General features: G+C 54.8%; 52 protein-coding genes, 5 tRNA genes and 1 riboswitch (2 of these 58 only partly in view). Of the genes, 28 read left to right on the forward strand and 29 right to left on the reverse strand.

The annotated features are described in order from the left end of the window. Positions 1-27, forward strand: the 3' portion of a protein-coding gene (locus tag A6R74_RS12520) for a bactofilin family protein (RefSeq protein ID WP_064234801.1). It extends 570 nt beyond the left edge of the window; only the last 27 of its 597 coding nucleotides appear in the window; its start codon lies beyond the left edge, outside the window; the stop codon is at positions 25-27. 4 nt (positions 28-31) lie between these two features. On the opposite strand, the gene A6R74_RS12525 is transcribed toward A6R74_RS12520, so the two are convergent. From A6R74_RS12525 to hemA, 5 genes are read right to left on the reverse strand one after another with little or no spacing between them, the layout of a single operon-like run. Further along, entirely contained in the window at positions 32-787 is a 756-nt protein-coding gene (locus A6R74_RS12525) for a HesA/MoeB/ThiF family protein (RefSeq protein ID WP_064234802.1), read from the reverse strand. 4 nt (positions 788-791) lie between these two features. Next, positions 792-1,292: an Lrp/AsnC ligand binding domain-containing protein gene (locus A6R74_RS12530; protein WP_064234803.1), complete on the reverse strand. Its 501-nt coding sequence runs from the start codon at positions 1,290-1,292 to the stop codon at positions 792-794. A 33-nt stretch (positions 1,293-1,325) separates the two neighbouring features. Beyond that, complete coding sequence (prmC, locus tag A6R74_RS12535) at positions 1,326-2,174, reverse strand: peptide chain release factor N(5)-glutamine methyltransferase (RefSeq protein WP_064234804.1); 849 nt, start codon at positions 2,172-2,174, stop codon at positions 1,326-1,328. Further along, positions 2,174-3,262, reverse strand: coding sequence for a peptide chain release factor 1 (prfA, locus tag A6R74_RS12540; RefSeq protein ID WP_064234805.1), 1,089 nt, complete (start codon positions 3,260-3,262; stop codon positions 2,174-2,176). Before prfA ends, prmC begins: the two co-directional genes overlap by 1 nt. Continuing rightward, the gene (gene hemA, locus A6R74_RS12545; protein WP_064234806.1) at positions 3,259-4,572 is read right to left on the reverse strand and encodes a glutamyl-tRNA reductase; all 1,314 of its coding nucleotides are present in this window, start codon (positions 4,570-4,572) and stop codon (positions 3,259-3,261) included. The genes prfA and hemA overlap by 4 nt, the downstream gene beginning before the upstream one ends. Before the next feature lie 357 nt (positions 4,573-4,929). Here hemA and A6R74_RS12550 point away from each other — a divergent pair, with 357 nt between their 5' ends. From A6R74_RS12550 to A6R74_RS12590, 9 genes are all read left to right on the forward strand, one after another. Next, positions 4,930-6,693: a tetratricopeptide repeat protein gene (locus A6R74_RS12550; protein ID WP_064234807.1), complete on the forward strand. Its 1,764-nt coding sequence runs from the start codon at positions 4,930-4,932 to the stop codon at positions 6,691-6,693. Between the two features lie 111 nt (positions 6,694-6,804). After that, positions 6,805-7,449, forward strand: coding sequence for a lipoprotein insertase outer membrane protein LolB (gene lolB / locus A6R74_RS12555; RefSeq protein WP_064234808.1), 645 nt, complete (start codon positions 6,805-6,807; stop codon positions 7,447-7,449). 14 nt (positions 7,450-7,463) lie between these two features. Then, positions 7,464-8,318: a 4-(cytidine 5'-diphospho)-2-C-methyl-D-erythritol kinase gene (gene ispE / locus A6R74_RS12560; RefSeq protein ID WP_064234809.1), complete on the forward strand. Its 855-nt coding sequence runs from the start codon at positions 7,464-7,466 to the stop codon at positions 8,316-8,318. Positions 8,319-8,365: 47 nt separating this feature from the next. After that, positions 8,366-8,440, forward strand: a tRNA-Gln gene (locus tag A6R74_RS12565). A 76-nt stretch (positions 8,441-8,516) separates the two neighbouring features. Continuing rightward, positions 8,517-9,458: a ribose-phosphate pyrophosphokinase gene (locus A6R74_RS12570; RefSeq protein WP_175540359.1), complete on the forward strand. Its 942-nt coding sequence runs from the start codon at positions 8,517-8,519 to the stop codon at positions 9,456-9,458. A gap of 96 nt (positions 9,459-9,554) precedes the next feature. Next, positions 9,555-10,196 (forward strand): 50S ribosomal protein L25/general stress protein Ctc, encoded by a 642-nt coding sequence (locus A6R74_RS12575; RefSeq protein WP_064234810.1) that lies wholly within the window; start codon positions 9,555-9,557, stop codon positions 10,194-10,196. Between the two features lie 148 nt (positions 10,197-10,344). Beyond that, positions 10,345-10,932 carry an aminoacyl-tRNA hydrolase gene (gene pth, locus A6R74_RS12580; protein ID WP_064234811.1) on the forward strand — a complete coding sequence of 196 codons (588 nt, stop codon included), beginning with the start codon at positions 10,345-10,347 and terminating at the stop codon, positions 10,930-10,932. Positions 10,933-11,035: 103 nt separating this feature from the next. Then, complete coding sequence (gene ychF, locus A6R74_RS12585; protein ID WP_064234812.1) at positions 11,036-12,127, forward strand: redox-regulated ATPase YchF; 1,092 nt, start codon at positions 11,036-11,038, stop codon at positions 12,125-12,127. A 76-nt stretch (positions 12,128-12,203) separates the two neighbouring features. Beyond that, positions 12,204-12,280, forward strand: a tRNA-Met gene (locus tag A6R74_RS12590). A 97-nt stretch (positions 12,281-12,377) separates the two neighbouring features. Here A6R74_RS12590 and A6R74_RS12595 read toward each other — a convergent pair. Beyond that, a complete protein-coding gene (locus A6R74_RS12595) occupies positions 12,378-13,703 on the reverse strand; it encodes a M18 family aminopeptidase (protein WP_064234813.1) in 1,326 nt (441 codons plus the stop codon). 138 nt (positions 13,704-13,841) lie between these two features. Between A6R74_RS12595 and A6R74_RS12600 the strand changes: the two genes are divergently transcribed. Continuing rightward, the gene (locus A6R74_RS12600; RefSeq protein ID WP_064234814.1) at positions 13,842-15,929 is read left to right on the forward strand and encodes a carboxy terminal-processing peptidase; all 2,088 of its coding nucleotides are present in this window, start codon (positions 13,842-13,844) and stop codon (positions 15,927-15,929) included. Positions 15,930-16,017: 88 nt separating this feature from the next. On the opposite strand, the gene A6R74_RS12605 is transcribed toward A6R74_RS12600, so the two are convergent. From A6R74_RS12605 to A6R74_RS12620, 4 genes are all read right to left on the reverse strand, one after another. Continuing rightward, entirely contained in the window at positions 16,018-16,383 is a 366-nt protein-coding gene (locus A6R74_RS12605) for a metalloregulator ArsR/SmtB family transcription factor (protein ID WP_064234815.1), read from the reverse strand. Positions 16,384-16,615: 232 nt separating this feature from the next. After that, positions 16,616-16,691, reverse strand: a tRNA-Asn gene (locus A6R74_RS12610). Positions 16,692-16,776: 85 nt separating this feature from the next. Then, a tRNA-Asn gene (locus A6R74_RS12615) sits at positions 16,777-16,852 on the reverse strand. Between the two features lie 53 nt (positions 16,853-16,905). Next, positions 16,906-16,981, reverse strand: a tRNA-Asn gene (locus tag A6R74_RS12620). A gap of 198 nt (positions 16,982-17,179) precedes the next feature. Here A6R74_RS12620 and miaB point away from each other — a divergent pair. The 5 genes from miaB (at position 17,180) to lnt (ending at position 22,794) form a co-directional block, all read left to right on the forward strand. Next, entirely contained in the window at positions 17,180-18,523 is a 1,344-nt protein-coding gene (gene miaB, locus A6R74_RS12625; protein WP_064234816.1) for a tRNA (N6-isopentenyl adenosine(37)-C2)-methylthiotransferase MiaB, read from the forward strand. A 99-nt stretch (positions 18,524-18,622) separates the two neighbouring features. After that, on the forward strand, positions 18,623-19,702 hold the full coding sequence (locus tag A6R74_RS12630; protein WP_064234817.1) for a PhoH family protein: 1,080 nt from the start codon (positions 18,623-18,625) through the stop codon (positions 19,700-19,702). After that, the gene (gene ybeY / locus A6R74_RS12635; protein ID WP_064234818.1) at positions 19,699-20,226 is read left to right on the forward strand and encodes an rRNA maturation RNase YbeY; all 528 of its coding nucleotides are present in this window, start codon (positions 19,699-19,701) and stop codon (positions 20,224-20,226) included. The genes A6R74_RS12630 and ybeY overlap by 4 nt, the downstream gene beginning before the upstream one ends. 122 nt (positions 20,227-20,348) lie before the next feature. Continuing rightward, complete coding sequence (locus tag A6R74_RS12640; RefSeq protein ID WP_064234819.1) at positions 20,349-21,248, forward strand: HlyC/CorC family transporter; 900 nt, start codon at positions 20,349-20,351, stop codon at positions 21,246-21,248. 64 nt (positions 21,249-21,312) lie between these two features. After that, complete coding sequence (gene lnt, locus A6R74_RS12645) at positions 21,313-22,794, forward strand: apolipoprotein N-acyltransferase (protein WP_064234820.1); 1,482 nt, start codon at positions 21,313-21,315, stop codon at positions 22,792-22,794. Positions 22,795-22,949: 155 nt separating this feature from the next. On the opposite strand, the gene A6R74_RS12650 is transcribed toward lnt, so the two are convergent. Then, complete coding sequence (locus A6R74_RS12650) at positions 22,950-24,011, reverse strand: NAD(P)-dependent alcohol dehydrogenase (RefSeq protein WP_064234821.1); 1,062 nt, start codon at positions 24,009-24,011, stop codon at positions 22,950-22,952. Positions 24,012-24,258: 247 nt separating this feature from the next. Between A6R74_RS12650 and A6R74_RS12655 the strand changes: the two genes are divergently transcribed. Then, complete coding sequence (locus tag A6R74_RS12655; protein ID WP_064234822.1) at positions 24,259-25,152, forward strand: AraC family transcriptional regulator; 894 nt, start codon at positions 24,259-24,261, stop codon at positions 25,150-25,152. Positions 25,153-25,156: 4 nt separating this feature from the next. On the opposite strand, the gene A6R74_RS12660 is transcribed toward A6R74_RS12655, so the two are convergent. Then, positions 25,157-25,582: a VOC family protein gene (locus tag A6R74_RS12660; protein ID WP_064234823.1), complete on the reverse strand. Its 426-nt coding sequence runs from the start codon at positions 25,580-25,582 to the stop codon at positions 25,157-25,159. 133 nt (positions 25,583-25,715) lie between these two features. On the opposite strand from A6R74_RS12660, the gene A6R74_RS12665 reads away from it, so the two are divergent. Both A6R74_RS12665 and A6R74_RS12670 read left to right on the forward strand, forming a co-directional pair. Further along, positions 25,716-26,600 carry a LysR family transcriptional regulator gene (locus A6R74_RS12665; RefSeq protein ID WP_064234824.1) on the forward strand — a complete coding sequence of 295 codons (885 nt, stop codon included), beginning with the start codon at positions 25,716-25,718 and terminating at the stop codon, positions 26,598-26,600. A gap of 47 nt (positions 26,601-26,647) precedes the next feature. Beyond that, entirely contained in the window at positions 26,648-26,881 is a 234-nt protein-coding gene (locus tag A6R74_RS12670; protein WP_064234825.1) for a DUF3820 family protein, read from the forward strand. Here the strand turns inward: A6R74_RS12670 and A6R74_RS12675 are convergent. Next, on the reverse strand, positions 26,878-27,237 hold the full coding sequence (locus A6R74_RS12675; protein ID WP_064234826.1) for a hypothetical protein: 360 nt from the start codon (positions 27,235-27,237) through the stop codon (positions 26,878-26,880). The genes A6R74_RS12670 and A6R74_RS12675 overlap by 4 nt on opposite strands. A 192-nt stretch (positions 27,238-27,429) precedes the next feature. On the opposite strand from A6R74_RS12675, the gene A6R74_RS12680 reads away from it, so the two are divergent. Further along, positions 27,430-28,197, forward strand: a complete 768-nt coding sequence (locus tag A6R74_RS12680; RefSeq protein WP_064234827.1) for a DUF1499 domain-containing protein — start codon at positions 27,430-27,432, stop codon at positions 28,195-28,197. A gap of 21 nt (positions 28,198-28,218) precedes the next feature. Here the strand turns inward: A6R74_RS12680 and A6R74_RS12685 are convergent, their stop codons facing one another. From A6R74_RS12685 to A6R74_RS12705, 5 genes are all read right to left on the reverse strand, one after another. After that, a complete protein-coding gene (locus tag A6R74_RS12685; protein ID WP_064234828.1) occupies positions 28,219-28,581 on the reverse strand; it encodes a ribbon-helix-helix domain-containing protein in 363 nt (120 codons plus the stop codon). A gap of 124 nt (positions 28,582-28,705) precedes the next feature. Beyond that, entirely contained in the window at positions 28,706-29,275 is a 570-nt protein-coding gene (locus A6R74_RS12690) for a DJ-1/PfpI family protein (RefSeq protein WP_064234829.1), read from the reverse strand. A 115-nt stretch (positions 29,276-29,390) separates the two neighbouring features. After that, a complete protein-coding gene (locus A6R74_RS12695; protein ID WP_064234830.1) occupies positions 29,391-31,490 on the reverse strand; it encodes a methyl-accepting chemotaxis protein in 2,100 nt (699 codons plus the stop codon). A 59-nt stretch (positions 31,491-31,549) separates the two neighbouring features. Further along, positions 31,550-32,764 carry an ABC transporter substrate-binding protein gene (locus A6R74_RS12700; RefSeq protein WP_064234831.1) on the reverse strand — a complete coding sequence of 405 codons (1,215 nt, stop codon included), beginning with the start codon at positions 32,762-32,764 and terminating at the stop codon, positions 31,550-31,552. Positions 32,765-33,016: 252 nt separating this feature from the next. Then, positions 33,017-33,631 carry a flavin reductase family protein gene (locus A6R74_RS12705; RefSeq protein WP_064234832.1) on the reverse strand — a complete coding sequence of 205 codons (615 nt, stop codon included), beginning with the start codon at positions 33,629-33,631 and terminating at the stop codon, positions 33,017-33,019. A 108-nt stretch (positions 33,632-33,739) separates the two neighbouring features. Between A6R74_RS12705 and A6R74_RS12710 the strand changes: the two genes are divergently transcribed. From A6R74_RS12710 to A6R74_RS12720, 3 genes are all read left to right on the forward strand, one after another. Then, positions 33,740-34,687 (forward strand): D-2-hydroxyacid dehydrogenase family protein, encoded by a 948-nt coding sequence (locus A6R74_RS12710; protein ID WP_064234833.1) that lies wholly within the window; start codon positions 33,740-33,742, stop codon positions 34,685-34,687. A 69-nt stretch (positions 34,688-34,756) separates the two neighbouring features. Beyond that, positions 34,757-35,173 (forward strand): alternative ribosome rescue aminoacyl-tRNA hydrolase ArfB, encoded by a 417-nt coding sequence (arfB, locus tag A6R74_RS12715; RefSeq protein ID WP_064234834.1) that lies wholly within the window; start codon positions 34,757-34,759, stop codon positions 35,171-35,173. Next, positions 35,173-35,373, forward strand: a complete 201-nt coding sequence (locus tag A6R74_RS12720; protein ID WP_064234835.1) for a DUF1289 domain-containing protein — start codon at positions 35,173-35,175, stop codon at positions 35,371-35,373. Before arfB ends, A6R74_RS12720 begins: the two co-directional genes overlap by 1 nt. Before the next feature lie 51 nt (positions 35,374-35,424). On the opposite strand, the gene A6R74_RS12725 is transcribed toward A6R74_RS12720, so the two are convergent. The 7 genes from A6R74_RS12725 to A6R74_RS12755 all read right to left on the reverse strand — a co-directional run bounded on the left by A6R74_RS12725 (position 35,425) and on the right by A6R74_RS12755 (position 43,170). After that, positions 35,425-36,477, reverse strand: a complete 1,053-nt coding sequence (locus A6R74_RS12725) for a proline racemase family protein (RefSeq protein ID WP_205634189.1) — start codon at positions 36,475-36,477, stop codon at positions 35,425-35,427. Beyond that, positions 36,477-37,667: a zinc-binding dehydrogenase gene (locus A6R74_RS12730; RefSeq protein WP_064234836.1), complete on the reverse strand. Its 1,191-nt coding sequence runs from the start codon at positions 37,665-37,667 to the stop codon at positions 36,477-36,479. The genes A6R74_RS12725 and A6R74_RS12730 overlap by 1 nt, the downstream gene beginning before the upstream one ends. Before the next feature lie 44 nt (positions 37,668-37,711). Then, positions 37,712-38,290: an NnrU family protein gene (locus A6R74_RS12735; RefSeq protein WP_064234837.1), complete on the reverse strand. Its 579-nt coding sequence runs from the start codon at positions 38,288-38,290 to the stop codon at positions 37,712-37,714. Between the two features lie 178 nt (positions 38,291-38,468). Further along, a complete protein-coding gene (gene corA, locus A6R74_RS12740; protein WP_064234838.1) occupies positions 38,469-39,437 on the reverse strand; it encodes a magnesium/cobalt transporter CorA in 969 nt (322 codons plus the stop codon). 37 nt (positions 39,438-39,474) lie between these two features. Beyond that, positions 39,475-40,899 (reverse strand): diguanylate cyclase domain-containing protein, encoded by a 1,425-nt coding sequence (locus tag A6R74_RS12745; RefSeq protein ID WP_064234839.1) that lies wholly within the window; start codon positions 40,897-40,899, stop codon positions 39,475-39,477. 80 nt (positions 40,900-40,979) lie between these two features. Next, positions 40,980-42,353: a sodium:solute symporter family transporter gene (locus tag A6R74_RS12750; protein WP_064234840.1), complete on the reverse strand. Its 1,374-nt coding sequence runs from the start codon at positions 42,351-42,353 to the stop codon at positions 40,980-40,982. Then, positions 42,343-42,449, reverse strand: a riboswitch (TPP riboswitch). Its footprint overlaps the gene before it by 11 nt. 139 nt (positions 42,450-42,588) lie before the next feature. Further along, positions 42,589-43,170, reverse strand: coding sequence for a peroxidase-related enzyme (locus A6R74_RS12755; protein ID WP_064234841.1), 582 nt, complete (start codon positions 43,168-43,170; stop codon positions 42,589-42,591). Positions 43,171-43,349: 179 nt separating this feature from the next. Between A6R74_RS12755 and A6R74_RS12760 the strand changes: the two genes are divergently transcribed. After that, positions 43,350-44,042: a hypothetical protein gene (locus tag A6R74_RS12760; protein WP_064234842.1), complete on the forward strand. Its 693-nt coding sequence runs from the start codon at positions 43,350-43,352 to the stop codon at positions 44,040-44,042. A gap of 78 nt (positions 44,043-44,120) precedes the next feature. Here the strand turns inward: A6R74_RS12760 and A6R74_RS12765 are convergent, their stop codons facing one another. After that, positions 44,121-45,620, reverse strand: coding sequence for a CoA-acylating methylmalonate-semialdehyde dehydrogenase (locus A6R74_RS12765; RefSeq protein WP_064234843.1), 1,500 nt, complete (start codon positions 45,618-45,620; stop codon positions 44,121-44,123). 323 nt (positions 45,621-45,943) lie between these two features. Between A6R74_RS12765 and A6R74_RS12770 the strand changes: the two genes are divergently transcribed. Beyond that, positions 45,944-47,002, forward strand: coding sequence for a zinc-binding metallopeptidase family protein (locus A6R74_RS12770; protein ID WP_064234844.1), 1,059 nt, complete (start codon positions 45,944-45,946; stop codon positions 47,000-47,002). A 7-nt stretch (positions 47,003-47,009) separates the two neighbouring features. Here the strand turns inward: A6R74_RS12770 and A6R74_RS12775 are convergent, their stop codons facing one another. Both A6R74_RS12775 and A6R74_RS12780 read right to left on the reverse strand, forming a co-directional pair. Beyond that, entirely contained in the window at positions 47,010-48,020 is a 1,011-nt protein-coding gene (locus tag A6R74_RS12775; RefSeq protein ID WP_064234845.1) for an alpha-E domain-containing protein, read from the reverse strand. Between the two features lie 4 nt (positions 48,021-48,024). Continuing rightward, positions 48,025-49,506, reverse strand: a complete 1,482-nt coding sequence (locus tag A6R74_RS12780) for a circularly permuted type 2 ATP-grasp protein (RefSeq protein ID WP_064234846.1) — start codon at positions 49,504-49,506, stop codon at positions 48,025-48,027. 364 nt (positions 49,507-49,870) lie between these two features. Between A6R74_RS12780 and A6R74_RS12785 the strand changes: the two genes are divergently transcribed. The 3 genes from A6R74_RS12785 to A6R74_RS12795 all read left to right on the forward strand — a co-directional run bounded on the left by A6R74_RS12785 (position 49,871) and on the right by A6R74_RS12795 (position 56,620). Next, on the forward strand, positions 49,871-53,221 hold the full coding sequence (locus A6R74_RS12785; protein WP_064234847.1) for a transglutaminase family protein: 3,351 nt from the start codon (positions 49,871-49,873) through the stop codon (positions 53,219-53,221). Positions 53,222-53,303: 82 nt separating this feature from the next. Continuing rightward, the gene (locus tag A6R74_RS12790; protein WP_064234848.1) at positions 53,304-55,730 is read left to right on the forward strand and encodes a circularly permuted type 2 ATP-grasp protein; all 2,427 of its coding nucleotides are present in this window, start codon (positions 53,304-53,306) and stop codon (positions 55,728-55,730) included. Continuing rightward, the gene (locus tag A6R74_RS12795; protein WP_064234849.1) at positions 55,727-56,620 is read left to right on the forward strand and encodes a transglutaminase family protein; all 894 of its coding nucleotides are present in this window, start codon (positions 55,727-55,729) and stop codon (positions 56,618-56,620) included. Before A6R74_RS12790 ends, A6R74_RS12795 begins: the two co-directional genes overlap by 4 nt. Here the strand turns inward: A6R74_RS12795 and A6R74_RS12800 are convergent. Next, positions 56,617-57,103 carry the 3' portion of a DUF3581 family protein gene (locus A6R74_RS12800; RefSeq protein WP_064234850.1) on the reverse strand. The gene runs 221 nt beyond the window's last position, so 487 of the gene's 708 nt are visible here — the last part of the coding sequence; its start codon lies off the right edge, out of view — the gene reads right to left on this strand; its stop codon occupies positions 56,617-56,619. The genes A6R74_RS12795 and A6R74_RS12800 overlap by 4 nt on opposite strands.

A 57,103-nucleotide genomic window follows, 5' to 3' on the forward strand; every position in this document is an offset into this window, starting at 1 on the left:
AAAACAGAAGCGAAAGCTAACGATTAAGGGGCTAGCGGCGCTGAGCGCACACTGGGCAAGCGGGATCGCGGGGTACTTGAAAGCGCCGCCATTGGCCACTTAAGCCATCGAACGTAGATAGCCCCTGATGGGCAGCACCTGCGCCACTCAGCAGTTTAAAGGCTTCTACCGCTTGAAAGCAGCCGATTAAGCCTACCAGTGGCGCCATTACCCCGCTTTCTGCGCAACTAAGCGCTTCGTCGCGGCTATCGTCGGGTGGATAGAGGCAGGCGTAGCAGGGGCAAGCCGCGTCGCGAGGATCAAACACCGCCAACTGACCTGAAAAGCGAATGGCCGCCCCAGACACAAGCGGCACCTCGGCTTTTTGTGACGCCGCATTCACCGCATAGCGGCTTGAGAAACGATCCGTACAATCCAGCACCACATCCGCCGAAGCGACTAAGCGTTCAAGGGCTTCGCCCTCGACATGTTGGTCTAACGCAACCACGTGACAATGTGGGTTGAGCGCTTGCATGCTGACCTGGGCAGAGTGCGCCTTATTTAAGCCAATACTGGCGTGTTGGTGGGCAATTTGACGTTGAAGATTGGAAAGTTCGACGTGATCGGCATCGGCGATCGTGATGCGCCCCACCCCAGCCGCAGCTAAATAAAGCGCTGCCGGAGAGCCCAAACCGCCTGCACCAATAATCACTGCATGAGCAGATTGCAGGCGCTCTTGGCCCTCGATATCCACCTCGGGCAGCATTATCTGACGGCTATAGCGCAGCAGCGCCTGGTCATCCATCATCGGCTTACTTATCCTCAAATTCCTCGTAGGCGGGGATGTGTAAATTGAAGCTCTCTTTCACTTCTTCCATCACCACGTAGCTTTTCGATTCTTTAACACCAGGCAACGTTAACACCACATCACCCAATAGCTGGCGGTAAGCAGCCATCTCAGGGATACGACACTTCAAAATATAGTCAAACTGTCCCGAGACAAGGTGGCACTCCTGAATCTGCGGCAGCTTTTCGACAGCACGCCGAAACTCATCAAATACCGCTGGCGATTGTGTTTCCAAGCTGATCTCGACAAAAACTAATAAATTGGCTTTTAAAGCCCGCGGATCAAGGATGGCTTGGTAGCCACGAATAATACCCGCTTTCTCCAAACGCTTAACGCGTTCAAGACAAGGGGTTGTGGATAAGCCTACTTCAGCGGCTAAATCGACGTATGAAATACGCGCATTCTCCTGCAAACAGCGCAGGATTTTGAGGTCGATACGGTCCAGCGTTCTATTTTTTGGTTTCATGGCAGGATCCAATACTGATGAATCAGGCAGTTATTAAAGGTGTCCCAGGGTAACCCGTTCATGCCCACCCAGGTCACGAATACTTTCAACGCTTTGATAGCCAGCGCTTTTAAGCGCCGCGCGCACCTTATCAGCTTGGCGGTAGCCATGCTCAAGCAACAACCAGCCTGACGCGGTTAAATAGTGCGGCGCAGAGTGCACCAGATGCAGCAGGTCGGCCATACCTTCGGCATCAGCAACCAGCGCTGAGCGAGGTTCAAAACGCACATCACCTTCGCTTAAATGGGGATCATCGGCGGCAATGTAAGGCGGGTTACTAACAATAATATCGAAACGTTTATCTGCCTCATCAAACGTTTCCAAAGCGCCGAACCAATTGCTTTGCAAAAACTGGGCATTAGTGATCGCCAGGGCTTGCGCATTACTAATTGCCAAGGTCACCGCTTCAAAGCGCAGATCCACACCAACGATTTGCCAGCCAGGCTGCTCGCTGGCGAACGCCAAGGCAATGGCGCCAGTACCGGTGCCAAGATCGAGCAGGCGGCCCGAGGGCAGCGCCGCTCGGCTTAGCGCCAGCTCTACGAGGGTTTCAGTATCGGGCCGGGGAATTAATGTATCGGGTGAGGTAGCTAAGCGCAGCCCCCAAAATTCGCGTTCGCCGGTGAGGTAGGCGACCGGTGCGCCTTGGGCACGCGCCGCTATTAGCGCATCAAAACGGGCATGCTCCCATAAGGGGCACGCTTTATCCCCCCAAGTGTAGAGCCAGGTGCGGTCGCGTCCGAGTACGTGACATAACAGCACTTCAGCGTCGATACGTGGTGAGCTGGAACCCGCCTTCTGCAAGCGCTGGGCAGCCTGTTTGAGCAGCGCATCAAGGGCCATTAAACGTCCTGAAGGGCTGAAAGTTGCTCCGCTTGATACTCATGAATCAGCGGGCTAATCACGTCATCCAACTGCTCACCGCTAACCACCTCGTTAAGCTTATAAAGCGTCAAATTAATGCGGTGGTCGGTAATCCGCCCCTGGGGGAAATTATAGGTGCGGATGCGCTCACTGCGATCACCCGAGCCCACTAGCGAACGGCGCGCATCCGCCTGCGTCTGGCGTTGACTGTCGACGGCGTTGCGCTTCAACTTCGCGGCCAGCAGCGACATCGCTTTGGCACGGTTTTTATGCTGGCTGCGTTCCTCCTGGCACTCCACCACCACGCCGGTGGGCAGGTGAGTAATGCGGATCGCAGAGTCAGTGGTGTTAACGTGCTGACCACCGGCACCGCTGGAGCGGTAGGTATCCACGCGCAAATCCGAAGGATTGATATCGATATCACCCACATCATCAACTTCAGGCATTACCGCTACGGTGCAAGCAGAAGTATGAATGCGGCCCTGGGATTCGGTCGCAGGGACGCGCTGCACGCGATGGGCGCCGGATTCAAATTTTAGCTGGGCGTATACGCCATCGCCTTTAACGCGGGAAATAATCTCTTTGTAGCCGCCCTGCTCGCCATGGCTGGCGCTCACCACTTCGACCCGCCAACCGCGTTTTTCGGCATAGCGTGAGTACATGCGAAACAGATCACCGGCAAAAATAGCCGCCTCGTCGCCGCCGGTACCGGCGCGCACTTCCAGAAATACTCCGCGGCCATCGTCAGGGTCTTTCGGTACTAGCAAGCGTTTCAGCTCGATATCCAACTCGGCTAACCGTTCACGCCCATCACTAAGCTCCATCTCCGCCAACTCACGCATATCAGCGTCGCTATCGCGGCTAAGCTGCTCAGCTTCGTGCATATTGGTTTCAATATCACGATAGCGCTGCCAGGCCGCCACCAGCTCTTCTAACTCGGCATATTCACGTGAATAGTCGCGAAAGCGTTGCTGGTTATTGATCACGTCGGGATCCGACAGCAGCATCGACAGCTCTTCAAAGCGTTCGGTAAAGCTGTCTAAGCGTTGGCGCAGAGTCTCTTTCATGCGGGCGTATCATCCTTCTGGCGGTTAACCGTGGGCGCAGGCGTGGTCTCGAATGCAGGTTTTATAGGCAATAGCAGCCGAGGGGCGGCATTCAGTAAGTCGTGATGCTCTTCTGAGGCCGCATCGCGTATAGCCTGGGTCGGCTGGTGGAGCAAACGGTTGGTCAATTGATGGGCCAAGCGCTCAATGACCTTAGCGGGGTCTTCACCCCGCGCCAACCGCTCTAGCGCTTGGTCACGGGAGAGATCGCGCAGCGCTTCACCATGCTGGCGATAGTCGCGTATCAACTCGCCGCCGTTACGAATACGTCGCTCGTGCTGCCAGCTACCCACCCCGTGCTCAATCAACGACTCGGCTTGATCAGCGGCAACCTGGCGGTGACGACGATTTTCCTGGATGACCTCTTCCAAATCGTCCACGGTGTAGAGAAACACATCCGCTAATTCGCCCACTTCGGGCTCAATATCCCGAGGCACCGCGATATCGACCATAAATACCGGACGATGGCGACGCTTTTTGAGTGCGCGTTCAACCATACCTTTACCCAGTATGGGTAGCGGGGACGCGGTGGAAGAGATAACAATATCGGCATGTTCAAGCGCATCGGGAATCTCTTGCAGGGTAATCGCCGTTCCCCCCAAGGGGCCTGCCACCAGTTCGGCGCGTTCACGGGTGCGGTTGGCGACGGTAAGCTGGCGAACGCCCGCTTCGTGCAAATGGCGCGCAACTAATTCGATGGTTTCACCGGCGCCGATTAGCAGCGCGCGTGAACGGCTAAAATCATCAAAAATACGGCTGGCCATGCTGACGGCAGCGTAGGCCACTGAAACAGGGTTTTTACCGATGCCGGTTTCAGTACGCACTTGTTTAGCCACCGCGAAGGTGTGCTGGAATAGGCGCTCAAGCTCACCGCCCAGGCCCTTGGACTGGCGCGCCTGCTGATAGGCGTCCTTCAACTGGCCCAAAATCTGCGGTTCGCCCAGCACCATAGAGTCCAGGCCAACGGCTACGCGCATTAAATGGCGCGCCGCATCGTTGTCCAAATAATGGTAGGCACAGCGCGTTAGCTCGTCGACGCGTAAGTTATGAAAGCGTCCGAGCCAGTTGAGTACCGCCTGCTCGCCAGCCGCATCCGTGACACAATAAAGCTCCGTGCGGTTGCAGGTAGAGAGCACCGCCGCTTCACTGATTTGTGGCAGGTTACGCAATTCAGTCAACGCGGTTTCAAGCTGCGTTGGCGTAAAAGCCACCTGCTCACGCACGGCCACGCTGGCGGTACGATGATTTATTCCCAGGGCAAGAAGCGTCATGCGTTATGCGTCTTCGCTAGTGTGTCGGACTTTTTGGCAACCGCCGTTATGATAAGCGGCTGCACCGTCAATTAGGGCTTGCTAAAACGAGTCTTTAGAACAAGTCTTCAGCGTGGTTCGATCGCTGCCTACAAAAACCTGTCATTACTAGGCATAAAGTTTGCTAACCACTTTTTCAAGGAGGAACATTCTATCACAGCAGGCTATCATCTGGCCCACACCACTTTGCCGCAGGCAGGCAAGCCGCTATGCTGGGCATTCGGCCACTTGATCAAGAGACGCATGCGACCTCGCTTTTCATTATCGGGCACTGTATTAATGGGCCCTACCTGTTCAGTCTTCTCATTAGTGAGCTCTATGTTACGGCATTCGACACTACTACCCGTGGCCGCCTCTGCTGCTCTGCTGCTGAGCGGTTGCCAGTCCACGCCTAGTCTACAAGATGGCCCCCTCGGCACATGGGCCGACGATCCAATGCGCAATGCGCCGCCGATCACCCGTGGGCTGGATGCCGCTGGGTTAAGCACGCTGCTCGGCGCCGAGCTTGCCGGCCAGCGTGGCGACTATCGCTACGCAAGCCAGGGCTACCTGGAAGCAGCTAAGCGCTATCGCGAGCCAGCACTTGCCGAGCGTGCCACCTTCGCGGCCCGCTTTGGCAATGAAGCCTCATTAATAGAGGCTTCGGCGCTTCGCTGGCGAGAACTTGCCCCCCAGGCAGAAGCACCCAATCGTCTGCTGGCGGCTTTTTCTCTGCAGCGCGGCGATTGGCTCGACAGCCTTGAGCAGCGCCTGGATATTGTTGAAGCAGGCGGCCATGGCGATGTGACCGCCTTTGCAGAGGTCGCGGTGGCTGAAGAGGCGCCATTGCGGTTAATTGCCCAGCAGTTGCAAGAGCACCTAGCCCGCCCTAATGCTGAGCAATTGCCGCACCATAGCGATGTACTGCTAGGCACAGCCCTGATCGAGGCCACCCTTGGTGATACCACACTTGCTCAGCGGCGGCTTGATCAAGTCGAAGTACTTGACCCCGAATCCGCTGCATTATGGCTAGTGAAAGCGCGCTTGGCACTGGAGGTTGAGGATTATCCGACCGCTCAGCGCTCGGCTCAACAAGGGCTAGAGCTTGCGCCTGACGACGTACGTTTTATCCTGCTGCTGGCTCAGGCAGAAATTCGCCTTAACAATATAAGTGCCGCAGAAATTCAAACCGATGCACTACTCGCAAGCCATGGCGGCAATCAGGATCTGCGCTTATCGCTAGCCCAACTCTACCTGGAGGAGGGGCACCCCGAACCCGCGCAACGCTTGCTACAGCCGCTAATAGGCCAACCCGAGGTGCCGAATCTTGCCTATTACCTACTCGGCGCTATCACTCAAACCCAAGGCGATATCGATAATGCATTGCTTTATTATCGCCAAGTCAGCGAAGGCAATGAATTTTTGCCCGCTCGCTCAGCGGCGGCGCAGATGCTGATTGAGGAAGATCGCTTGCTTGATGCTCGCGCCTTTCTGCGCATTGAGCGGATGCGCTTTGACAATTACTTTAGCGAATTAGTAATGCTCGAAGTCCAGTTGCTGGACGACATGAACCAGCCCGCAGACGCGAATGCACTATTAGACCGTGAAATTAGCCGTACGCCTGATGACGCATCGCTACTTTATATGCGCGCCATGCGTCGTTGGGAAGCGGGCGACATTACGGGTATGGAGCAGGATCTACGCCAGATACTGCGTACCGACCCGAATAATGCCGAAGCCCTCAATGCGCTGGGCTACACGCTGGCCGACCTTAACTTGCCAGGACGTTTACAAGAAGCCTTTGCGCTCATTGAGCGCGCTTACGAGGCAGACCCGGACAATCCCGCCGTACTTGACAGCATGGGCTGGGTTTACTTCCGAATGGGACAGCCTGAAGAAGCGCTACCCTGGCTTGAAAGTGCCTACTCACAGCTACCAGATCAGGAGGTTGCCGCGCATCTCGCCGAAGTGCTGAAAGCGCTGGGGCGCGATGAAGAAGCACGCCGACTGATCCTGCAAATCATGCAGAGAACAAGCCAGCATCCGCTCATCGATGAGCTGCTTGAGCGTTATCCTGAGCTAAGTCCTGAGCTAAGTCCTTAAATAAGCCCTGAACTAACGCCGCAAGAGGCACCCTAAACCCAGCGAACCACCTAATTATGCGCACCAATCATGTTACCCTAGCGCCATAATCATCTAACATGGAGCCTGTTTATGTTGACACTGACGTCCCTTTCGCCCCGCTGGCCATTAACACGCCACTCTTCACGCCTCTGGCTTGCCGGGCTCGCGCTACTCCTGCTCGCCGGGTGTGCCTCTCAGGCTCCTATGGATGAGAGTGGCCGCCAGGCAGGTCAGTGGGAACGCCAGCAGGCTGAGGTAGAGTCTTTCGATACCTGGACGTTAGTCGGCAAAGCGGGATTACGCACTCCTCAAGAGAATGTCAGCGCCAACCTAGACTGGAACCAAACCCCCTATTATTTTCGCATGCTGATTAGTGGGCCGTTTGGTGGTGGGCGCAACGTGCTTGAAGGCCGCGAAGGGCGCTTCTCGCTCTCCAATAGCGATGGCCGTTTTGAAGCAGAAACACCAGAAGCACTAATGGAAGAGCAACTAGGCTGGGCGCTACCGGTCAGCGCCATGCCCGACTGGGTGCGTGGCTTACCCGGCGAACACGGTAGCTACCAGCTAGAAACCGATGAATTCGGCTTTCCGAGTCATCTTGAGCAAGACGGATGGGAAATTAACTATCGCGACTGGGAAAAAGTCGACAATCTGTGGCTACCACGCCGTATGATCATGAACTACGACGACGTTCGCATTACGCTGGTCGTTAACCAGTGGCAAGCAAGCGAGTAAGGGTCATCGTTTAAATGAACGCCCCATTAACGCTTCCCGCACCGGCCAAACTTAACCGCATGCTGCATATCGTGGGCCGTCGTGCAGACGGCTACCACTCACTGCAAACGCTATTTCAGTTTATCGATCTCTGCGATCACCTGACGCTCACTCCCCGCGATGACGGGGAGATTTTGCTAACAAGCGTGGTGAGCGGCGTTAACCACGATGACAATTTAATCGTACGTGCCGCACGGTTATTGCAAGTCCATAGCAACACACATCTAGGGGCTACGCTTACGATTGAAAAGCAGCTGCCTATGGGAGGTGGTTTAGGTGGCGGTAGCTCCAACGCCGCGACCACGTTAGTAGGGCTTAACCACCTTTGGCAACTCAATTTACCGCTTGAAGAATTAGCCCGCCTGGGGCTTCAGCTTGGGGCCGATGTGCCGGTTTTTGTACACGGCCATAGCGCCTGGGCCGAAGGGGTTGGCGAGCAGCTCACTGCGGTAGCGCTTGATACGCCATGGTTTGTGATTATTCATCCGGGCATAAGTGTCTCAACCCCTGCCGTGTTCCAAGACCCACAATTGACACGTGACAGTCGCCCCATTACTATGGCGCGCGCACTGCAGGGGGGAGCGTCGGAGTGGCGCAACGACTGTGAAGCCGTCGTAAAGGAACGCTATCCGCCAATTGCGGAAGCCCTTAACTGGCTCGCACAGCACGCACCTAGTCGGTTGACCGGCACAGGGGCTTGTTTGTTTGCTGCCTTTGAAACACAGCAAGCGGCACAGGCAACTGCGCAATTAGCGGGGCAACATTGGCCGACATGGGTTGCACGCGGGCTCAACACCTCTCCCCTACATGATGCTCTGGGCTATTTATAGTTCCGCTCTGGGCAGTTGAAAGCGCCCGGCTAACGAAGGGCCATTGTTGGGGTATCGCCAAGTGGTAAGGCACCGGTTTTTGGTATCGGCATTCCCAGGTTCGAATCCTGGTACCCCAGCCAATTTAATTTTCAACTATGGCCTAAGTATGATCTGCGTTTTCTTCCCTGATCCCCAACACTGCAAAGGTGGCTGCGCGTGTCAAAATTGATGGTTTTCGCCGGGAATGCCAATCCCGCACTCGCTCAAAAAATTGCCGAGAGCTTAGACAGCCGTATGGGTAACGCTACGGTGGGTCAATTCAGCGATGGCGAAATCGCAGTCGAGATCAATGAGAACGTGCGCGGTAAGGATGTTTTCATCCTGCAATCCACCTGTGCACCGACGAATGACAATTTGATGGAGTTGATTCTGATGGTTGACGCCCTGCGTCGTGCCTCAGCAACTCGCATTACGGCAGTACTGCCCTACTTTGGCTATGCCCGCCAGGATCGCCGCGTGCGCTCCGCACGGGTACCGATTTCCGCCAAAGTAGTGGCGGATATGATGGTTAAGGCAGGCGTTGATCGCGTGATGACCATGGATCTACACGCTGATCAGATCCAAGGCTTCTTTGATGTCCCGGTCGACAACGTCTACGGCTCCCCCATTTTGCTGGATGATATCGAACGTCAGAATTACAGCGACCTGGTCGTCGTGTCTCCTGATGTAGGCGGCGTTGTTCGCGCCCGTGCTATCGCCAAACAGTTGAATGCCGATCTCGCCATTATCGATAAGCGTCGTCCTCAGGCTAATCAAGCCCAGGTGATGCACATCATCGGCGAGATTGAAGGGCGTACCTGTGTCGTTGTCGACGATATGATTGATACTGCAGGCACTCTGTGCAAAGCCGGTGAAGCGCTAAAAGAGCACGGTGCCAAGCGCGTAGTGGCCTATGCGACACACCCGATTTTATCCGGCCCCGCGGTAGATAACATTACCAACTCCGTACTGGATGAAGTGGTGGTGACCGACACCATCCCGCTATCTGACGTTGCCCGTCGTAGCGGCAAAATTCGCCAGTTGAGCGTTGCAGGCCTGATTGCGGAAGCGATTCGCCGGGTCAGCAATGAAGAATCTGTCAGCGCGATGTTCCACTAATTCGCTGACGATACAGCCCCCTTTTGGGGCCACGGAAACGTCGTCGTCTGGTCGCGGTCGGCGACGTCTTCCTTACTTAAACTAAGAGGCAATTCCATGTCTGATTTTATCCTGAAAGCCAGCGTTCGTAACGACCTGGGGAAAGGTGCGAGCCGCCGCCTGCGTCGTGCGAACCAGCAAGTGCCGGCCGTTGTATACGGTGGCGAAAAAGGCGCGCAGTCTATCTCTGTCGAAAAAACCGCGTTCTACAAAGCGATTGAAGACGAGTCTTTCTTCTCCTCGGTCATCAAACTGATGATTGAAGGCAAAGAAGAGCAAGTCGTTGTTCGTGACCTGCAGCGTCACCCCTTCAAGCCGCTGCTGACCCACGCCGACTTCCTGCGCGTTGATGCGACTCACGAAATCACCATGAACGTGCCGCTGCACGTGACGGGCGAAGAGAAGTGTGTCGGTATCAAAGATCAAGGTGGTGAACTGCACGTACTGGCCAACGAAGTTGCGATCAGCTGCCTGCCGAAAGACCTGCCTGACTACCTTGAAGTCGACATCGCTGACGTTGAGCTAGGCACTACGCTGCACCTGTCTGACCTTACCCTACCGGCTGGCGTCACCTCAGTTGACCTGTCCCACGGTGAAGAGCACGACAATGCGGTACTTAGCATCACTAAAGTAAAAGTACGTGCTGAAGAAGATGAAGAAGGTGAAAGCGAAGGCGAAGAAGACACCAGCGCCGAGTAAACTCCCCAGCCTCCCTTGGGCCATGCCTGCATGGCCCTCGTAACGCTGACATGATGTTAGAATCAAGCGCCTCGGCGCTTGATTTTTTTTAGGGCCGTCGCTGGCGCGGCGTCACCCGTCTTCTGGATATTCTGTATGAGGTGGGAAGATGAGCCAGGTAACAGCCATTATCGGATTAGGGAACCCCGGAGCGGAGTATGATGCCACGCGCCATAATGCCGGCTTCTGGCTGGTTGATGCTATTGCGCAGAGCGCCCATGCAGAGCTGCGCCCGGAAAAGAAGTTTTTCGGCCACTACGCTAAGGTTCGACTAGGCGACCATGAGCTGCACCTACTCAACCCCGCCACCTTTATGAACCGCAGTGGCGCCGCAGTGGCAGCCCTCGCTCAGTTCTTCAAGCTGACGCCCGAAAATTTACTGGTTGCCCACGATGAACTTGACCTCCCCCCCGGCCACGCACGCTATAAAACCGGCGGCGGTCACGGCGGCCATAATGGCCTGCGCGACATCATCAGTACATTAGGCGATCAAAAACAGTTTCACCGTCTACGGATCGGTATTGGCCACCCCGGCGAAGCGCGCCAAGTGACTAATTATGTACTGGGGCGACCCGGCAAGAGCGAGCAAGAAGCCATCGTTCGTGCCCTTGATGAGTGCGTTGCCACGCTACCCTTAGCGCTAGCGGGCGACTGGGCCAAAGCGATGAACCAGTTACACAGCCTTAAACCAGAATAGCCTCCGTCGACAACTGGCGAGTGACGCCAGTAGCTGACGGCTAGCACATCTCGTAGAATGGCGATTATTTCACGCCCTACCATCTTATTCTCAGGAACATTTTATGGGTTTCAATTGCGGCATCGTCGGCCTGCCTAACGTCGGCAAGTCCACACTATTCAATGCACTGACGAAGTCAGGCATCGATGCAGAGAACTTCCCCTTCTGCACCATTGAGCCGAACGTGGGTATCGTACCGATGCCGGATCCGCGCCTTGATAAGCTCGCCGAAATCGTCAAGCCGCAAAAAGTACTGCCGACGACCATGGAGTTCGTCGACATTGCTGGCCTCGTCGCCGGGGCATCCAAAGGCGAAGGCTTAGGCAATAAATTCCTAGCCAATATTCGTGAAACCCAAGCGATTGCCCATGTGGTGCGCTGCTTCGATAACGACAACGTTATCCACGTAGCCAACCAAGTCGATCCCCGCGCCGATATCGAAACAATCAATTTAGAACTGGCACTGGCCGACCTGGATACCGTCGAAAAAGCTAGCCAGCGCCTGGTTCGCTCGGTCAAAGGCGGCGACAAAGACGCTATGGCAACCAAGGCGATTCTTGACCGTATCCAGCCCCACGTGGCTGAAGGCTTGCCGCTGCGTAGCTTTGGCTTAAGCGAAGAAGAGCAGCGCCAGGTGAAGAGCTTTGGCTTTTTGACCCTAAAGCCGACTATGTATATTGCCAATGTTAATGAAGACGGTTTCGAGAACAATCCGTATCTGGATATTGTTAATGAAATCGCCGCCGAGGAAGGCGCACTGGTGGTGCCCGTGTGCAATCAGTTGGAAGCTGAGATCGCTGAGTTGGATGACGAAGAGCGTTCGATGTTTTTGAGCGAAATGGGCATGGACGAACCAGGCCTTGATCGCGTCATTCGCGCGGGCTACTCCCTGCTGGGTCTGCAAACCTACTTCACCGCCGGCGTTAAAGAAGTACGTGCCTGGACAGTGAAAGAGGGTGCAACCGCCCCAGAAGCCGCTGGCGTGATTCACACCGACTTCCAAAAAGGCTTTATCCGTGCCGAAGTTGTTGCCTATGACGATTTTGTATCATTAAATGGCGAGCAGGGCGCTAAAGATGCCGGAAAGTGGCGTCTAGAAGGCAAAGAGTACATTGTTAAAGATGGCGATGTAGTGCACTTCCGCTTTAATGTATAAGCGCCAACTTGCATACAAGCAGTAATAAAATATTGACGGAGGGCGGGGTTATCAGTATCATTCGCCCCCGTTGAAAGGCTACGTAGCTCAGCTGGTTAGAGCACATCACTCATAATGATGGGGTCCCCTGTTCAAATCAGGGCGTAGCCACCAAACAACGAACTTAAGAATTTAGCAAAAGCCCGCCGACCCTGTCAGCGGGCTTTTTTGTTTCTAACGCATTTAGCGATAACTCTTCTAAAGCTAACCGCTAACCCAGGGTTTCACGATTCAAAAACAGCGTTAACGCGCGAGTCAGATACTCGACATCTTTCGTGCCCGCCGTCTCCCGAATCGAATGCATGGCCCACTGGGGTACGCCGACATCAATGGTGGGCACCCCTAACTCGGTGGCAGTAATTGGGCCAATCGTACTGCCGCAGCCCATATCCGCCCGAGTAACAAACGACTGTACAGGTACGTCCGCCTCGCGACATACATCGCGAAACAGCGCGCCGGTGACACTATTGGTGGCGTAGCGCTGGCTCGAATTCACCTTGATGACCGGGCCACCATTAATCGCCGGGCCGTGGCGTTCATCGTGCTTATCGCGAAAATTAGGGTGTAGCGCGTGGGCGTTATCGCAAGAGATCATCAACGACGATTGAATCAGTTGAATCAGCGATTCTTCACTTCCCTTTTCACTCTTTTTTCCCTCTCCCCCGACGTGGGCATTAATGCGCTTTAACACATCAGCCAAGAAAGGGCCTTGGGCACCACTGGCACTGGCACTGCCGACTTCCTCATGATCGTTAGCTACCAGCAAAGCGCCTTGACGACCATCGCAAGCCAAAAGCGCTTCTAAACCCATAAAGCAGGAGAGTAGGTTATCCAATCGGGCACTCGCCACTAGCTCTTGCTTAACACCGACCAGCGATGGCGGCTGAACATCGTAAAACCCTAACTCAAAATCGACTACTTCTACAGCTCGCAGGCCGTGCTGCTCTTCAAGCCATTGCGCCACCAGCTCGCCTAGCGTAGCCGTGTCGCTTTGCATCAACACGGGCGCCATTTGCGTCTGAGGATTAATCGGACGACCACTATTCACGTCACGATCAAGATGTATCGCCAGACTGGGCACCATGGCAATCGCACGGTCGACATTGAGCAACACGCTTTCTAAGCGGCCATCGGCATGGCGCACATGCACCCGCCCTGCCAACCCAAGATCACGGTCAAACCATGGCGCCAATAAAACACCGCCGTATACCTGCACACCTAACTGCAGCCAGCCGGCCGAGAATTGTGTGGCATTAGGCTTTAGATGCAGTCCCGGGCTATCAGTATGCGCGCCGATCATGCGCAGCGCGGCCAACCCAGACTCAGGCAGTTGAAAAGCAATAATTGCCGAATCGTTACGGGTTACGTAGTAACGCTTGCCCGGTGTAAGCTGCCAATTGGCCTTTTCTTCCAGCCGCTGAAAACCGGCTTGCTCCAATCGCACGCCCATATTGCTTGCGGCGTGCCAAGGGGTCGGTGATTGGCGCAGAAAATCGCATAGACGCGTTAAACGATCAGCGTTGAAAGTCTCGGACATGGAAATCCTCATAACAGTAATGATTGAGTCTCATAGCGCAGGCGACCTGCTACAATACCCCCTCGACCTACGCAACTCATGGGTCTTATGCGGGTCTAGGGAAGAATGAGTGTACACAAATCCGGGAGAGCTTGACTGATGAGCTTGTTTGCAACGCTTTCGCGTTCGGTCGCCCTGGCTGTCATGCTGGTTATTACCAGCCCAGCTGCCTTCGCGCAACTTGAGCCGACCAACGAACAACGCCAGGCGGCAGTGGAAATTGCGGACTCGCTCCGCTACGGCCACTATGCTGATATTACTTTTGATGAAGCGTGGTCGCAGGACGCTTTCCAACGCTACTTGGATATTCTTGACGGCCAGCGCGCCTACCTCTTGCGCAGCGACATCGAGCCCTATCGCCACTTAGAGACAGGCATGGCAGACGCCCTTTTTAATGGCGATCTAGAGGATGCATTTGGCCTCTACAACGCCTTCAGCGAGAGGCAGCGGGCGCGCCTTGAGTCACTGCTTGCGCAGCTTGACGAAGGCCTTGATTTCGATTTTGAGAGCAACGAGCGCCTAGAAATTGACCGTGAAGAGGCGCCTTGGGCATCCCGGCAAAGCGAACTCGACGAGTTATGGCGCAAGCGGCTCAAAAACGACGCTTTAACACTTGCCTTGACCGATCAGGATGACGAGCAGATTGAAACAAATCTGCGCCAACGCTATGAAGGCCAACTGACGCGCTTGGAACAAACCGAACCTGAGGATGTATTTGGCGTACTGATGGCGGCCGTCACTAGCAGCATCGACCCACACACCGGTTATCTCTCCCCCCGCCAGGGCGAATCGTTTGATATCCAAATGAGCCTCTCCCTTGAAGGCATTGGCGCCCTGCTTCAATCGGACGGCGAGTACGTAAAAGTCTCCAGTTTAGTACCCGGTGGCCCAGCAGAACGCGCCGGCGTATTGGAACCCGCTGATCGAATCATCGCCGTAGGCCAGGAAGAAGGCGAGATGGTCAATGTGGTTGGCATGCGCCTGGATAACGTGGTGGATCTGATTCGCGGCCCCAAAGGCTCTATTGTTCGCCTGGATGTGGTACCTGCCCAAGCGGTTGATATGACCCGTTCGCAAACCGTTCAGATCACCCGTGATACCGTCAGCCTTGAAGATCAAGCCGCCCACGGCGAAGTGATTGAAGTGCAGCGAGACGGCGAACCACACCGCCTAGGGGTGATTAATATCCCTACTTTCTATGTCGACTTTGACGCCTGGCAAGCGGGTGAGGAGGAGTATCGCAGCACCACGCGTGATGTCGCCAAAGAAGTTGAACGTCTGAAAGAAGAGGGCGTGGAAGGTATCGTGCTTGACCTGCGCAACAACGGCGGCGGCGCGCTGCAGGAAGCCAATTCGCTTATTGGCCTGTTTATTGACCGCGGCCCCACCGTACAAGTGCGCGATGCCCAGGGACGCATTCAGCTCTATGGCGACAGTGAAGCAGGAACGCTCTATGACGGCCCCCTAGGCGTGCTAGTGAATCGCCTCTCCGCCTCCGCTTCAGAAATCTTTGCGGGTGCGATTCAAGACTACGGTCGCGGCCTCGTTCTGGGTACGTCAACCTTCGGTAAAGGCACCGTGCAGACGCTTAACGAATTGAGCCATGGGCAGATTAAGCTAACCCGCGCCAAGTTCTATCGCATCTCTGGCGATAGCACCCAGAACCGCGGCGTTGAGCCAGATATCGACTTCCCCAGCCTGATTGACCCCGAGCGTATCGGTGAAAGCAGTCTGGATAATGCGCTAGCCTGGGATACCGTTCAGAACGTGCAGTATCGTCGCTATGGCGAACCTGAAACCATGCTGGACAAACTGATAGCTCAGCACAATGCACGGGCCGAAAACAACGCGAACTTCCGCTATTTAGAGCGCCAGTCCACGCTGGCCCGACAGTTACGTGAGCAGCACACCAGCGTGAGCTTAAATCGCGAGCAGCGTAAACGCGAAATGGAAGCCCAGGAAGCCGAACAGCTCTCGTTGGAAAACCAACGCCGCCGTGCGCTAGGTTTAGAGGAACTGGATGAGTGGATGGATGCTCGAATGGACGAAGTTGCCGATACCGAAGAGACCGATAGCACTGAGGATGAGGCTCTGGCCGTTGATCGTGCCTATGTACTCGAATCTGCTGAAATCCTACTCGATTACACCCACCTGCAAGAGTCTCGGCGACTAGCCGCAAAGCGTTAATGGCTTTCTGTTAAACGCTAAGCTGACTGCTAAACACTACGCTGAGTTCAAAAACGCCGCCCCTTTCACAAGGGGCGGCGTTTTGGTTTTAACAGAGCGCCGCCAGGCGGTCAGGCCGATCGCCCATTTTGGTTAAGCGCTTAGTGAGCGCTGCCAACTGAACGGCACTGCCCTGACTACCCGCGCGAATAATCTCAAGTGCCCAGGCAGGTAACTTTGGAGCGAGCCGGTAATAGACCCACTGACCTTCGCGCTGATCACTCAGCAGCCCGCATTGACGCAGCTGAGCCAAATGACGCGATACTTTAGGCTGCGACTCCTGCAACGCATGAGTCATTTCGCACACGCAAAGCTCGCGCTCTTGAGCCACCAGGAGCACCAGCATCAAACGCGTTTCATCGCTTAAACACTTAAATACTTGCAGCGCCTTGGGCGCATTGACGTTGCCCACCATGAACTTCCTAAACCAATGGATGATCAGCGTATTTTACGTCACTAGAGTGGCTGACGATAAGTATCAATCACCGTTGCAACGATCCAACATACGCACCTTTCAGGCACGACAAAATAGCCTAGGCGCTAGCTGGCGGCGATATAGCATGATGGGTAGCATTAAATGAGAACAGTCAGCGTTTAGCTAACTGGCATTTCAACGAATGACAATATAGAAGGGGAATAAAGAGAGATGGCTCCTCGAGCAGGACTCGAACCTGCGACCCAATGATTAACAGTCATTTGCTCTACCAACTGAGCTATCGAGGAACAATGCACTACCTAAGACAACGCACCGACTAATACGGCGTACTGTAAAGAGGCAGCTAAAATAGATACTAACAGCAGTACAACTTGGCTCCTCGAGCAGGACTCGAACCTGCGACCCAATGATTAACAGTCATTTGCTCTACCAACTGAGCTATCGAGGAACATTGTGATGTTTAGAGCGAAGCCAACCTGATGATCAATATCAGCAAGTAATTGGCTCCTCGAGCAGGACTCGAACCTGCGACCCAATGATTAACAGTCATTTGCTCTACCAACTGAGCTATCGAGGAACTGCCTAAACACGGTGCGTAGTATACCCATAGAATCCTGAGGGTCAAGTATCGATTATGGATGAATGCTAGCCGCTGGTTTCTTCAATCCGTATAATGCGCCTACTCATGATAGCGGTTTGGCCTAGTAACCTGCTGGCCGCACGACAACACTCCATTCATCCTCGTCCCCCGACGACTCATAGATGACAGGTACCGATGGCGAAGAAGCTCTTCATCAAAACGCACGGCTGCCAAATGAACGAGTACGACTCCTCTCGCATGGCGGATCTGCTCGGCGAATCTCACCAGCTCGAACTCACTGATAATGAGCGTGAAGCCGATGTCATTCTGTTAAACACCTGCTCGATTCGCGAAAAAGCGCAGGAGAAAGTTTTTCATCAGCTGGGACGCTGGAAAAAACTCAAAGATGCCAACCCTAACTTAGTGATTGGCGTTGGTGGCTGCGTAGCAAGCCAGGAAGGCGAAGCGATTCGCAAGCGTGCCCCTCACGTGGACATGGTGTTCGGGCCGCAAACCCTGCACCGCGTACCGTCGATGCTGGATGCCCGTGGCAATAACCAGATTGCCGCGGTGGATGTCACTTTTCCCGAGATCGAAAAGTTCGACCACCTGCCCAAGCCTACTTCCGACGGTGCAACGGCGTTTTTGTCGATCATGGAAGGCTGCTCAAAGTATTGCACCTTCTGCGTGGTGCCCTACACCCGCGGTGAAGAGGTCTCGCGTCCCTTTGAGGCGGTGATGGATGAAGTCATCCACCTCTCCGACCAGGGCGTGCGCGAAATTAACCTGCTAGGCCAGAACGTGAATGCCTATCGCGGTGAGAACCAGCTTGGCGATGAAATCGATCTTGCTGAGCTGATTGCCTGTGTGGCGGCGGTTGATGGTATTGACCGCATACGCTTTACCACCTCGCACCCGGTAGAATTTACCGACAGCCTGGTTGACGCCTTCGCCGATATTCCCGAGTTGGTCAGTCACCTGCACCTGCCGGTTCAGTCGGGCTCAGACCGGATCCTCAACGCCATGAAGCGTGGCCATACGGCGGCAGAGTATGTCGAGAAGATGGAGCGTATCCGCGCCAATCGCCCGGACATAAGCTTCTCATCTGATTTCATCATCGGCTTCCCCGGCGAAACAGAAGAAGATTTTGAGGCGACGATGAACCTGATTCATCAGATCGGTTTCGATCATTCGTTTAGCTTCGTTTACTCTGCGCGCCCCGGCACCCCGGCCTCTGGCCTCCCGGATGAAACCCCGGAAAGTGTCAAAAAGCAGCGTTTGGCAATATTACAAGAGCGGATTATTCAACAAACCGCGCAAATTAGCCGTCGCATGGTAGGTAGCACGCAGCGTGTGCTGGTCAACGGCTTTTCGCCACGCGACCCCGGCCAGCTCTCAGGGCGCACCGAGAATAACCGGGTAGTCAACTTCCGCGCCGCCAACCCCACTGAGCTGATCGGCTACTTTGTCGATGTGGAAATCACTGAAGCATTCCCCAATTCTCTGCGCGGTGAGCTTGCCTCGCCCGAGCGCTATTAATCGTTCTCTTAGCACAGCTAACTAACACAGGTAATTGCCCCGACACCACTCGGGGCAGTAAGCTGAACGATACACACACTAACGAGGGGTTCCCCACTCTTGAGCCAGCCAACACCTCAGGCCAATCGCATCATCACCTTAAGCCTTGAACCCAATGATCCGCAGCGCCTTGCTAGCCTTTGCGGCCAGCAGGACGAGCATTTGAAGCTGATTGAAAGCCGCCTAGATGTGACGCTGCGCAACCGGGGCAATGTGTTTCAACTGGCGGGCCCCGCCAACCGTATTAAGGCAGCGGCGAACGTGTTGGAGCACCTCTATCGTGAAACAGCGGCGAGCGAGCTTGAGGCTGATACCGTGCACCTATTCCTGCAAGAGTCCGGGCTTGAAGCGCTGGAAGAGGAAGAAGACGGCAGCGGCAGCAGCGATGAAGTGATCATGCGCACACCGCGTACCATGATCAAACCACGCGGGCTTAACCAGCAACGCTACGTTTCAAGTATCCGCGAGCACGATATCAACTTCGGCATTGGGCCTGCGGGCACGGGTAAAACCTACCTTGCCGTTGCCGCCGCGGTCGAAGCACTTAACCAACAGGAAGTTCGCCGCATCCTGCTCGTGCGCCCGGCGGTTGAAGCGGGTGAAAAGCTGGGTTTCCTGCCCGGCGATCTGGCTCAGAAAATCGATCCCTACCTGCGTCCTCTTTACGACGCCTTGTATGAAATGATCGGTTTTGAGCAAGTAGCCAAATTGATTGAGCGCCAGGTAATTGAGATCGCCCCACTGGCTTATATGCGCGGCCGTACGCTCAATAACTCCTATATCATTTTAGATGAGAGCCAGAACACCACCCCGGAGCAGATGAAAATGTTCCTAACCCGGATTGGCTTTGGCTCCACCGCGGTGATTACCGGCGACGTGACCCAGGTCGACCTGCCCAAAGGCCAGCGTTCAGGGCTGATTCAAGTGCTCGACGTACTGAAAGATACTCAAGGCATCGGTGTTACCCACTTTGCCGCCAAGGATGTGGTACGTCACCCGCTGGTTCAGCGCATTATCGAAGCCTACGATATGTTTGAATCCCAGCAGGAAGTGGAAGAGCGCGCCCGCCGCGAGGTACGCCAGCAAGAGCGCGACGCACGTATGCAGGCACGTGAAGGCGCCTGGGATAGCTCGCGATGAGCGTATCTTTGAACGATGCCCCTGTGAACCAGGCTACCGAGGTCATCGTTGATCGCCAGGCAGCGATTGACGAACCACTGCTACCCAGCCTGAAACAGCTCACCCACTGGGTGGGCTGTGTGTTTGCCCACCACCCTGACGATCAGCGTCTTGAAGTGACGATTCGCTTTGTGGATGAGGGTGAAAGCCAAACGCTCAACCGAGATTATCGCGGCAAAGATAGCACGACCAACGTACTGTCATTCCCCTTTGAAGGCCCACCGGGAGTTGATTTGCCGTTACTTGGCGATCTGGTGATTTGTCACGCCGTAGTAGCCAAAGAAGCCAGCGAGCAAAATAAGCCCATTGAGCATCACTACGCCCATATGGTCGTGCATGGCATCCTGCATTTAATGGGCTACGATCATATTGACGATGAAGAAGCCGAAGAGATGGAGCAGTTCGAGCGTGAGCTGTTGGCCGAACTGAGCATCCCTGACCCCTACTCTGACGATACCCACGCACCCATGGGTGACGACGTCTAAGCACCTACAACTTTATTATTTGCTAGCGGGTGCGTTAAATCAGGTAACAATGAATCTGGTACTATCCCCCGCTTCAGTGATAAAACAGCTACTTGTCTGCCCGCAAACGAGAGAATTGACGCATGAGCGAAGACCGATCGAGCAACCCTAATCAAAAATCCTGGCTCGAGAAACTCTTTGGCGCCCTTTCCGGAGATAATGACGAACCCAGCTCGCGAGATGAGCTGATGACGTTTTTACGCCATACCGCAGGGAAATTAAAGCTGGATCAAGACGCCATCATGATCATCGAAGGCGCGCTAGAAATCAGCGACCAGCAAGTTCGTGAAGTACTCATCCCCCGCTCCCAGGTATCGGCCATTGCCCTGGATCAAACCACCGATGGTTACCTACCGTTGATTCAGGAAACCGGCCACTCTCGCTACCCGGTCATTGGCGAAAACCTGGATGATATTAAAGGTATTCTGCTGGTCAAAGACCTGCTACCACTGCTCTCGCAAACCCAGGCTCAGCGTGACGCCTTCAAGCTTGATGACATTTTGCGCCCAGCGATGTTTATCCCCGAATCTAAACGGCTTAACAGCCTGCTCAAAGAGTTTCGTGACACCCATAATCATATGGCGGTCGTGGTGGATGAATACGGCGGTACCGCTGGTATTATTACCATTGAAGATATTCTTGAACAGATCGTCGGCGATATCGAAGATGAGCATGATACCGATGAAGAGGACGATATCCGCGAGATTGAAAATGGCCGCTTTGCCATTCGCGCACTAACCCCTATCGAAGACTTCAATGAACGCTTTGATACCGAGTTCTCTGACGAAGAGTTTGATACCGTTGGCGGCCTGGTAATGCAGCAGTTCGGCCATCTCCCTCGGCGCGGTGAACACACCGTGCTTGGCGGCTGGCGGTTTATAATTCTCAATGCCGACACTCGGCGCATTCGTCTGCTCGAAGCCTACCGCGACACCCGCCGTGATGACGAAGAGGATGATGACCAGGAGAACAAGCCAGCCTAGTCACAAGCCGTCACGCTGCTCGCTACCCCACTCTCTCGTACTTTACCGACGATAGGTTATCGCTATGGGTTTACCCCCCGCGTTTTTGTTACAGCTGCTTGCCGCCCTGGTGGCGGGCGGTTTCACCACCCTAACGGCTTCCCCTTTTGAGCTTTGGTGGCTAGGCCCGGTGGCGATTGGTTTGCTGTATGTTGGCCTGCACACCTTAACTCCCGCCCAGGCGGCCCTGAAAGGGTGGCTGTACGGCGTGGCGCTATTCGCCAGCGGCACTTCCTGGGTGTATATCTCTATCCATGACTATGGCTATACCGGCGTACCGCTGGCGGTATTTCTTACCGCGTTGTTCGTCACGGTTCTGGCGTTGTTTTTTGCCGGCACCTTCTGGCTATATCGGCGTTTCACCTCTGCCCGGCTGGCGTTTGTCAGTTTTGCCGGTGCCTGGGTACTGGGCGAGGTGCTGCGCACCTACCTGTTTACCGGCTTTCCCTGGCTGCTGCTGGGCTCAGGCTATGTCGACTCACCACTAGCCGCCTGGGCGCCCGTTGGCGGCGTCTACCTACTCTCTTTATTGGTCGCACTGAGTGGTGCGCTTGGCGCTGAGTTGTTGCTTCGCCGCCGATGGTGGGCTCTTGCTCCTCTCGCGGCTATTTGGTTAATCCCACTGGCATTGCCGCAGCAGTGGACCACGCCAGCCAGTGAACCCACCCGTGTCGCCTTGCTGCAGGGCAACCTGCCTCAGCTGTCAAAGTGGACGCCAGAAGGCCAACGTGAAGCCGCCAATACCTATAGCGAACTCACCCGGGAAGTCGCCGACCAGGTCGATCTGATCATCTGGCCAGAGACTGCTCTACCGATGATGGAGATCCAGGCCCGCCCGGTGTTAGAGCGGGTGCAAGCTAACCTGCCGCGTGACGTCGCCCTGCTCACCGGCATCGTTCAGCGCGACGAACAAGAACGCTATTTCAATAGTGTCATTGGCGTAGGCGACGTAGAAGGCAACTACCAGAAAGAGCACCTGGTGCCCTTTGGCGAGTACCTACCGCTGGAGAGCGTGCTACGTGGGGCCATTAATTTTTTCGATTTACCAATGTCGACGTTTACCAAAGGTGAAACAGAGCAAACACCGATGCAGGCCGCCGGGATTTCTATTGGCAACGCGATCTGTTATGAGATTATTTACCCGCAGTTGGTCGCCCGCCGTGCCCAAGATAGCGGAGTCATCATGACGGTCTCTAACGACACCTGGTTTGGCGCTTCAATCGGCCCCCACCAGCATCTTCAGATGGCACGGCTGCGTGCGTTAGAAAACGGTCGCTATGTGGTGCGCGCTACCAGTAACGGTATTACTGCGATTATCGACCCTAATGGGCAAATTGTTGAACGCGCGCCACAGTTTGAAACCACAACGCTTACCGGCGAGTTCTATGCGATGCAGGGCCTGACACCGTTCACCCGTTTGGGTAGTTGGCCTGCTTGGTTGCTGGCAGGACTGATGCTAATACCGGGCGTAGTGGCCACGCGAGGCACCCGCCAAGCGCGAAGCTGATAAAGCCGCGATTCTAGGAAGACAGTGCCTAGAATCGCGACGCCTAGGAAATCTGCCTAAAAAATGGCCCACGTCATAGGTAGGACGCGGGCCATTAATTTTACTCAATGCTCAGCCAAACACGCTTGCCTTTACCAGGCAGGCTATTCGGCGATTTAAGCGGCGCTATTTTTCAGCGTCGCCATATCGATCACAAAGCGATAGCGAACGTCGCCTTTTTCCATCCGCTCAAAGCCCTCATTAATCTTATTGATATCGAGCATTTCAATATCGCAAGTAATGCCCTGATCGGCACACAGTTGGAGCAGCTCTTCGGTTTCAGCAATGCCGCCAATCAACGAACCGGCAACCACACGACGCTTAAAAACCAGATTAAAGGCTTCAATAGCAGGCTCAATGGGCTCCAGTAGGCCAACAATAATATGCGTACCGTCATACTTAAGCGACGTTAAGTATGGGTTAAGATCGTGCTGTACAGGCACGGTGTCGAGCATGAAGTCGAAGGTTTCCGCCACGGCATCCATCTGCGCCTGATCGCTGGAAACGACGACGTGATCAGCACCGTTACGCTTCGCTTCGTCAACTTTGGCGTCGGAGCGGGTGAAAACCGTTACCTCAGCGCCCAGTGCTTTCGCCAGTTTAACGCCCATATGGCCTAAGCCGCCCATACCAATCACACCGACTTTATGGCCTTTACCTACGCCGTGATGCTTAAGCGGTGAATAGGTCGTCACACCGGCACACAGAATCGGCGCTGCTGAGGCTAAATCGATGCCATCGGGCATTTGCAGCACAAAGTGCTCGCTCACCACGATAGAGTCAGAGTAGCCCCCCTGGGTCATGGTGCCATCTTGGCGGTCTTCGCTGCCGTAGGTCATGGTGAAACCTTCCAGACAGTACTGCTCTACGCCGTCTTTACAGGCCGCGCAGGTACGGCACGAATCCACCATGCAACCTACGCCCACCAAGTCACCGGCTTTAAAACGAGAGACTTTATCGCCAACGGAGGTCACACGGCCGACAATTTCATGGCCGGGAACCACGGGATATTGGCTCATGCCCCAGTCATTGCGGGCAAAGTGCAGATCGCTGTGACAGACGCCGCAGTAGAGAATTTCGATCGCTACGTCATCCGGACGTGGCTGACGACGATCAAACGTAAACGGTGCTAAAGGCTTATCGTTAGCAAATGCCGCATAGGATAATGCTTGGCTCATCGGTAGGGCTCCATATGTCTTCAAAACTAGACGTTAAAAGGCTGACTTAAAAATCAGCTTTCAATGTCAGCAATATTTCCCCGCGTGCGAGGCATGTCGACAGTATTGGCCTAATCCATGCGGATAGCGATGAACGAAGCTACGTCATTTTTGCCCATTACTCCGATACCACGTAATAAAATAACAAAAAAAAGCCATAAATCGTTATGATTATACAAAAGCCACCAGAAACCAGAGAGAAACAACCATGGCCTCTTCCGCCCAGGCTGGCAATGCGCTGGCTGCCGTTATTGCGCCACTGATTAAAAGCGACGGCATCAATGGCACCCCGCTAGACGGCGTCTCGTTACTCTGCTTAAGCCGCCACCAGGTGCGTACGCCGCTCCTCTACGAGCCGAGCCTGACCATCATTGCCCAGGGGCGCAAAATGGGCTATCTCGGTGATCGCGAAATCTATTACGACCCCGGCCACTACTTAGTCCAAACGCTACCACTGCCCTTTGAGTGCGAAACCTATGGCTCACCGGAAGCGCCATTGCTGGGCATATCGGTACGCCTGGATCCCGCACTTTTAAGCGAGATGGTAACGGCGATGGGTGATAACGGTGGACACGCCCAGGCACCGTTGCCGATGGCCTCGGTGGCGATGACAGAAGGCATGCAGGAGGCCGTACTGCGCTTGGCGCGCACGCTAAATGAAGCGGTGGAGTGTAGCACCATGGGCACAGCACGCATTCGCGATGTGGTGTTTGAAGCGCTAAAGGGCGCACAGGGCCCCGCTTTACGGGCGCTGGTAATGGGACATGGAAACTATTCACGCATCGTGCAGGTGCTATCTAAGCTACACCGACATTTTGCCGACGACTTTAGCGTGGAACAGTTGGCCGCCCAGGCCAATATGAGTCCGTCGACGTTTCACCATCACTTTAAGCAGATTACCCGCTCATCCCCGGCTCAATACTTAAAACGGCTGCGCTTAATCAAAGCGCAGCAGTTGCTGTTGCAAGATAATCACAACGTTAATCAGGCCGCTGCGGCGGTAGGTTACCGCAGCGTGCCTCAGTTTAGCCGCGACTATAAGCGCTACTTTGGCGAACCGCCGCTGCAGCACCGCCGTCAAGAGCAAGCATTAAGGGCCTGAGCTATTATTTGGCAAAGACCTGGCTCATATCCTTAAACGCCTTAAACTCCAGAGCATTTCCACACGGGTCGAGCAGGAACATAGTGGCTTGCTCGCCGACTTCACCTTTAAAACGAATATACGGTTCAATCACAAACTGTGTATCCCGCGCTTTCAGGCGCTCGGCCAAGGCTTCCCACTCGTCCCACGCTAAGATAACGCCAAAGTGCGGTACCGGTACGTTATGCCCATCGACCGGATTGGTGTGCGCACTCTCTTGCCCTGGCGTTTTGGGCTGCTCATGAATAACCAACTGGTGGCCGAAAAAATTAAAGTCGACCCACTGTTCACTGGAACGCCCTTCTTCCAAACCAAACACATCGTTATAAAACGTCCTCGCCAGCGCTACATCGTAAACAGGAATCGCCAGATGGAAGGGTGAAAGGCTCATGATCATTCTCCACATTATTGGGTTTTATGAAGTTCGCGGGCACTTTATGCGGCCTCGCTGTGTTCATCCTAGGGCGGCGCATGGGAAAATAAAATCAATAACTATTTGGCTGATTCACAAAAGGGATTGATCAATGATCCGCGAGCTAAAAACGCTGATTGCGGTCGCACAGGAAGGCACCTTTGCCTCAGCGGGCAACAAAATTGGCCTCACCCAAGCGGCGGTTAGCGCACAAATGAAGCGCCTTGAGGAAGAACTGGGTATCGCCCTGTTTGAGCGTAAAGGGCGCGCCGCTATATTGACCCCACGGGGGCAAGAGACATTAAAGCAAGCCCACGCCCTGCTCACCCTCTACAGCACGCTGGGTGAAACTACTGCGGGCCAGCCAGCAACACAAAGGGTTAATATTGGCGCCATTGCATCGATACAGCGCTCGCTACTACCCAATGCGCTGGCGCGCTTTCATAACACCTATCGCGACTGCCGCACCCGTGTGGTGCCTGGGCTCTCCATGGAATTGGTGAATCAAGTCGACGCTGGCGAGCTGGATATGGCGGTGATTATTCGTCCCCCCTTTACGCTGCATAGCGATTTGCGCTGGACGCCCCTTGCACACGAGCCATTTCGGCTGATTGTGCCGCGCCATATTGATGGCGACCAGTGGCGGGAGCTGATCACTCGCCAGCCGTTTGTGCGCTACGACCGCGCTTCCTTTGGTGGCCGGCAGGTAGACCGCTTCCTACGTAACAACCACTGCAACGTGTGCGAGGTCTGCGAAGTCGATGAACTAGAGGCCATCGTGAAACTGGTCGCCAAAGGCGTCGGCGTTGCGCTGGTGCCCCAGGCGATTGCGCAGCAGCGTTGGCCAGCGGGAGTGCGGGCGATTGATTTAGGCGAGCGAACGTTTCACCGCGATATAGGGCTGATTCATCCCACCAGTGGCCACTTGAGTGAACCCGCCCGGGCGCTGGCCCAATTGATTGGCGAAATAGCCCAGCAGCCTGATAATGGCGTCTAAGGTGTTTCGTTCTAAGGTGTTTCGTTCAATTTCTAAAGAGGCAATGCATGAAACCAGAGGATCTGGAAAAATTAGTGACTCGCACCATGCCCTTCGGCAAATATGAGGGCCGCCTTATCGCCGACCTACCCGGCCCCTATTTAAACTGGTTTGCTAGGGAAGGGTTTCCCTCAGGGGAAATTGGCCAGTTGCTGCATTTGATGCACGAAATTGACCACAATGGTCTTGGCCCGCTGCTTGATCCGCTGCGAAAAACGCCTAGCCAACGTGGCGAAAGTTAGGGCTGATCGCTTTTATCATCGTTGACACGCTCTGTTAGGGCGCGCTGAAACTCAGCGTAGTAAGCCGCCTTGTGCTGTGCAGTATCCGCAGGAAAGCGGCCTAAGGCGACCGCCAGTTCAAAAAAGCCAGCCGCAGGTAAACCGTCGCCCCGGCGGCTGACGACCAGCGCTGCAATGAAAGGCTTATGGTGTGCGGCGTCTTCGCGCATTAACTGCTCTAATGTCTGGGTGACTTGAGCGATGGTGCGCGGTGGTGTGAGTGCCAGTGCGCTCGCCACCTGCTGATACGTCATTGGCAGGGCTTCACGCGGAACACTAAGCAGTAGCTGGCGGAGAGCGGCGACGTTATCGGTCATATACATCCTATCGTCAGGTTTTAACACGTTCACATTGCCCATTAACGCAGTGTTTGTGCTAAGAAGTGTTTGTGCTAAGAAGTGTTTTTGCTGAGAAGTGTTTGTGCGAATAAGTCTCTGTGCTAAGCAGACGTTGTACTAAGAGTAGCGAAGTACTAAGAGTAGCGAAATACGCTTTATTAAGGAGTGAACATGGTAACGCGACTAACCAAGGCAGACCCTCAAGGCAGCCGCTGGCCAAGCGTGCTGGCTGGCTTGGCTATGCTGATGATAGCAGCAGCGGCACTGATGATGGCAGGTGCAGGGCCTGCTTATCGTAGCGAACTTATCAGCCTAAGCGAGGCGTTTAGCTTACTGCGCAACGGCGTCTATGTCGCTGGAGGGGCGATAGCGATGAGTATTGTCGCGCTGCTGTTTAGCATGCTGACTCGCCGTTCTAAGCCCGCATTAATGGCCACTCTGGTTATCATCGCCGCTGCAGCACTGCTTTACGTACCCTGGCAGCATTGGCAGCGTGCCCAACAAGTGCCCGCGATTCACGATATCACCACAGACACGCAGAACCCGCCTGCCTTTGAAGCCTTAGCTGCCGCACGGGAAGCCGCACCTAACGCCGTCGACTACCCCGGCGAAGCCACCGCCCAGCAACAGCAAGCAGCCTACCCCTATATCAAGCCATTGATCTTAGACGAAGCCCCGCAAATGGTGCTGGCTGCCGCTCAAGCTGAGGCCGAAGAGGCTGGCTGGCGCATCGCTCGAATTACCGACAATCATATAGAAGCCACCGCGACTACGCGCTGGTTTGGCTTTGAGGATGACGTGGTCATTCGCTTAACCGAGATTGAAAACGGTGTGCAGGTGGATATGCGCTCGGCGTCACGTTTAGGTGCCAGCGATGTGGGCACCAATGCGGCACGTATCAAACAGTTTTTAACTGCTTTAGAAGCGCGACTTAAGTGACCGTAGTGGTAACCCTTTTTCTTAATGCAGTGGGTCGCAGCCATTGCCGCCCTCACGAGCTAAAATTTGCTCAGCGTCTAGGGTGGCGATAGGTACTTGGTGCTGGGTGGGAATATCACCCGTCAACTGAAGCGCCTGGTAACGCAGGGCGCAAACGCGCAAAAAAGAGGTGAAGTTCCCCAAATCGTGCCCAGCGTCTATTGACTCATGATAAAGCCGGGTAATCATTTGGGCCGTGTTCATTCCATCTCGTTGGGCAATCTCTTCAAGTATGTGCCAGAAATAATTCTCCATGCGCACACTGGTGACCATGCCATCGATGCGCAGCGAGTGTGTCGCACTGCGCCACAGCTCCGGGTCGGCTTGAATAAAGAGTTTACACATGGGCATTGTCTCTCGGAGTATTTGTATTCACTCGAATTATTAGCATAGCGGCAATTATTAGCACAGCAAATAAAAGCGCCCAGCGAGTACTGGGCGCAAATGGCGTTAGGTTACCGCGTCAAGCTCACTTATTCAGTAGCGTCATAAACTGCGCAAGCCAGGCTGGGTGGGCAGGCCACGCCGGGGCAGTAACCAAGTTGCCATCGGTTACCGCATCGGTCACTTCCAGGTCGGCAAAGCGGCCACCTGCGAGCTCTACCTCCGGTTGGCAGGCCGGATACGCAGAACACTGCCGACCTTCCAGCACTTTGGCAGCGGCTAATAGCTGAGCGCCGTGACAAATCGCCGCCACGGGCTTGTTGGTCTCAAAAAAGTGCTGAACCATGGTTAGCACCTCTTTGTTCAAGCGAAGATATTCAGGTGCACGTCCACCAGGCACCACCAAGGCGTCGTAATCGGCGGGGTTGATGCTGGCAAAATCGGCATTCAGGGCAAAGCGATGGCCAGGCTTTTCAGAGTAGGTCTGATCGCCTTCAAAGTCATGGATCGCGGTCGCCACGGTATCGCCCGAGGCTTTCCCGGGGCAGACAGCGTCAACATGGTGTCCGACGGCCATGAGTGCCTGAAATGGCACCATGGTTTCATAATCTTCAGTGAAATCGCCGGTGATCATTAAAATGCGCTTGCTGCTCATCTCAGTGCTCCTCTTCTTTATTGATCTTATGGTTATTGATCGAGTGTTTGAGCACACGCGGGGCGTGTAGAGAGAGACTAGCAAGCGCTTTCCGGCAATGGGTAGTAATTGCCTACTACTGAGTAACTTCCTGCTGCTGCGGAAGAGCTAGATGCCGCTGCCCTGCTGTGTCACTGACACGGAAACGCCCTACCAGTGAATGCATATCACCGGCACGATCATCCAGCGTATGGCTGGCAGTGGTCGCTTCCTGCACCAACCGGGCATTCTGGTGGGTTACCTGATCCAACTGCGAAATTGCCTGATTGATCTGATCGATCCCAGCCGATTGCTCATGGGTCGCCCCCGCAATCTCGGTAACGTAACGCGTTACCTCACTCAGGCTATCAATGATTTCCTGCAGGTGCTTACTAGAGGCGTTCACGAGCTGCTCGCCTTCACTCACTTTGGCGACACTGTCGTCTACCAAATGGCGAATTTGGGCCGCTTCTTCGGCGCTGCGTCCGGCTAATTTACGCACTTCCTGGGCCACCACAGCAAACCCACGCCCCTGTTCACCCGCTCGCGCGGCTTCAACAGAAGCGTTGAGCGCCAGTAAGTTGGTTTGAAAGGCAATATCGTCAATGGCTTTAATGATCGAGGTAATCTTTTCGCTCGCCTCGCGAATATCGCCCATCGCCGCTGTCGTGCGCGTTGACACATCGCCTGCCGCACGGGCGCGCTGATCAACATTGCCGCTAGCGTCTTTGGCCTGATCAGCGTACTCAGCGGTTTGTTTCACCGTGGCAGTAATCTGTTCAAGGCTTGAAGCCGTTTCCGCCAACGATGCCGCCTGCTGGTCAGTACGCTGGGAGAGGTTCTCATTACCTGCAGCAATTTGCCGGCTGCTGGCCGCAATAGCTTCGGAGCTTTCACGAATTTGCGCCACCATGCCTTCAAAGGTCTCCATCATATTATTAAACGCATGAGCAGTTTGGCCCACTTCATCGTTGCGCTTAAGCTCAAGACGCTTAGAGAGGTCGGCATTTTCCCCTGCGGCGCCGCTGATGCTTTCCATTTGCTGACGCATTGCCACTAGCGGCCCCAGCACACGCACCATGGTACGCCAGCCAAAAATCGCCAGCAGTGCGATAACCGCCAAAGTGACCATAATCAGTAACGTGCGACCAGCATTGGCCAGGGTCTCTGCTTGCGTTGCGGCGCTATCCGCCTGCCCAACGGTATATGCTTCAACATCACTCAAAGCATCACGCATTTGATTCGTCGCTTGGGCCACACTGGTGAGCGCAGCTTTCACCAGTTCATGTTGCGCTAGCTGTTGCAAGCGAAGTTCATACACAGCGTTGTCATCGGACACCATCAACCCTTCAAGCTCAACGATGACATCATCTAAGGCAAGAATTAGCGCGCGCTGCTCTACTCCGGTACTGGGCGCCTCGGCGATCGCCGCTAATGACTGGCGGGCAAGTCCCACCTGTTGGGCAATTTCATTATAACGAAGGTTGACCAGAGCATCGGCACTGCCTGTTTGCATCATCTGGCGGCCAAGATCGGATAGCTGCGCCAACGCCATTCGCGCGTTACCGCTTAAGCGACCGATATCTGCTTGCGTAGTAAACATGTTATCCAACAACTGGGTTGGTAGCGTGGTCATGCCATCTTCACGCCAAGCCCCCATCAATTCGCGCTGCTCCTGGCGACTGCGTACCTGCGACAAGGCAGCTCGCCCGGCAATATTTTCCGCACTTAGCATTACTTGAGAGACTAGCGCTTGCATAGCGCTAATCCGTTCAGCCATCTGTACTTGTAGACTCAGCTCCTCACGACGTACCCTTTCAAGCGCTGTATCGCCTTCCAGCAATGCTTGATAGTGGCTATCTAGTTCACTTAGGCCTCCTGCTACAACAATCCCACTCAATGCCTGCTGGGCAGTGCGAAAGCGTTCATCTAATTCACTTTGAGCGGTGGCCTCATCAAGGGCTGTTACGCTTTCTGCCGCAAGCAAATCCGCGTGACGTTGGCCAAACCCTCCCATAGTGAGCACCATGCCACGGCTGGCATCTTCAAGCGGTAGCACCTCACCGATAATATAACGCTGCGAGTCAATAAGCCGTTGATTGGTCACCCAGCCCGTAGCCGCCAGCACTATGGCGCCCAGCACGGCAGCTAAGAACAGGCTGATCAACATCGCTCTAATACTTAAGGTTTTTTTCATTATCTGTTTTCACTTGTGTCAGGGTCTTACAAATAACGTAAGCTTCAGTGGTGTAAGCGTTAGGGCAGCAGGTTTGCCCACACCACCGACTCAAAACGGCCGTTTGTGATGATAGTGGGCCACACCGCATCGCTGGCTTGGTGGTCGTTCGGCCCCAAGCTAACCGGCTCTTCTAGTCCAATATCAATCGAGCCCAAACCGAGTAAACCATCCACAATGGCGTCACGATCTGGATTAGCGCCGGCGGCTTTCACACCCTCCACAAAGAGCTTCGCGGCCAGATAACCTTCCAGTGAGATAAAGTCAGGCTCACTACCACTGGAATGGGCATCCAACGCCTCACGGTAGGCTTCTACGGCCGGTAAGTCGGCATCCAATGGGGGTACTACCTGAGTAATAATGACGCCTTCGGCCTGATCACCAAGCTCATCCATAAGCGCTTGGCTGCCCACAAAAGAGACGTTCAGAAATACCGCGTCGGGCAGGTCATTCTTCGCCTCACGAATAAAATCAGCAGCGGGGCCGTAAGTACCGACAATAATAATCGCCCGCGGCGTCACCGGCGCTTCCAGAATAGTCGCCAGCCCCTGGTGAACATTACGCGTACCGCGGGTAAAGCGACCGTGAGCCAGCGCCGCGATATTATCGACGCCATGGGCGGTTAGCGCTTTTGTGGCGCCATTATATCCCGCATCGCCAAAGCTATCGTTTTGGGTAAAGAAGGCTATTTCTTCGGGCAACACACCTGCTTCCAGCAGCCCATCCACCATGGCAGCGGTTTCCTGTACATAGCTGGCTCGGTAGTTAATCACATAGCGGTCAGGCGGTGACTTGCGCAACACTCCCGCGCCAGTAAACGCGCCATAAAGCAGCGTTTTATATTCATTGTAGATTGGAATGGTAACGGTAGCTGTCGGAGTACCGACATTACCAATCGCCGCTAGAACTTCATCTTCTTGAATGATTTGCCGGGTATTAGTCGCGGCTTGCAGCGGATTATACTGATCGTCGCGGGTGATAAGGGCTAATGTTTCGCCATTTACCCCACCCGCCGCATTGACCTCGGCAAAGTAGGTCTCGATACCTTTTTGCATGCCCAACCCAAGCGGCGCAGCGCCACCGCTGGAAGGGGCAACAATACCAAAGGTCAGTTCTGCCTGCGCCAGCAGTGGCGTAAACAACCCAGCTAATAAAGCTATTTTTAATACAGATTTTTTTAATACAGACTTTTTTAATAAAGTTTTTCTTAACAACCAAGTTCCCAATCGTTGCATGGATCTGCTCCTTTCTGGCTAGATCACTTCCCCACGTAAATAGCATGGCAAAGGTGAGTAGTGTTCCCCCTCACACCTTCGCCACATTAACGAACTTTTGTTTATTACTATCGGCAGGAGAATATACGACTAAAGATTAATTATCGTTAATTAAAAAGTAACAGTTATTGCCCAATTGTAACAATCCATCACCAGCTGGCAAAAAATACTGAATCATTTTAAAAATCATGCTGTTAAAAAATTAAGCGGTTATTAAGCGGGCCGTTCAATGGCGAAACGATCGCTAATCCGAAGGTAATCACTGCCCGCTAAGCGCCCTACAGGTTTGAGCAAATCCATATCTACATGGCGACCATCCCAAAGCGAATCGTCGATATGGATAGAGACGACTTGAGCCAACACTAACGTGCCTGCCAAGGGCTGGTCGCCAAACCGGATCATATCGAACAGTTTGCAACCAAACGCCACGGGGGCATTGGCAATCCGCGGCACGCTAACGCCAGACATCACCGCTTTTTCAAGCTCGGCCAGGACGAACTCATCCTCTCCGGGCGGCAAGCTGGCACTGGTGGTATTCAGCGCTTCAATTAATGCTTCACTGCCCACATGCACCACGCATTCAGGCACTTCGTTTAAATTGCGCACCGTATCCTTAAGCTCTCCGCTGCCATTAAGCAGAGGGGAAAACGCCAACACCGGAGGATTCACGCTGGCTACATTGAAGAAAGAGAACGGCGCTAAATTTGCGTTGCCCTGCTTATCCTGGGTAGACACCCAAGCAATAGGCCGGGGGCAAACGGTGCCGGATAACAAGCGGTAAATCACGCCAGGGCTTAGCAACGACTCGTCTAATAGGTAATCACTCATGGATGGCTCCTTGATAACGGTTTTTCAGGTTAGTATCACTCTATAACAGCAAAGCCTACCACGCCGTGTTTTGCCATCATCGACGCGGCCAGCTTGAGGAGCCCTTTTATGAAGATTGTCATTGCCGATGATTACCAGGATTGTGTGCGCCATCTGGACGCCTTCAAACAGCTCGAAGGTTATGATGTGACGGTTTATCAAGACACCCTTACCGATCTAGACGCGTTGAGTACGCGTTTCCAGGAGGCCGAGGCGCTCGTACTTATTCGTGAACGCACGCCGATAACGGCAGCTCTACTTGAGCGTTTGCCTAACCTAAAAGTCATTAGCCAAACCGGTGGCGGCGCGGCGCATGTGGATATAGAGGCCTGCCGCCGTCATGGCATCACCGTAATGACGGGCACTGGCTCGCCCTACGCCGCGGCAGAGTTAACCTGGGGATTGGTGCTTGCGGCAATGCGCCATATACCTGCAGAAGTTGAGAACCTTAAAGCGGGCCGTTGGCAACGTACACTAGGCACGGGTCTCAAAGGCCGCACTCTAGGCATTTTTGGCTATGGAAAAATCGGCAGCTTGGTAGCGCGCTATGGTCAGGCATTTGAAATGAAAGTGTTGGTGTGGGGACGAGAAGGCACCCGCCAGCGCGCCGATGATGCCGGAATAGAGGTAGCCAAAAGCCAGGCTGATTTGTTCCAGCGTGCGGATGTGCTTAGCCTTCACCTGCGCCTAAACGACGACACTCGGGGTATTGTCAGCGCTGAGACCCTCTCCCAGATGAAGCCCACATCTCTGCTGGTGAACACCAGTCGTTCTCAATTAATCGCGCCAGGAGCACTTGAGCAGGCACTGAAAGCCGGGCGTCCCGGACAGGCTGCGGTCGACGTATTCGACGCAGAACCAGTGTTCGAAAACTCACTGCTGGAATTACCCAACTTCCTCGCCACGCCTCACCTTGGCTATGTGGAAAAGGATAGCTATGAGCTCTATTTCGGTGATGCCTTTAGCAACCTCATCGCTTATTTGGATGGGCAACCCGTCAACAATCTAGCCAGTTAACCCTACGACCACCGCCGCTATGCCAATTGTGCTAGCCTATTAGGCTAACAAGTAACACAGAGGCCATTAATGCTCACCATTTCCAGTAACGTTACCCTAGCTGATTGGGAGATCGATATTAGCCAGATTCGCGCCCAAGGCGCGGGTGGCCAGAACGTCAACAAAGTCGCCTCAGCGGTACACCTGCGCTTTGATATACTTAGCTCCACGCTACCACCGCTGTACAAAGAGCGCTTAATGGCGCTGTCCGATCAGCGCATCAGCAAAGAAGGTGTGGTGATCATTAAGGCCCAGAGCCACCGCAAGCTTGAGCTGAATAAAGAGGATGCGCTGGCGCGTTTAAAAGAGCTGATACAGAGTGCCACCAAACAGCAAAAAGTACGCCGTGCCACCAAGCCCACCAAAGGCTCACAGCGCCGTCGCGTTGATCACAAAACCCGTAAGGGTAAAATTAAATCGCTGCGCGGTAAGGTATCGGCATCTTAATGACTAAACGTTCCACACCCCCCACCCAACGCCCTCTTTCGCCCTGCGTGCAAATCTGCCAGATTGAGCCAACAGCATCGGTTTGCGAAGGCTGTGGCCGAACGTTGGATGAAATTGCGGGCTGGGGCAGCATGACCGAGGCCGAAAAAGCCCCGGTATGGGAACGCCTGGAAAGTGAAGGCTATGTTTCTACCTGCTAAGTCTTAATGGTCAGGTCTTTAACGGTCATGTCTTAATGACTAGGTCTTTAATCACAGGGCTTCGGGCTGATGTCGATCGCGCAATATATGGTGTAACTCACCGCAGGCCACCATCGGATCATCACAGTTGATAACGATATCCGAGTGGGCCAGCACATAGCTGCGGCCGGTAATGGTGTTCTCCACTACCTGATAAGCGCCCTCCTGGTGGGTGCCGATGAAGGTGCCGATAAAACCTGTCTCCCGCAGCGAAACTGTCTCTAACTTATCCCCCAGTTTTAGCCGTCCTTCGTAGTTCATCAACGCCAAGCGTGCCGAGGTACCGGTGCCCGTAGTACTGCGGCAAATAACGCCAGGATGAACGTAGGTCGTTGACCGTGAGCGTATGTAACCTTCGCCAACCTGCTCTTCAGGGCCCATAAAGTGCAAAAACGGCAGCGGCCCTACATCGCCCAGGGTGTAGTGGGAAAAGCCCCGCTGCGCTTTTATTGCTTCGACAATTTTGTAAGCACACTCTGAGAGAGCACGCTCTTCATCACGGGAAAGCCTAAAGCCCAGCTCAGTGGCGTCAACTAAGGCGTAAAAACCGCCGCTATAGGCAATTGAGTAGGTGACGTCGCCAATCCCCGGTACTTGAATCGTATCGCGATAGGTATCGATATAGCTGGGCAGGCCGCCACAGGTAACTGATTCCACCACCCCGTTATGCACCTTGGCCTCGATTTGCACTAGCCCCGCTGGCGCTTCCAGCTTAAAGCGCTGAATGCCCTCCTGCTTGGGTACAATACCGCTCTCCAGCACCGCTGTGGCGGTACACAGCGTATTGGAGCCGGAGTAAATGGGGTAGCCCATTACTTCCATAATGATGTAACCCGCCACCGCCTCAGGATGGGTTGCTGGCACTAGTAAGTCGACCGACATTTCCGGAATGCCGTAGGGCTCTTCAAGCAGCAGGCGGCGCAAACCATCGGCGTCATCGCGTAGGTACTCCATCTGCTCGCGCACAGTGGCGCCAGGCAGACTATCAATCCCCCCCGTGACGATACGGCTAACATCGCCCCCGGCATGGGTATCCATTAGCTGGATGGTATGAAGCTTATGCACTAGCGGCGCTCCTGGGCAGCAGAAGAGGGATTCTCAAGGGCAAACGGCGCACCGTGAGTAGCCCACTGGGCATCGGGAACAAGCACAATTTTGCCCAGGTAGTTGCTGCCCCGGTTTACAAAATAGCGCTCGGCGTCATGCAGATCAGACAGCTTAAAAGCAGCGTGGAGCACCGGCTTTAATTCACCGCTGCGGATCCATGCCACCAACTGTTCGGCCTCTTCACGGGTACCGTGGGAAACGCCAAATATTTGCACTTGATACAGATACACACGGGTCCACATCATTTCGCTAAGATTGCCACCGCTGGCACCAGCAATGGAGAGGCGCGGGTAGCTCTTACGCCCCTGCATATCGACAATCATGGTATCGATAAACAGGTTGGTCATCTCACCGCCGACCAAGTCCATCACGACATCAATCGGCTTGCCGCCAGTCGTTTCCAGCACCCGTTCAACAAACGTCGGCAGGTCGCCACGGTCAATCACCGCTTCTGCGCCGAGTGCTTTGAGCGCCTCTGTTTTGTCTAGCTGGCTGACCGCATACGGGATAGCCCCCACAATGCGGCACAGCTGAATCAGCGCGGTGCCCACGCCGCCGCTGGCACCGCTGACCAACACACGCTCGCCAGTGCTCACCTTGGCGGCAGTCATCATATGGTAAGCGGTTTGATAAGAGCACATGCCCATTGCGGCCAGTTCGGCATCGTGGAGCTCTGTGTTGGGCACATGATAAAACTGATCAGCAGGTACGGCGATGTATTCAGCAAAGCCACCGTCGGCCCCGTGTCCGTAGTAATCCGGGGTTAGATTAATATCGCGGCGCTCGTCGGCGTAGATATTAAAATCCAGCAGCCCGCGCTGACCAATGCGCTCAACATCAACGCCCTCGCCGACCGCTACTATGCGTCCCGCCACGTCGGCGCCTTGAATCCGCGGGAAGGTTAAGGTTGGCGTTCCCCCCATAGCGAAGGAAGTCACATCGCCCTTGTCCTTGGTGGGATAAAGCCCTTCACGGGCTTTGCGGTCAGTGTTGTTCTTCGCCGTCGCCGTCACCTGCACCAGTACTTCGCCCGCCTTGGGCTGCGGCGTGGCGACATCCTGATGGTATTCCAACTTCTCGATACCACCATGCCCGGTTAATAGCATAGCGGCCATAGTAGTCGGCACAGTCTGTGAAGTTTCGGCCATGGGCTGGCTCCTAGATTGATAAAGACAGGCTTATCAAATACAGATTAGCTAAAGACGGGAACGCCAATCAGCGCTGTATGTAGATAAAAGGCAAACACAACATACGCTATCAAGCCCACTAGCACGGTGGCAATCGTTGCCATTTTAGAGGTGCTAACCGGCGCAGACGGTGTAAGACGGTTGCGCTTTTTAGCGGTTTTAAACGCCAGGATAGCCCAGATAAGAAAGGCAGCAAAAAAGATAATATCACCCAAGCGCCCGTTGGCCAGCAGGTGAGCAAACGCCCAGATTTTTACCGCCAGCATCATCGGATGGCCAAGTTTGGCTTTAATGGCGTTGCCCGGTACATACGTCGCCGCCAGCATGATAAAAGCAGGTACCATCAGTAGCGCCACCGCATGACGCATGCCCATGGGCGGATACCAGATATAGATGGGGTCGAGGCGCATCTGTCCAAAACCGTAAATAGCAATGGCCAGGCCAACGATGGATACGGCTGAATAGGCGACTTTCCAAGTGGTTTCGCCGCGTTGAGCAATCTGCCGCTGACGCCAGTCTTCAGCAAAAATACGTACAGAGTGGCTGCCTAAAAAAATCAGCAGCCCGATAATCATAATGGTCATGGAACAACTCCCAGTTAAAACGCTAGTCTAGGCTTTATGCCTTATAGTTTTGGTCGCTGCAGAGGATGCCACACTCAACCGCTGACCACCTACGTATACGTCAACTTTTCGTTTCCTGATAAGTCGTTCTATAGCAAGGCTAAAACCAGTCTTTAAAACCAGTCCTTAAAACCAGTCCTTAAAACCAGTGCTTGCGCTTAAACAACCAAACCATGACACCCGCGATACCCAGCATTGCGCCCCATACAAAAAAGTAGCCGTACTGATAGCGCAGTTCGGGCATATTTTCGAAGTTCATGCCATAAATGCCGGCGATAAACGTAAGAGGCACAAAGATCGCAGTAATGACCGTGAGCACCCGCATGGTGATATTTAACTGGTGGGAAGAAATAGAGATATAGCCATCGACCAAGTCACCGCAAATGTCGTAGTACATTTGGGTCAAGGTGTAGAGTCGCTCGAAACGATCCGCTACATCGTTGATCGCGTGCAGGGTTTCACTCTCTTCCCGCGGTAAGTGATCATAGTCGTAGGCAGTGAGTTCCTGGGTTATCCCCTGGTGGTAGCTAAAGATGCGGCGCATTTTAACCAACCGGGAACGGTAAGTAATGATCTTGCGCATTACCACATCATTACCATTTTCCAGCAGTTCGTCTTCAAGATCGCTTAACGCCGTTTCAAATTCGAGCAAACTGTCAATGTAAAAGCCTGCTGAAATATACATTACCCGCAGCGCGACATGCTCAGGCGAGTGGGCCAGTAGCGCTTTACCCTGCTCATTGAAAAGGTTCTCAATAGAGAGCGCCTGGCCGGGGTGGAGGGTGACCAAAAAACGCTCACCCACAAAAAAGCAAACCTGCTGAGGCAGGTAGTTCAGTTCGGCATCGAAGGAGGAGATACCGCGATAAATAATTAGCGTGTGATTGTCAAACTCTTCAATTTTTGGTGGATGGCGCTCTTTGTGGGCATCTTGAATCGCCATCGGATGAAACTCGAAGGCCTCTAAAATAGCGCGTTCACTCTCTTGGGTTTCACCTTGCATATCGATCCAGATATGGCTACCTGGCGTGGATTGCCACACTGCCATTAAGCGTTCATCGCCCTCGCGGGTCTCGCCTTCAGGCGTGGTCAGAATAGTTCGTATCATGATCGTCCTAATTGTCGTCCTTGATTATTTGCCGGCCTTAACCAGAGTTATCAGCCGGCTGGGCAATGCTGACCTGGGCTTTTCCAGAGCGTTTGGCTTCATACATAGCCACATCAGCACGCTTAAGCAGCTCGTTGGCTGTCTCGGCGCTGGCCGGTAGATATAGCGCTACACCAATACTCACACTGACGTTTAACGCCGCCGTTCCAGCGATCATCGGCTCTTCCACCACCTTGACTAGTTTATTAGCCAACTGCTCGATTGCCGTGGGTTCACTGCCCTCCAGTAGTACAACAAACTCATCTCCGGCCCAGCGGGCTATATAGTCGGTTTCACGTATCGTGCTGACTAATTTTTTAGCGATCACACGCAGCAGATCGTCGCCCTTGGCATGCCCATAGGCGTCGTTAATCGCCTTAAAACCATCCAAATCCATAAACAGAACAGCTAACGGTTGTTGGCTGCGCCGTGTGCGAGCCATTGCTTCAGGCAAACGTTCATCTAGGGCTCGCCGGTTAGGCAACTTGGTTAATACATCTTCACGGGCTTGCTGATCGCGAAGTCGCTCAAGCTGCTGACGTTCGGTAATATCGTGAATAAAAAGACTTCGCCGCTCGCGCCCATCAATCATGAGTGCCTTAATCCGAACCTCAACAGGTAGTTCAGTGCCATCCTGGCGCCGTGCCATAGATATGATGGCAGCACGGTTATTGCTGGAGGGCAATCCGGCGGGGAAAATCAGCTGCGTTATCGTCCTTGCCAGTGCTTTTTTTCGCGGCCAACCGAACATAGCTTCGGCCGCTCGGTTCCAGTCCAAAATCACGTCTTTGGCATCGATACTGATATAAGCGTCATAGGCAGACTCGATAACGAGCTTAAGCTCGTTAGTACGCCGCTCGATTTGGCACTCCATACTGTGGTGTAATTCATTCAGTGCTTGCTGGGATAGCTGGGCATTTTTCTTTTCTAATACTAGCCGCTCACGCAAATGAATTTCATCAGTGACAATCGCCGCCAAATCTTGCAGGGCCGCTAGCTCACTCTCACTAATGGCGCGCGGTTTCGTATCAATCGCGCAGAGTGAGCCTAGCATTAGGCCTTTGGTCGTACTAAGCGGAATACCCGCATAAAAGCGGATACCGTCGACAGCCGTGACAAACGGATTGTGTGCAAAACGTGGGTCTTGGCTAGCATCATTTATGATCAGTGGCTCTGTGCCCATAATTGTATAAGCACAGAAAGCCACATCACGAGAAGTCTCGCGAGTATCAACGCCGACACGTGATTTTAGCCATTGGCGTTTAGCATCAATTAAGGTGACCGTTGAGATAGGTACGTTTAGCAGCTTGGTCACCAGTCTGGTGACACGATCAAAAGCAGGTTCATCGGGGCTGTCTAGCAGTTCAAGCTCGTAAAGGGCGGCTAACCGCGCATCTTCGTCAGGTGCTATGGGATAGCTCATGGTCATATCACCCATGGGGTAGCTGTTATTCTACCAGCATAACGCGATCAGCCCTTTACTGCTTAATACTCACTTTATACTCACTTTTTCTTAATTAAACCCGCGAGTAGTAAGCTCGTGAGCGTTGAGGCGATTAACGCCCCGAGGAATGGCCCCAAGGTGGGAATACTGCCCGGAAAACTTGCCGCCATGACCCCAGCTACCAGGCTACCTTGGCTCAACCAACCCGGGAGAATAGCCCCCAGCAGTCCCGCGATGCCCCCCGCAATGGCCGCAATCGGCGTCATGCGTTGCCATAAGCCAAGCAGTACAGGCACCACAATAGCGGCACACAGCAAGTCAGCAATCAAAAAAAGCCGCAGCACCGACAGGCCCTGCAGGGCAATCATTACCACTGGGATCATCACGATTACCGTCACCCAGCGGGCAGCCACCAGTGAAACGCCCTGCTGCTCGCTGCGCGCTACCACTAGTGAAGCAATCCCGTTTTGAAGTGTATCAACGCTGGAGGCCACCAAGGTCACCGCCAGCACCAAGGCAGGTAACGTCAGCCAAACGGGAGCGTCGCTCAACAGGGCAAAGAACGGTATTGGCGGCTCGCCGAGCGGCACACCACTCATTGCTGCCAACACGCCAAGACCGCCAATCACCATCACTACCAGGACTGTCATCGCGCCACCTAACCAGGCGCCGCGTCCCAAGCTTTGATTATCTTGAGCGGCCCATACTCGCTGCCAATAGCCTTGGTGGAAAAGGTTCGCGGCGGTGACCGCGATCACTAGCGTTAACGCTACGCTTAGCGCACTCGATACAGGAATAGACGGGAGCGCAGCCTCACTGGGTATGGAGGGCAACCGCCATAGGGCCATGCCACCCACCACACACAGCAATATCAGCAGCAACCACGCCTGCCAACGGTCGGTGGCAAGGCTGGCACGCAGCCCGCCCGCCGCGGTATAAATCAGCGTGGTAAGCGCCACCCCAATAATCACCAGCGCGGGCGGCACATCGGAAAGCAGCGCGGTGATAGCCCCTATAGCGGTGAGCTCAGCGGCTAGAAAGCAAGCCATATAGGCGATGGAGACCAGCGTTACCCAGCGCCGTACACCAGGGCCATAGCACGCCTCTGCAAACTCGGCGATACTGCGCCCCTCTGGCAACGCACGGCGAATCTTCGGCCCATACAGCCCTAAGACGATAAACGGCAGCGCAGAGCCAAGCGCATAGCCTGCAAGGGCGAGTGGGCCGACAAAGGCGCCTATTTCGGGGGGCGCAAAGAGAATCCATGCGCCCATACCGGAAGCAAGGAAGGAGAGCCCCAGGGTAGAAGCTGTTTGCGAGTTGCGGGCGGTGACATAGTCATCAAGTGGGCCGTCCACCCAGCGAGCCCGTAGGCCTAAATAAGCAAAGCAGCACAGCGCCGCGCCAAGCACGGCTGACGTCAGGTCAAGCATGTCGCGCTTCCTCCGCCGGTACGAACCGGATCAGGTTCCAGGGTCTGCGCAGCACGCATCTCAGCCCGTTAAAGCAGGGCTCCCCTGGCGACAGTGAATGTAGGTGTTTTTTCTAAACGCTTTTTCTAAGTACGTTTGTTTCAGTACTTTTCTAAGCGTCATCTCAAGAACTATCTCAAGAACTATTCTCAATCATAATCACAGCTTAGTAAAGTTAAGGCGTGGTGGAAGCATCTTAGCGAGGCACTCGCCCCATCAGGTAAAACTCTTCATTGGGCGGTGTGCCCGCCAGCGTGACCAAGCGATTCGACAGGCCAAAAAACGCCGAGATGGCGCCTATATCCCAGCAATCCTCTTGGCTAAAACCAACGTCAAGCAAGCGGGTGAGCCACTCGTCGGTCATTTCGCCGACATCAATAGCGCAGTGCATAGCAAAATCGAGCATTACTCTGTGGCGCTCACTAATCGGCGCCACGCGATGGTTGATCGCCACTTGGTCGGCGAGCAGCGGATCTTTACTGTAAATGCGCACCAGAGCACCGTGAGCGACCACACAATACAAGCAGCGGTTACGCGCGCTGGTAGCGACCACAATCATCTCTTTTTCAGCTTTAGTGAGCGTGTCCGATTCGCGTTCCATTAACGCATCGTGATAGGCAAAAAAAGCACGAAACTCAGCGGGGCGATGGGCCAGCATCAGAAAGACATTGGGCACAAACCCCGCTTTCTCCTGAACGGCCAAAATGGTACTACGAATATCTTCCGGCAGATCATCCAATGTTTCAGGCACGTTAAAACTACTTAATGATGCAGACATACTCACCTCTTTATTGTTAAATTTAAACATCTGGTAAAAAAGGGTTAGCTGATGAGTAACAAAAAACTAAATTAAGACGCTTTTAATCAGCACACCTGCTCGCCATACTGATGTATCGATCTGTGATAAAAACCGCGCACTACTCTCTTAATAAACAGTTCGTTCAAAGGGACACTGTCATGAACCAAAACGAAGCCAAGGAACATACCCCCGGTCGCCTAAACGAGCTGTTTGCTGACCCCTATCGAGCGTTTGAAAATGATACCGATGAGCGTCAGTTGCATATTCGTATCATGTTGCATATGTTGCTGGCCCGCCCAATGACACGCGGTCAAATGACACTCCGCGTTATCCATGGCTGGGAAAACGGTGGCTTTGAGCCCGAAGACCTACAGCATGTCGACTACTCTCTCAGTGGTGTGGTGGACTTTAAGCGCGCAGTACAGGATTTTGAACGAGCCTCGAAGCAGAACACACCGCTGCCTGCCGACAAGACCGCCATTCTTGCCGCCCCACTCGCCGATGCGATTGCAGATGCCAAAGCAGAGGGCCAAGAACTCACTAACGACATTCGCGATACCCCAGCACGATGGCCAGCGTTTGAAGGCGGTTTAGCCCTCTACACGCTGTTCAAAATGTACCACCGTCTCATTTACGGTGAAGATGACAACTACCGCTGCTCCCAGTGCATGACGCCATTAGGCATGCGCGAAATACATGAATTTCATCTTGAAGAGGGTGAATTTGCGCTACTCGTTCCAACAGCGGCTCAGTTTATGCATGAAGAATCACTTTTAGTGTTACATGAAAGCCAGCTCGGCCCCATCGAACAATTACTCGAAGAAAGCCTGCCTTTATTCGATAATTTCTAAGCCAGGACAGCCGTTACACGCCCGTCAATTGGCCCTGTTTTCTGCAGGGCCAATGTTCGTTAACCCAGCAAACGCTCCTTAGCCCAGTGAAATCGTGCTGTTAATACCACTGGAAACATTTTCTGGTTCAAACCAACGCGCTGTCACGGTTTTTGTTTGTGTCCAGAAAGCAATCGCTTGCTTACCATTAGGGCCTAAATCGCCTAGCTTTGAAGCCCTTGAACCAGTGAAGCTGAAGTAAGCAACCGGCACTGGAATCGGCACGTTAATACCAATTTGACCCACGTCGATATCGGTTTCAAAACGGCGCGCGACCCAACCGGAGTTGGTAAAGATAGAGGTGCCGTTGCCGTTAGGGTTGGCATTAATAAAGGCAATCGCCTCATCAAGTGTTTCAACACTCACCACACACAGAACAGGACCAAAAATCTCCTCTCGGTAAATGGTCATATCCGCCGTTACGTCAGCAAACAGGGTCGGCCCCACAAAGTTGCCGTTTGGATAACCCTCCACCTGAACATTGCGCCCATCGACCATCAGTTTGGCGCCCTCTTTCTCCCCCGCATCGATTAAACGCAGGACACGATCACGGGCAGCGGGTGACACCAGTGGGCCCAAATCCGCATCAAGCTGAGTGCCAGGACCGACTTTCATTGCTCGCGCCGCATCGACGATATCACTCAGCCACTCACGCGCCTCCCCCACCAGCACCACTACCGAGTTTGCCATGCAGCGTTGGCCCGCCGCGCCAAAGGCTGAGCCCAGCAGGTTGTTAATCGCTTGGCTACGGTTAGCATCGGGCATCACCACGCAGTGGTTCTTGGCCCCCATCATCGCTTGCATCCGCTTGCCTGCCGCCGCCGCACGGTTATACAGCAGCGACCCCACATGGGTAGAGCCGATGAACGAGAGCGCTTTGATATCCTGATGGTCAGCAATTTGGTTGGCCACATCCGGGCCACCGTGCACCACATTGAGCACGCCCGCAGGGACACCGGCTTCATGAGCTAATTCCACTAAACGCATGGTAGAGCTAGGGTCTTGCTCCGATGGTTTGAGAACAAAGGTATTACCGGTGGCAATCGCCAGCGGGAACATAAAACAGGGCAGCATAATCGGGAAGTTAAAGGCGGTAATTCCCGCCCCCACCCCTAGCGGTTGGTGCATGGTGTAAACGTCTACCTCGTTGGCAGCGTTTTCAGCTAATTCACCCAACTGCAGCGAAGTAATCGAGCAGGCGTGTTCCACCACTTCCAAGCCACGGCCCACTTCGCCTTCCGCATCGGGCAGGGTTTTACCATGCTCCTCGGTAATCAGTGCCGCCAGTTCAGCGGTATTGTCGCGAATCAGCGCCTGCAGCTTGAGCATGATGCGCATGCGTTTTCCCAGCGGGACTTTACGCCACTCCTTAAACGCTTCTTTAGAGCTGCTGATAGCGCGTTCTACTTCATCAGCGGTACAGAACGGTACCCGGGCGACTACCTCTTGCGTGGCGGGGTTAACCACATCGCGCCACTCCTGGCTTTGCGACTGCACGGGCTGACCATCGATATACATGGGGATTTCGCGAACGGACATAGCGTTGCTCCTGTTTATGATTGTGGTTGTTATGGCTCTGGTTGTTATGGCTCTGATTGTAATGACAATGGTGGTTATGGTCGTGATGGTTGTAAGAAATCGGTTTGTAAAAAGTCTATCGCGTTAAAGTAAGAACACAGGGTATAGCAGCAAGTTGACGTAAACGTCAATCAAGTATCGTATGAGTAAACAAAATCTACAGCGGGACGTCAATTAGCCTTTCCATTGTGTCGTCAGGCTGGCTATGCTTCGGCTACTCAGTGTGCCGCAGTTTCGCGGATCGCACACGGCGAACGCACGTGTTTTAACACAGGGAATTATCTATGCAGACTTTTAGCTGCCGCTGTGGCAATCCGCTGTTCTACGAAAACACCCACTGCCTTGGCTGCCAGTCAGAGGTCGGCTGGTGCCCGGCTTGCAGCAATATCGTTGCCATTGAGCCCCTGGCTTACGGCGGCTATCACTGCACCTATCCAGGTTGTGATACGGCGCTGATGAAGTGTCACAACTACGCTGTTGAGAACGTCTGCAATCGCATGGTGGTGATGGAAAACGGCCAAGCTGACGCGCTATGCGACTGCTGCCGATATAACGCCATGATTCCCGACTTAACCATCGATGGAAACCGCGAGCGGTGGGCAGCGCTTGAAGCTGCCAAAAGGCGCCTGTTTCACACCCTCGATCTACTCAAACTGCCCCACGGCACCCAAGAGGATGCTATTGCGGTGCCATTAAGTTTCTCGTTTATGGCGGATGCCCTGCCCGACCAAGGGTTATGGCGCTCCACTGCGAACCAGAAGAAAGTGTATACCGGCCATGCATCAGGACATATCACCATTAATGTCAAAGAGGCTGACGACGTTGAGCGCGAGCGTTTGCGGGTCGATATGAACGAGTCGCACCGCACCTTGATTGGCCACTTCCGCCACGAGATCGGTCACTATTACTGGGATGTTTTGGTTAAGGATCGCGATGAAGAGGCGTGTCGCGCTGTATTTGGCAACCACCATCGGCCAAGCTATGCCGAAGCGTTAGAGCGTTACTACCAGCAGGGTGCCCCCGGCGACTGGCCCAACCGCTTTATCTCAGCCTACGCCACCATGCACCCCTGGGAAGATTTCGCCGAAACATTTGCCTATTACTTGGACATGGTCGCCGTGCTGGATACGGCGCTGCACATGGGCATCACACACGTTGAGTACGACGGCAGCCTAGAGAGCATGCTGATTGCTTTTCATCAGGTAGGCATGGCAGTAAATGAGCTCAACCGAGATATGGGCCTGCTCGATTTAGCGCCTGGGGTACTTGCCCCGCCGGTGCGCGAGAAACTGGCGTACCTGCACCACATCATTCAGGCCGCCAGCCCATTAGAGCATCAGTAATTAACACTTAGTCGTTGTCGTTATCCCCCGCGTGGCTCTGACTTTGGCTCTGACTCTGGGTTTGGGTGACACGGGGCACGCTGTCGTCATTCACAAAGTAGGTCGCGCTAAGCGTATCGTGGATGGCGGCAAAGCCGATCTGCAGTTCATCGATAAACAGGTGCAGCTTACTGGGTGAATGGGCTAACGCTTGGATATCGGCATCCACTACATCGGCGCGCACCAGTGAAACGGTCGCCGCCGGGCGATCCTGTCTTGGTAGCAGTGTTAGCTCATGGCCCAGGGTTTCAAGGCTGCAGGCAATCGAGCGTGGCAGGTTGGGATCTTGCAGCAAAAAACGCAGCACATCCGGCCCGCGCACGCGCAAGCGTACTTGCTGACGGTACATTTGGTAAGCGGTGAGCGACTTGAGCACGCTCATCCATTGCAGGTTCTCAAACGGCAGCAACTCTTCAGGGTTTTGTGGCAATAAGCTGGCAGAGCGCACATCAACAATGCGGGTGGTCATATCGGCCCGCTCCAACTGACGACCCAACTCAATAAACGTTCGCGCAGGGCCATGGCTTAACGTCCCTTCAATGAGGCCCGTCAACGCCTGGCAACCACGAATAACGCTTTTAAGAAAACTATCACGACGACGCGGACTAACGCCATTTTCAGCATGGTCGGCGACACTCAGATAGAGCTGGTTAACCTCTTCCCAAATTTCCCGGGGCACCACATCTCGGGTGGTTCTCAGGTTCTCACGGGCACTGGCAAGCGCGGAAATAATCGAAATATCATTGTCGGGATCAGCGCATAAAAAATGCACCACGTTGCGCTCATCAAAGTCTTCATGGCGTGCGGTGAAAGCTTCCAGGCTGCCGGTCATTTCGATAAGCGGCGCCCAACCCAGCGGCAGGCGCGCCGGCAAATCGAGCATAAGGTGACTATTGACGCTCAGTAAACGTGCGGTATCTTCCGCACGTTCAATATAGCGCGCCATCCAGTAGAGGTTCTCTGCAACGCGTGACAGCATGGCGTTAGGCTCCTTTCACCGCGGCCACTGCCGCCTTATCGTCGGTTTCTACAATCCAGGTATCTTTACTGCCACCACCTTGAGAGGAGTTCACCACCAACGACCCCTCTATCAATGCCACGCGGGTGAGGCCACCCGTGGTGACGTGGATTTCAGGCCCAGAGAGTATGAAAGGGCGTAAATCCACATGGCGCGGCTGAGGTATACCATTCGCCAACGTCGGTGTGGTCGACAGCGCCAGGGTGGGCTGCGCCATGTAGTTGCGCGGGTTCGCCTTAATCAAGCGGGCAAACTCTTCGCGGGTCTCTTTGGTTGAGCGCGGGCCAATCAGCATGCCGTAGCCCCCCGACTCATTGGCTGGCTTCACCACCAGCTCATCGAGATGATCAAGCACATAGCGGCGATCATCTTCGAACATGCACAGGTAACTGGGCACGTTCGGCAGCAGCGGCTCCTGGTCAAGATAGTAGCGGATCAGCGCAGGCACGAACGCATAAACAACCTTGTCATCTGCCACGCCAGCACCGGGTGCATTGGCCAGCGCTACTTTGCCAGCACGCCAAGCGCGCATCAGGCCCGCCACCCCCAGCATGGAGTCAGGGTTAAACGCTTCCGGGTCGAGAAACTCGTCATCCACGCGACGATAGATAACGTCGACTCGGCGCAGGCCTTCTACGGTGCGCATGTACACCACATCATTGTCATCCACTAGCAAGTCGCTGCCTTGCACCAGCTCAACGCCCATTTGCTGGGCAAGGTAGGCATGCTCAAAGTAAGCGGAGTTATAGATTCCAGGGGTCAGCACCACCACCTGAGGATCATCTCCAGGGCGGGGTGACATTGCGGCGAGCATGTCGTAGAGATTGGCCACATAGTCATCAACGGGGAGGATTTTGCCAGTGGCAAACAGCTCCGGCAGTACCCGCTTGGTGACATTACGGTTTTCCAACATGTAGGAGACGCCGGAAGGAATGCGTAAGTTATCCTCCAACACATACAGCGTGCCATCCCCATCGCGCACTAGATCTGAACCGCATACATGGGCCCACACCCCGTGAGGGGGATTAATACCGACGCACTGGGGGCGGAAATTAACCGACTGCGCTAGCACCTCGGCGGGCAATACTTTGTCCTTAATAACTTTTTGGTCGTGGTAGAGATCATCAATAAATAGGTTTAGCGCCTGCACGCGCTGTTTGAGGCCTGCCTCGGTTTTACGCCACTCGCTGGCGGGAATAATCCGCGGCACAATATCAAAGGGCCAAGCGCGGTCAATCATCGCGCCTTCAGAGTAGACAGTGAAGGTAATCCCCATGGTACGAATGGCGATTTCCGCCGCGGTTTTCCGCTCGGCTAACTCTTCTGCGCTAAACCTTGCCAACATGTTGCACAATTCACCCGCTGAATCGCGAGGCTGACCGGGTGCGGCCATCAGCTCATCGTAGTAATCACGACACGCATAGTTATTCCAATTCACTTGGCTCATGGGCGCTCTCCTGGCGCTGGGGTGGAAGCGGCAACTTCCTCAATGCACAGTGTAGGCCTGCCGCGCGCAAAACAATCAAACAATTGAGAGCAAAATACGTACCATCTTTTGCGATATTTCAACGTTCGCTTACTTAAACGCTTCTTGACAGGGAGCACGAGCCAATTAAAGCGACTTTCTGCCCCACATCGGTGCAGTAAAGCAGTGCTATTTTGGTGCATTAAGTGATTTCCACTTTAGTTAAACGCCTTAGTTAAGATAGCGGCTGCAAAAAAGTAAAAGTGGAACGATACTTGCGAAACGTTCGGTTATTCTTTAACCCAACCGACCCACCGGTTGATAACGGTTCTTTTGAGGGTGGCCCATGACCATTCGCGTTGCCTTGTATCATCGTACGACCTACCACTTTGACCGCCCGGTGCGTCTTTCGCCCCATGTTATTCGGCTGCGTCCCGCGCCCCACTGCCGCACCCATATTGAGGCCTACTCGCTCAAGCTCTCCGGCGACGACCACTTTTTAAACTGGCAACAGGATCCGTTTGGCAACTTCAATGCCCGTGTGGTGTTCCCCGAACCGCGTAAAGAGTTAACCATTGCCGTCGAGCTCATCGCGCCAATGACGGTGATCAACCCGTTCGATTTCTTCTTGGACGACATTGCGCAAACGATTCCCTTTGCCTACCCCGAAGCACTGCGCCAGGAACTAAGCCCCTATCTGGAAATAACCGAGTCAGGGCCACGGTTGATGGAGTGGCTCAAGGCCGTTCCCCGCGAACCCACCACCACCGTCGATTTCCTGGTAGCGCTTAATCAACGCCTGCAGGAGGATATTGGTTATCTGGTACGCATGGAGCCCGGTGTTCAGAGCTGCGAAGAAACCTTAACGTTCGCCAGCGGATCCTGCCGCGACAGCGCTTGGCTGCTGGTACAAATTTTCCGCCATTTGGGCCTTGCCGCACGCTTTGTGTCAGGCTACCTCATTCAGCTCAAGTCCGACGTCAAAGCGCTGGATGGCCCCAGCGGCAGCGAAGTGGATTTCACCGACCTACACGCCTGGACCGAAGTCTTCCTGCCCGGCGCGGGCTGGGTGGGGCTCGATCCCACTTCAGGGCTGTTCGCTGGCGAAGGCCACATCCCCCTCGCCGCCACCCCGACGACTGGTAGTGCGGCGGCGATTACCGGGTTTTCGGATAAGTGTGAAGTCACTTTCGATGTCACCATGGAAGTGGAACGCATCCACGAAGACCCGCGGGTCACCAAGCCCTATAGCGATGAGCAGTGGCAGCGTATCTGCGCATTGGGTGACGAAGTAGATGCCGAGCTGCTCCACCAGGACGTACGCCTGACCATGGGCGGCGAACCCACCTTTGTCTCGATCGACGATGTGGAGAGCCCGCAGTGGAATACCGAAGCCCTGGGCGAACACAAGCGCGAACGCGCTGAGGCACTGCTAACCCGGCTGCAGGCCGCTTACGCCCCCGGCAGCGCTATCCAGCAACAGCAAGGCAAGTGGTACCCCGGCGAACCGCTGCCCCGCTGGGCGCTAGCCTGTTACTGGCGTAAAGATGGCGTACCCCTATGGCGCGACCCGCAATGGCTAGCCTGCCTAGAAGGCTCACCAGAGATCAATGCAGATGATGCAATGGCTCAGCGCTTTACTAAAGCGCTTAGCGAACGCCTGGGCGTAGCCGAGCGCTACTGGATTCCGGCGTTCGAGGACACCTACTACTATCTATGGAAAGAGCAGTCACTACCGGTCAACGTTGACCCACGTGAAGCCAATCTCAAAGATGACGCCGAACGCCACCGGTTAGCGCGCTTATTAGAACAAGGCTTAGGCGAAGTGGTTGGTTATGCCCTACCGTTGCGCCACTCGATTAGCCAGGCCCACCGCTGGGAAAGCGGTCGCTGGCCGCTCAAGCGTGAACACCTGTTCCTGGTGCCCGGCGACTCGCCCATGGGCCTGCGTTTACCGCTTTCGGCGCTGCCTTGGGCTGACCCAGAAGAGCAGCCCCAACCGGAGTCGCTATTCGCGCCCCGTCCAGAATTAGGCGATATTCACGGTGAAGTTGCTCGCCGCAACGCCGAACAGCCCCACCTCAGCGAGGCCGAACGCTTGGGTAGAACCAGCCACCCAAGCCCTTCTCATCCTGAGGGCGAAGCGGTTCAGCAGCAGCCCCGGGCGGAAATCGACACTGAGAGTGGCGTTATTCACACCAGCCTATGTGTGGAGCCACGGGAAGGCCGCCTGCATATTTTCCTGCCGCCGCTGACCAGCTTAGAGCACTACCTCGACCTGCTGAGCACCGTTGAAGAGTGCGCCAAGGAGCTCGCCTGCCCGGTGATGGTAGAGGGCTATTCGCCGCCTAGGGATCCGCGCCTGGAAAACTTTATGATCACCCCCGACCCGGGCGTGATCGAAGTGAACATTATGCCCGCTGCCAGTTGGCAAACCCTGGTCGCGCAAACTGAACGGCTGTATGCCGAGGCACGTGAAACCCGCCTGGGCACTGAGAAATTCATGCTGGATGGGCGCCATACCGGTACCGGCGGTGGTAACCATGTCACCCTTGGCGGCATTACCCCTGAGGATTCGCCGTTTTTACGCCGACCAGACTTGCTAGCCAGTCTGGTCACTTATTGGCAGCACCACCCCAGCCTTTCTTACCTGTTTTCGGGCCTGTTTATTGGCCCTACCAGCCAAGCGCCACGAGTGGATGAAGCACGCCATGAAGCGCTCTATGAGCTGGAAATTGCCCTGCAGCAAATGCCCGAAGGTGAGGTCGTACAACCCTGGCTGGTGGATCGCTTACTGCGTCACCTGCTAACCGACTTGACCGGCAATACCCACCGCGCCGAGTTCTGTATCGACAAGCTCTACTCGCCGGATAGCGACAGCGGCCGGCTAGGATTACTGGAACTACGCGGCTTTGAGATGCCGCCCCACGCCCGCATGGGGTTAATGCAGATGCTGCTGATCCGCGCCCTTGTCGCGCGCTGCTGGAAAACCCCCTACCGGGCCAAACCGGTGCGTTGGGGTAGCGCGTTACAGGATCGCTGGATGCTGCCTCACTACCTGTGGAATGACCTTGACGATGTGTTAAGTGACTTGCGCCACCACGGCTTCGACTTTGACCTGCAGTGGTTCGCCCCCTTCCTGGAGTTCCGCTTCCCGCTACACGGGCGCTTGCACACCCCGATGCTGGATATTGAGCTGCGCCAGGCTATCGAGCCCTGGCACGTGCTTGGTGAAGAAGCCTCCGCAGGCGGCACCGCCCGCTATGTGGATTCCTCAGTGGAACGCCTGGAAGTCAAAGTCAGCGGCATGAGCGGCGACCGCTACGTGGTGACCTGCAACGGTCGTCGGGTACCGCTTTCTGCCACCGGCAGAAACGGCGAAGCGGTGGCCGGGGTGCGCTATCGCGCTTGGCAGCCACCGTCTGCGCTGCATCCGCAAATTCCCATTCACGCACCGTTGGTATTTGATGTCATCGATACCTGGAATCAGCGCTCAGTGGCGGGCTGTACCTATTACGTGGTGCACCCCACAGGGCGTAACTTCGACACCTTCCCGGTCAATGCGTTTGAAGCCGAAGCGCGCCGACTGGGGCGTTTTAGTGACAGCGGCCATCGCCACGGACATCAGGTGCCCAAGCTGGAAACGCCTAGCCTGGAACTGCCACAAACCCTCGACCTGCGTTGGACGCCCAGTTAATGTTTTTTAACAAAGCTAACGCTTTTCTCTTAGCGCCCAGTACAGGATAATCCGCCCCTTACCTCTCAGGATTACAAGGATAATGACGGCCCCTGTCTCTCCCTCCCTCCTCGCGCCCGTGGCTAACGGGCTCGTCGAGGATTACTTACATCAGCTAGGCAAGGGACAGCCCGGCACCTTTGACGCCATGCTCGATGGTCAGGGGCAGTTGCGCCCCGGTTGGCAGAGCTTACTCGGCTCCCTAGAAGGTATGGGCCCTACGGGTCGCTTGCAGCAGCATGAAGAAATACAGCGCCTGCTGGCTGAAAACGGCGTGATTTTTAATATGCACGATGACACCCAGGGGCGTTCGTGGCGGCTTGATCCTCTGCCCTGGGTAATTGATCAAGCACAGTGGCAGACATTAGAAGTGGGGCTAATCCAGCGCAGTCGTCTGTTGAGCGCCCTTTATGCTGATATTTATGGGCCCAAAACGCTCTTTGAGGCGGGTCTCTTACCCAGCCAAGCGTTGCTTGCATCCCCGCACTTACTGTTGCCTTGCCACCAGTCACTACCCAATGACCGCGCTGCGATCAACTTCCACGGTGTAGATGTCATTGTGGATACAAAAGGCCAGTGGCGGGTGATGGCAGATCGCCTACAGGCGCCATCAGGTACAGGTTTTGCGCTTGAAAACCGCATACTGATGGCCCGCGCGCTGCCGGATATGTATCGCAATGCGCCGTTGAAGCGGCTGGCGGGGTTTCTTGACCTGCACCACCGCACGCTGATCGCCATGGCCTATCAGCATCGCGACAACCCCACGCTTATCTTATTAACGCCGGGACCGGGAAGCCCACGCTACTTTGAGCACGCTTACCTTGCCAACTATCTCAATATCGCGCTGGTAGAAGGCCAGGACTTAGTCGTACGCGATACCCAGGTATGGCTGCGTACGCTAGGCGGTTTGCAGCCAGTGGATGTGGTGCTGCGCCACTGCGACGATGCTTACTGCGACCCGCTGGAACTGCGTGGTGATTCGCAGCTTGGCGTACCCGGGCTGCTGCAGGCCATGCGCGCAGGCGGCGTGGCGCTATCCAACGCCTTGGGGGTGGGCATTTTGGAAGCTCCTGTATTAGCCGATTACTTACCGATGCTGTGCGAACATCTGCTGGGCGAAACCCTGCTGTTGCCCAACGCCGATGCCTCGACGGAATCCGCCACTGCACCAATTTTTGATAGCTACCTACAGCGCCTAGAGCCCACCACCCTCAACCTGCGCTGCTTTGTGACCCGCACGCCAGCCAGCGCCATCCAAAACAACGCCAAAGGCAAAAGCAGCGAAGCAAGTGAGTACCAAGTGATGCCCGGCGGTTTAGCCTGGGTGGGTGAACCTGGCTCGCCGTCATTAAGCAGCACTATCGTTAAGGATGTGTGGGTCACCGCCGCTGCACCCCAGCCCCATGTTAGCCAGTTACGCCAGGCCCGCGGCCCGGTGGTGGCGACCCGTGACGGCACTGACCTACCCAGCCGGGTAGCCGAAAGCCTATTTTGGCTAGGTCGCTACGGTGAGCGCTTAGACACGCGCGCGCGCCTGCTGCGTGAAGCGCTGATGAGGCTGATGGAGTACGACCAGGATGAAATCGCCGACCAGCTACTCGATGAACTGCTGCTAGCGCTGGATATCACCACGCTAAACGAAGAGGACGAACAGCGGCTTCAGGCGCCGCTGATTGGCTTCGAACTCAAACGCGCCGCACTGCTGGCCCAATTTGATGATGTGGATCCCCAAGCACTGCAGCCGCTGTTTGCCCAGCTAATGCGCAATGCGCGCAGCGTGCGCGACCATTTAGGCGACGACTCCTGGCGGGTAGTCCACCAGTTGCGCCAGCGCATAGCCACCTTTAACCCCAGTTTAGGGGCTAGCGCTGCAAGGCGCGCCTGCGAAGGACTGTCGGCACAGCTAGCCGCCTTCTTTGGGCTATGCAACGAAACCATGCCGCATCACTACGGCTGGCGGTTTATGGATATCGGCCGCTTTTTAGATCGTGTGCTGGGCTTGCTTTCACTGCTCAAGCTCACCCTCAATGCGCCCCATACGCCGGGCTTAGCGCTATGGGAAGTGGTGCTTGCCACCACCGACAACTTTACCGCCTACCGGCGGCGCTACCGCAGCGAGCTTCATCCAGCGGCGATTCTCGATCTACTGTTGTTCGACGAAACCAATCCCCGCTCGGTGGGCTATATGCTCAAACGCATTGAGCGCCAGATGGATCGCCTTCCGGGCAGCACATCGCCCTACCGTAACGCTGAGCGGCGGCTGCTGATTCAAGCCAATGCGGCGCTGCACCTAGCCGATATTGATCGCTTGAGCCACTTGGCCGAGACGCCTGAAGCGCAGGATGCCTTAGCACAACTGCTGGATGCCTTGATTGAGCCCTTAAGCGCGCTATGTGAAGCCATTAGCCAGAGCCATTTCAGCCACGTGGAGCGGCCGCGCCAGTTAGTCAGTATGGAGCTCGATGCATGAACTACACATTGCGCCATACCACACGCTACCACTACAGCGCCCCAGTGACCCTGTGCCATAGCGAAGCGCGGGTGCTACCGCGTAAAACCCCGCACCAGCAGTGTGGCGCATCGGAGCTTCAGATCAGCCCCGCGCCCCAGGTGCAAATGGAGCGCCGCGACGTATTTGGCAATCGAGTACTCTATTTCGCGATGGAGGATGTCCATCAAACGCTGGATGTCACGGTAGTAACGCCACTGAGCACACAACCCTTAGCGGCGCTACCAACCACTTCAACTACGTGGGAACAGGTTGCTCAGCAGCTTAGCCAGAACAACAGCTTTGATATTCAGCTTTACCGCCTCGACTCACCGTTTATCCGCCGTAACGATGAGCTAGCCAGCTTTGCCCGCAGCTGCTTTACCCCAGGCAGACCGATCGTTGAAGCGGCACTGGCGCTTAATCAACTGATTCACCAAACCTTTGAGTACGACCCCAGCTTTACCACACTGGCGACACCGCTAAGCGAAGTGCTCGCCAGCCGCCGCGGCGTGTGCCAAGACTTCGCCCATCTGGCGATTGGCGCCTTGCGCTCAGTGGGTCTCGCCGCCCGTTATGTCAGCGGCTACCTAGAAACCCAGCCACCACCAGGGCAGCCACGCCTTATCGGCGCAGATGCTTCCCATGCGTGGCTGGCAACCTGGATTCCCGATTGGGGCTGGCTTGCTCTCGACCCCACCAACGGCACCGTGGCTGGCGAGCAGCATCCGGTGTTGGCCTGGGGGCGTGATTATGCCGATGTCGCCCCGCTCAAAGGCGTTATGAATGGCGGTGGCGAACATCGTTTGGAAGTTGAAGTCGATGTAATGCCACAGGCTATGATGCCGCCGATGGCCTCGACTGGACGCTAGGCCGACTCGTAGGCAGCCTTTAAGCGGTAAAACTCTTCTACTATGGCGGCCATTTCATCGGCGTCGTAATCACACAGGCCACTCACCACAAGCTTCTTGGAACCGACACCCACCGCTTCCCCGGCGGATTCAATCGAGAATTCCAGCAGCGCATCGGCGCGTTTCCCATGAACCTCTAACGAAGAGTGATTCAGCATTAGTCCCGGCGAAAAGCCATCTAAACGCTTAAGCGAAAATCCCATGCTATCGTAGATCACCAGGGGGCGTTTAGGGTTAAACATGACCCCATGCTGCTCCATTAGCGGTTTGAGATAGTGTGGAAAATTCTTGCCTGAAAACGCCACATAGCAACGCGCAAAGGCTTCCACTACCGCGGGATCATGGGTAATGTCACCACTACGCACCACCTGCAAGTAACATTTTCCGCTCTCATCGCAAACGTGAAGAGCACCGTCGTCTGCTTCGCTAAACTTTAGCGGTGTG

It is taken from the genome of Halomonas sp. ALS9, assembly GCF_001651035.1.
In the GTDB taxonomy this organism is placed as follows: Bacteria; Pseudomonadota; Gammaproteobacteria; order Pseudomonadales; family Halomonadaceae; genus Vreelandella.

Excerpts from the sequence above, each read along its gene's own strand:
- A6R74_RS12525 (WP_064234802.1), bottom strand. The coding sequence starts at position 787 with ATGATGGATGACCAGGCGCTGCTGCGCTATAGCCGTCAGATAATGCTG.
- A6R74_RS12530 (WP_064234803.1), bottom strand. The coding sequence starts at position 1,292 with ATGAAACCAAAAAATAGAACGCTGGACCGTATCGACCTCAAAATCCTG.
- prmC (WP_064234804.1), bottom strand. The coding sequence starts at position 2,174 with ATGGCCCTTGATGCGCTGCTCAAACAGGCTGCCCAGCGCTTGCAGAAG.
- prfA (WP_064234805.1), bottom strand. The coding sequence starts at position 3,262 with ATGAAAGAGACTCTGCGCCAACGCTTAGACAGCTTTACCGAACGCTTT.
- hemA (WP_064234806.1), bottom strand. The coding sequence starts at position 4,572 with ATGACGCTTCTTGCCCTGGGAATAAATCATCGTACCGCCAGCGTGGCC.
- A6R74_RS12550 (WP_064234807.1), top strand. The coding sequence starts at position 4,930 with ATGTTACGGCATTCGACACTACTACCCGTGGCCGCCTCTGCTGCTCTG.
- lolB (WP_064234808.1), top strand. The coding sequence starts at position 6,805 with ATGTTGACACTGACGTCCCTTTCGCCCCGCTGGCCATTAACACGCCAC.
- ispE (WP_064234809.1), top strand. The coding sequence starts at position 7,464 with ATGAACGCCCCATTAACGCTTCCCGCACCGGCCAAACTTAACCGCATG.
- A6R74_RS12575 (WP_064234810.1), top strand. The coding sequence starts at position 9,555 with ATGTCTGATTTTATCCTGAAAGCCAGCGTTCGTAACGACCTGGGGAAA.
- pth (WP_064234811.1), top strand. The coding sequence starts at position 10,345 with ATGAGCCAGGTAACAGCCATTATCGGATTAGGGAACCCCGGAGCGGAG.
- ychF (WP_064234812.1), top strand. The coding sequence starts at position 11,036 with ATGGGTTTCAATTGCGGCATCGTCGGCCTGCCTAACGTCGGCAAGTCC.
- A6R74_RS12595 (WP_064234813.1), bottom strand. The coding sequence starts at position 13,703 with ATGTCCGAGACTTTCAACGCTGATCGTTTAACGCGTCTATGCGATTTT.
- A6R74_RS12600 (WP_064234814.1), top strand. The coding sequence starts at position 13,842 with ATGAGCTTGTTTGCAACGCTTTCGCGTTCGGTCGCCCTGGCTGTCATG.
- A6R74_RS12605 (WP_064234815.1), bottom strand. The coding sequence starts at position 16,383 with ATGGTGGGCAACGTCAATGCGCCCAAGGCGCTGCAAGTATTTAAGTGT.
- miaB (WP_064234816.1), top strand. The coding sequence starts at position 17,180 with ATGGCGAAGAAGCTCTTCATCAAAACGCACGGCTGCCAAATGAACGAG.
- ybeY (WP_064234818.1), top strand. The coding sequence starts at position 19,699 with ATGAGCGTATCTTTGAACGATGCCCCTGTGAACCAGGCTACCGAGGTC.
- A6R74_RS12640 (WP_064234819.1), top strand. The coding sequence starts at position 20,349 with ATGAGCGAAGACCGATCGAGCAACCCTAATCAAAAATCCTGGCTCGAG.
- lnt (WP_064234820.1), top strand. The coding sequence starts at position 21,313 with ATGGGTTTACCCCCCGCGTTTTTGTTACAGCTGCTTGCCGCCCTGGTG.
- A6R74_RS12650 (WP_064234821.1), bottom strand. The coding sequence starts at position 24,011 with ATGAGCCAAGCATTATCCTATGCGGCATTTGCTAACGATAAGCCTTTA.
- A6R74_RS12655 (WP_064234822.1), top strand. The coding sequence starts at position 24,259 with ATGGCCTCTTCCGCCCAGGCTGGCAATGCGCTGGCTGCCGTTATTGCG.
- A6R74_RS12660 (WP_064234823.1), bottom strand. The coding sequence starts at position 25,582 with ATGAGCCTTTCACCCTTCCATCTGGCGATTCCTGTTTACGATGTAGCG.
- A6R74_RS12665 (WP_064234824.1), top strand. The coding sequence starts at position 25,716 with ATGATCCGCGAGCTAAAAACGCTGATTGCGGTCGCACAGGAAGGCACC.
- A6R74_RS12670 (WP_064234825.1), top strand. The coding sequence starts at position 26,648 with ATGAAACCAGAGGATCTGGAAAAATTAGTGACTCGCACCATGCCCTTC.
- A6R74_RS12675 (WP_064234826.1), bottom strand. The coding sequence starts at position 27,237 with ATGACCGATAACGTCGCCGCTCTCCGCCAGCTACTGCTTAGTGTTCCG.
- A6R74_RS12680 (WP_064234827.1), top strand. The coding sequence starts at position 27,430 with ATGGTAACGCGACTAACCAAGGCAGACCCTCAAGGCAGCCGCTGGCCA.
- A6R74_RS12685 (WP_064234828.1), bottom strand. The coding sequence starts at position 28,581 with ATGTGTAAACTCTTTATTCAAGCCGACCCGGAGCTGTGGCGCAGTGCG.
- A6R74_RS12690 (WP_064234829.1), bottom strand. The coding sequence starts at position 29,275 with ATGAGCAGCAAGCGCATTTTAATGATCACCGGCGATTTCACTGAAGAT.
- A6R74_RS12695 (WP_064234830.1), bottom strand. The coding sequence starts at position 31,490 with ATGAAAAAAACCTTAAGTATTAGAGCGATGTTGATCAGCCTGTTCTTA.
- A6R74_RS12700 (WP_064234831.1), bottom strand. The coding sequence starts at position 32,764 with ATGCAACGATTGGGAACTTGGTTGTTAAGAAAAACTTTATTAAAAAAG.
- A6R74_RS12705 (WP_064234832.1), bottom strand. The coding sequence starts at position 33,631 with ATGAGTGATTACCTATTAGACGAGTCGTTGCTAAGCCCTGGCGTGATT.
- A6R74_RS12710 (WP_064234833.1), top strand. The coding sequence starts at position 33,740 with ATGAAGATTGTCATTGCCGATGATTACCAGGATTGTGTGCGCCATCTG.
- arfB (WP_064234834.1), top strand. The coding sequence starts at position 34,757 with ATGCTCACCATTTCCAGTAACGTTACCCTAGCTGATTGGGAGATCGAT.
- A6R74_RS12720 (WP_064234835.1), top strand. The coding sequence starts at position 35,173 with ATGACTAAACGTTCCACACCCCCCACCCAACGCCCTCTTTCGCCCTGC.
- A6R74_RS12730 (WP_064234836.1), bottom strand. The coding sequence starts at position 37,667 with ATGGCCGAAACTTCACAGACTGTGCCGACTACTATGGCCGCTATGCTA.
- A6R74_RS12735 (WP_064234837.1), bottom strand. The coding sequence starts at position 38,290 with ATGACCATTATGATTATCGGGCTGCTGATTTTTTTAGGCAGCCACTCT.
- corA (WP_064234838.1), bottom strand. The coding sequence starts at position 39,437 with ATGATACGAACTATTCTGACCACGCCTGAAGGCGAGACCCGCGAGGGC.
- A6R74_RS12745 (WP_064234839.1), bottom strand. The coding sequence starts at position 40,899 with ATGAGCTATCCCATAGCACCTGACGAAGATGCGCGGTTAGCCGCCCTT.
- A6R74_RS12750 (WP_064234840.1), bottom strand. The coding sequence starts at position 42,353 with ATGCTTGACCTGACGTCAGCCGTGCTTGGCGCGGCGCTGTGCTGCTTT.
- A6R74_RS12755 (WP_064234841.1), bottom strand. The coding sequence starts at position 43,170 with ATGTCTGCATCATTAAGTAGTTTTAACGTGCCTGAAACATTGGATGAT.
- A6R74_RS12760 (WP_064234842.1), top strand. The coding sequence starts at position 43,350 with ATGAACCAAAACGAAGCCAAGGAACATACCCCCGGTCGCCTAAACGAG.
- A6R74_RS12765 (WP_064234843.1), bottom strand. The coding sequence starts at position 45,620 with ATGTCCGTTCGCGAAATCCCCATGTATATCGATGGTCAGCCCGTGCAG.
- A6R74_RS12770 (WP_064234844.1), top strand. The coding sequence starts at position 45,944 with ATGCAGACTTTTAGCTGCCGCTGTGGCAATCCGCTGTTCTACGAAAAC.
- A6R74_RS12775 (WP_064234845.1), bottom strand. The coding sequence starts at position 48,020 with ATGCTGTCACGCGTTGCAGAGAACCTCTACTGGATGGCGCGCTATATT.
- A6R74_RS12780 (WP_064234846.1), bottom strand. The coding sequence starts at position 49,506 with ATGAGCCAAGTGAATTGGAATAACTATGCGTGTCGTGATTACTACGAT.
- A6R74_RS12785 (WP_064234847.1), top strand. The coding sequence starts at position 49,871 with ATGACCATTCGCGTTGCCTTGTATCATCGTACGACCTACCACTTTGAC.
- A6R74_RS12790 (WP_064234848.1), top strand. The coding sequence starts at position 53,304 with ATGACGGCCCCTGTCTCTCCCTCCCTCCTCGCGCCCGTGGCTAACGGG.
- A6R74_RS12795 (WP_064234849.1), top strand. The coding sequence starts at position 55,727 with ATGAACTACACATTGCGCCATACCACACGCTACCACTACAGCGCCCCA.